The sequence below is a fragment of the Paenibacillus sp. B2(2019) genome, from assembly GCF_008370385.1.
Taxonomy (GTDB): Bacteria; Bacillota; Bacilli; order Paenibacillales; family Paenibacillaceae; genus Paenibacillus_AQ.
Map to the genome: position 1 here is coordinate 115,343 of NZ_VTZR01000021.1, position 57,671 is coordinate 173,013.

Below are 57,671 nucleotides of genomic sequence, written 5' to 3' on the forward strand. Positions count from 1 at the left end.
GAATATGCACGGGCCAATCTATTCTTCAGGGAATTATCATTTATATTTTGCTTATTCTTCCTGTTGTACTGATCTCATTAATCAATAGCCATTTAGTCATGTATCTTTATGGTTATGCAAATGCAAATGTAAACTTCCGTGATTCTAGTTTGCAGATGTGGTCTCCGTTTGTTCATATCGTGTATTATTTTACCGGCAAACCATTTACCAATACAGAATTGTGGATTTATGGAGTATTGTCCCTTTTATTTATTGGATTATCCTACCTGTTATACCGTAAACGTAATACGGAAAAAGCGGGTCAAGCTATTGCTTTTGGATATTTCAACCCGCTGTTTAAAGCAGGGGTTATGTTATGTACTATGCTTATTTCCGGGAATTATTTTGCGCAAATGAAGCAACAGCAAATGGGCTGGGTAATTAGTGGATATGCCATTGGAGCCATTATCGGCTATGTTGCTGCGGAAATGATTATTCGGAAAACATGGCAGATTATGACGCGTAAAGTGTTAGCAGAGTTTGCGGTTTATGCAGTAATGCTGGGGTTACTTCTGTATATCCCGATATCAAGTGTTACCGGGTATGAAGCTAGAGTACCTTCCGGTGATAAGATTAGTGGTGTGTATATGGGATCTAACTACCGTTGGTATACCCCCACGGATGATTTGTACACTACTACACCCTATATGGGGCAGGACCCTTTTTCCGATGATAAAGATTATATAGAAGCTGTCCGTAAACTTCATCAAGCGGTAATTGCGGTACGTCCAGAACATACCTCACAACAATACGCTTATGAATATTTTACCATCGCCTATCAATTGGAGAACGGTCACAAGCTAGTGAGGGAATACTGGATCCCTAATAAGGGGTTTGAATCAGAGCTCAAGGCGGTTAAGGATACCGAAGCTTACAAGTATGAAAAGTATAATTTAGCTCTCTTAGACAAAGACCTGGATTATATGTGGGTTACTAACAGGAATAAAAAAGTAGCCATCTCTGATCCTCAGGAAATTTCAGAGCTAAAAGAGATTATCAAACGCGAAATTTCGAATATGTCCTACGAAGTACAGATAGATAAGGACGGGAAACCTGATATGGCTGGTATCCAAACAGAGGTAAAGGCAAAAGATGACAGCAACCAAGTTTCTTCAAGTTATGGTTATTATTATCCGTGGAAGTCTTCTTTCCATGAGCTTGAAAAGTGGATGAACGAAAAAGGCTATGCCGATAAAATACGAATAACAGCTGAAGATATCCAATCGGCAGAGATTGTAAAAGACGACTTTATGGATAAGCAAACACCTAAGAATCCTACGAGTCCTGAACAAAGAGTAGTGCTTGCACGTGAAAAGAATCGTACAGTTGTTACGAAGGATAAGGCACTATTAACGGATATTTTAGATCATCGTTTCAATTATGGCGTTGAGAATGGCAACTACATTGTGAAGTTGCTGTATAAGGAGGGTTATAGTGATTTCGTTATGTTAAAAGCGTCCGATATGACGGCTGAATTGAAAGTATTGCTGAAATAAGCTAAGAATAAGGTAAGTAAAAGATTACAGAAAAAGACTACTGGTTGACAAAAACTGGATAGTTGGATTATGCTTTTGGAGATAGGTTAAGGATGAAATGGTACTGAATAAAATATAATTTGACTTGGGGGTAAGGACAGATGAATAACAATATGAATAATCAGCCATCGTATAATGCTTATCCATATTTGCGTCCATCTGTTCCCTTGGCTTACAGGTCAGCCTTAGAATCAGTGTATTCATTTCCGGTGAATCAACAACGCTATATTAACCGGTAAGGAGTTCTGTATTTAGGTGAAGCCCGGCCATGGACGATGGAGTCCATGGTCTTTTTTGCATATTTAGAAGGTTTAAGGGAGGGGTTAATATGTCGGAAATACATCAATCGATCATTCAGCAGCTTCGGACCATTGAATCTGAAGAACAAGTCCGCATTTTGTATGCGTGTGAATCGGGGAGCCGGGCTTGGGGATTTCCATCCAAAGATAGTGATTATGATGTTAGATTCCTATACATACGGAGACCTGAGGCGTATTTATCTATTTTTGAGCACAGGGATGTAATAGAACGGCCGATCAGTGACATGCTTGATATTAACGGTTGGGACTTGAAGAAGGGGCTTAATCTATTTCGGAAATCTAATCCGCCTCTGCTGGAATGGTTAGAATCACCGATTCGCTATGAAGAAAAATACGCTGTAGCCGAAAGTATCCGTGAACTCTCGCCACAAAGCTTTTCGCCAAAATCATGCATTTACCACTATTTGAACATGGCGCGAGGAAATTACCGGGATTATCTGCAAGGCAGTGAGGTTAAAATTAAGAAATATTTTTACGTATTAAGACCACTCTTAGCATGCGCTTGGATTGAAAAATACAACGAAGTGCCTCCGCTCGATTTTAATGTGCTTGTACAGGATTTGATTCCACAAGGTTCAGAATTACAGGAAGCCGTGCAGAACCTGTTATCTCGTAAAATGTCCGGTGATGAACTAAATCTGGAGCCGCGCTTGGATGTTATCAATACTTATTTGGAGGAGAGAATTGCTCATTACGAGGCGGTTGCTTCTGCTTTTGAACAGAGTGTTGGTGTTATGGATGAAGCGTTAGATGTTTTGTTCCGATCAGCACTGATAGAGGTCTGGGGAGAAACGGGGCAATGGAACTGGTAAGTTCGCAGTTCAATAATTGTTAATTAAGGAGAGATGAAGCTTATGCATTTGATCATCAAGGCGACGGGGTCAGGAGCGGGGATGTTGTCCCATCTGCTGGCTAAAAACCCGCATAATTTATATGACAGGAGCGATAAAGAAGCTAGAGTGCGTATAGTATTCACTGCAGCTTCCGACGAAGAGACAGAGGCCGTTATCTATGTCACACCAGATCCAATTGCTCTAGTCAAAGGAAGTGCTGCTCATAATGACATCACACAATATATTAACGATCGGGAGTTTGTTACGAGCAGCCGATTCTGCTCTTATATCCGTCCAGCGCTAGGTACAGCTCTTAATGGAAAGCCTAAGGAAGTATTTTTGCCTTGGGTAGATCACAAATTTCAATTGGAGCTGTCCTTTGGCCCAGTAGCATCGAACCTGCCTGATCACACGATTGAGGAACTGTTTCATGCACTTGGCTACGAGCTTGAGCTTGAAAGAGGAGATGCAGTGTATTCTTTTGATTTAAAAAGCCGCAGTTCTGCACGATACATTAGGTTGCGGGGAGAACAGACGCTGCAAACGGCCCTTCGTCAACTGTTCATTCTGATTCCGGCATTAGATGATGATAAGCATTATTTTATCAGTGATGATGAGATTGAGAAAATCAGGCGTTATGGCGAAGGCTGGTTGGATAGTCATCCGTTGCGTGGGTTAATTCTTAAGCGGTCACTACGATTTGCTAATCTTATTAAGCAATTTGATGGTGAGGAATCCACCCCTTCTTCTGAAAAAGTGGCTATTACTCCTGCTGAGATTTCAGCTGAGCCTAAAATTAGATTAAATGATCTGCGTTATGCGGCGATTGCAGAAACAGTAGAAGGGTTGGTTTTCAAGAGTAGTATTGTTGACTTTGGTTCCGGTGAAGGAAAACTTTCGGCAAGACTCGGAAGTGTGCCGGGCGTTAAGCAGATCTGGGCGGTTGAGCCTTCGGCAAACTCACAGTTACGCGCAATCGATCGCTTCTCGAAGCTTGAAGACCGAGAAGGAGTTACCGTGCCGACGCCTGTTACAGGTTCTTTGTTCTACTTCGATGAATCGCTGCGGAACAAGGATATTATGATTCTATGTGAGGTTATTGAGCATATCGACGAATATAGGCTGGCTCGAGTGATGGAGACTATTCTGGCGGAATATAGTCCTAAGGTATTGATCCTGACTACACCGAACAAGGAGTATAACGAGGTGTATGAGATGGAATCGGAAGAAATGCGGCATAGTGATCACCGTTTTGAATGGGGACGAGCAGAGTTCTCCGAGTGGTGTATGCGCTGGACGAGCTCCTTTGATTATTCGGTTGTTTTTAAAGGAATTGGCGAGGGTTCTGACGCTTTTGGATACCCGACGCAGATGGCGGTATTTAGGAAGGAGGGAGCATTGTAATGACTACAGAAGAGCAAAAAGAAAAGCAGCGAACCATTCTTTTTCCGCATGCAGGAATTATTGTATTGGTGGGTCCCTCCAATAGCGGCAAAAGCACTTTACTGCGTAGATTAGTAGATGAAGGCACGTTGTTGCAGACAGAAATCGTCTCATCGGATGATTTCCGTAGCATGCTTGGCGACACTGATTTTATGGATTGGAAGAATCGTCCCCGCGAAGAAGCAGATATTATTTTTAATGATTATCAGTTGCTCTCAAGTCTAGCCTTTGAAGCAATGAATTCAGTCATTGCCATGCGCTGCCGACTTGGAAAACTGACGGTGGTGGATGCTACACATCTGCAAGAGGAATACCGTAAGCAATATTTAGATTTAGCAGATAAGTATAATGTTCCATGTATGGCTTGGGTGCTCGATGTTCCAGAGGAAACGCTGCTGGAGCGGGATGTACAGCGTGAGCATCCACGAGGACGCCAGCGGGTCAAGCAACAATATGGACAGTTCAAGCGTTCGCTACGGAGTGTTAAGGACGAGGGCTTTGCCTCGACTTATTTTTTGAAAAATACGGAGTCAGTACTTTTTGAACGTAAGCAGAACCCGCTTTGGGTTGAAATCGATAAAGGACTTGATATAATCGGCGACATTCATGGTTGTTATGAAGAGATGATCGAGCTACTCGAAAGATTGGAATATAAGGAAGACGAGCAAGGGTTGTACAGACACCCCGAGGGTAGGCAGTTAATTTCTGTGGGGGATGTGATGAGCCGGGGCCCGGAATCGCTGAAGACGATGAGGTTTTGGAAAAAGCATGTAGATGCTGGAATCGCCCGTATGATCGACAGCAACCATGGCTGGAAAATCGCCCGCTACCTGGATGGTCGCAAAGTTACATTAAGTCACGGAGACGAGAATATCGCCGCTGAGCTGGAGGCATTTGCGCTAGAAGCAGGCGATGAGGAAGCAAAAAGGCTTAGGGATGAACTTAAACAGTTTCTGTTGTCCGCGCCTAGCCACTTGTTGTTTGGCCGCAATGGCGTGCGGCGGGTCGTAGTTACCCATGCTGGAATTCGCGATGAATTTATCGGCAAGCAGTCCAAACGGATTCAGGACTTCTGCCGATATGGGGACACTGATGGAATGGATGGCAAGGGTGCTCCTGTAAGGAAAGAATGGTATGTCGAACACGAATCAGGGGAGATCATCGTCTGGGGGCATGATCCTAGACCTTTCCCAACCGTGGTAAAAAATACAGTGAACATCGACCAGGGTGCTGTATTTGGCGGATCTTTAACTGCGTACCGTTACCCTGAAGGGAAATTTGTTAGTGTTAAAGCGAAACACGATTATGCAGGTGATCCGGACAGTCCGTTAATACGTTGGGAGCGGGGGAGATTCTCACCACCTAACCTGCGTAAATTCGTGGAAGGCTACTCACTCCAAACTGACCTTTATGGTGAAATAACTGTACGCGGAGAATTCGTTAAAGCGGCCATAGACACGGTCTCCCACTTTACGGTTCCACTTGAGGAACTGGTGTATATCCCGCCGACCATGAGTCCACCGCCTTCAGTGTCTATAGATGAGAACTATCTGGAGCATCCGCGTGAAGCTTTTGCTTATTTCCGCGCTCAAGGTGTGAAGACAATGATCGCGGAGAAAAAGCATATGGGCAGCCGGGCCATCCTATTGTTATTCCGGGATGAAGAGGCGGCATTATCGTATGTGGGCAGGCCGTCATTGGGCACGATTTATACACGGACAGGCCGAGCTTTTTTTGACAGGGATACTGAATCTGAAGTGTTACGTAGGCTGAACGCGGATCTCGTGCAGGCGAATTATTTTGCGAAAAATAACACGGATTTGCTGCTCCTAGATGCGGAGATCGTACCATGGAACTTGAAAGCGCGTGAGCTGATTTCCTCCCAATATGCACATGTGGCTGAAGCTGCACTGTTAGATCGGGAGCATCTTTTGGAGAAGCTGCGTGAGGCTGAAAGATCAGGGCGAGATGTTACCTCGTGGATACAGGAAATGGAGGAGAAGCTCCAGAATGCTCATCTTTTTAAGGAAGCTTTCCAAAAGTATTGCTGGGACGTAAGTGGATTGGACGGGATTAAGATTGCTCCCTTCCACACGCTTGCGCATAGCGGACAAACTTTCTTTGAGCACAGCCATCTTTGGCATATGGAGCATAATCGTGAACTAGCGGAGTTGTCACCTTTATTTATGGAGACTGAATACCGCACGGTTTGTAATGAAGCGGACGAGGAACAGATAATCCGTTGGTGGGAAGAGATGACGGAGGATGGGCATGAAGGGATTGTTATCAAACCGGAAACATTTATAACACGTAATGGAGATAAACTGGTTCAGCCTGCACTCAAGGTGAGAGGGCGTAAATATCTGCATATTATCTATGGAATAGATTATTTACAGCCGGACAATCTTGTACGCCTCAAGCAGCGCAAAACAAGCAAAAAAGAGCGAAATGCCTTAATGGAATGTGCGCTTAGCCGGGAATCGGTGGAACGTTTTATTCGTAAAGAGCCGATAGAACGCGTACATGAATGTGTGCTTGCTGCGCTGTCTTTGGAGTCTGATCCTGTAGATCCACGGCTGTAGAGAATAGAATAGAAATGAGTTATGAATTGAGGTAGAAATATAATGTTAAGCAATGCTATAGAAGTGTCATTAAGCAAATTTATGACTAAATTGCTCCGGCATACTCCAGAGCAGTATGGCCTTATTTTGGACCTGGAGGATGGTTCCTGTACGTTGGACGATTTGTTGTCCGTGCTTGTGAAAGCTCCTAGATGGGCTGAGGTGACTGTGGGAGATATTCAGCAAGTGGTTGCAGGCTGCGAGAAGCAACGATTTGAAGTTAATGGAGATCGAATCAAAGCTCGGTACGGGCATAGTCATACCAAAATTTCCTATGATCCGGGAACTCCGCCATCTACGCTTTATCACGGAACTCATGCTGGCGTTCTTTCAGTTATTTTGGAAGAGGGACTCCAATCGATGGGACGTCAATATGTTCATTTGTCCGAAGGGACACATTTTGCCAGTCTGGCCGGAAGCCGCAGAGGGAAATTGAATCTACTGACTGTTGATACGATTAGCGCTGGTCAAATGGGTGTAACTTTTTATTGTGCGGGTAATGAGGTATGGCTGGCGGACCCAATTCCGGCTTCCTGTCTTAATGTGTATACCCCATTGTAGAATTAGAACATCGTTTGGTTAGGAGGCATACTCACATGGATGGAATTTCAGATCACCTAGATCATGGATTACAGATTGTATTTATTGGTTTTAACCCGAGTATTCGTTCAGGTGAAGTGGGGCACCATTACGCGAATCCACGAAATAATTTCTGGAGAATCTTGCACAATTCAGGACTTACTCCTCGGCTATACGACGCGTCTGAGGACGGGGACCTACTTAAGCTGGGTTATGGTTTTACAAATATTGTTTCCAGGCCTACACGCGGAATCGATGATATTACCCGTGAGGAATATAATGAGGGCCGCGAATTGCTTCGCTCCAAGCTGGAATTGTATCGCCCACAGGTCGCCTGTTTTGTAGGAAAAGGTGTATATACAGAGTTTAGTCGTAGGACTAAAGCAAACTGGGGATTTCAAGGGGATGTACCTCCGAAGGTAGACGGTGTACGTGAATTTGTAGCTCCCTCTTCCAGTGGATTAGTGAGGATGCCTATGGAGGAAATCATAGGAATTTACCGTAGGTTAGCTGAGTTTACGCAAGAAAGCGACAGATGAGATGATGTGTTTGGCTGCAGAGGTAGGGCCTTAAAGACGTATAAACTTCAAACAATAAACGAGCAAGTTTCCAGATTGGAAACTTGCTCGTTTTTATTACTTCAATGGACTAGCCGATGCGTTGTTTCTTGTACGATACTAATCCGCAAATAATACATCAAGTCTCGATCAATAACAGAATGATAGAGGATAAGGATAGACAAACGCTGATCAAGCATAACACGGCAACGACTTGCTTCTGGCTCAAACCTGCACGAAGCAGGCGGTAATGAGCCTGGGTAGCGTCGGCCTGATAAATGGACTTGCCTTGGATAAAGCGTTTGACGACGACAAAAATATTGTCGAAGATCGGAACGCCCAGCGCCAGAATCGGGATGAACAGCGACAGGGCCGTAGCTTGCTTAAACGCACCGTCGAGTGCGATTACCGCAAGGATGAAACCTAGAAAGGTAGCCCCGGCGTCGCCCATAAAGATTTTGGCAGGCGGTTTGTTATAGCGTAGATAAGCAATGGTGACACCGACGAGTGCAATCGCCATAATCGCAGAAGAGGATTGCCCCTTAGTTAATGCGACAATAAATAGTGTTATGGCCGAAATAGCAGTTAAGGCGCCAGCCAAACCATCCATACCATCCGAGAAATTAATGACAGTGGTTACGCCGAAGATCCAGATAATCGTTAATAGAAACTGTAATACAACGGGTAGAACGATATAATCCCCTGAGAAGGGGTTGTAGAAGCCTGTAAATGCGTTGCCGGAAAGATAAACAAGAACAGCCGCACTAACCTGCACAATCATTTTGGGCAGTGCCGGGAAATCCTTACCTTTTGTTTTGTACCAATCATCTATGGTACCTATGGTCAGCAGTAGTACGCCCCCTGCAAACAGCGCGACGGTTTCCATGGAGAATTCACGGGCAAATACCAGATAGGTAATGAAGAATCCAATGAATATGGCGTAACTGGCCGTAAGCGGTATAGGCTCTCTATGAATTTTACGCTCAACGTCCTGACGAGGCTTGTCCACAAAATCGAGTCGGAAAGCTAGTCTGCCGAGCGGCGGAATTAGAAAGTAGACGATAGAAAAAGACATTAGAAACGATAAAACGTATAATATGACGCTCACCACCGTTTTCTTTTTAAAATAACACAATTCGCTTAAAACTACCTTAAAAAAGTAAATTTTTGTCGTCTGACTGATAAGTTGACTTGATTGTATCACTGTAGTACCTTTTTGAGAAAAGAGTTTTGGGGGGATATTTATGAAATACGACGTTATTTTATTCGATGCTGACGATACATTGTTTGATTACGGAATGGCAGAAAGTCACGCGTTATCTAACGCATTTCTACATGTTGGGATGCCCACAGGTGCTGAGGATTATGCTGCCAGTTATCAGGAGATTAATCATGCGCTGTGGCGTGATTTGGAGCAGGGGAAGATTAGTTCTGCGGCATTACGCGTGGAACGGTTTAATCGGTTATTCGCTACGAATGCGCTGGAGCTAGATCCTGAGGCGTTTAGTGAAGCGTATCTACGTTTCTTAGGCGAGGGAACCTTTCTGATTCAGGGAGCGATCGAGCTGTGCGAGGAGCTTGCCGGCTGTCGATTAGCGATCATTACGAACGGAATTAAAGAAGTGCAAACTTCCAGAATCCAAGGATCACCGCTTAGTGAAACATTTGAGCAGATCATTATTTCAGAGGAGGCTGGTTGTCAGAAGCCGGAGACAGGGATTTTTGATTATGCTTTTGCCAAATTGGGGATTTCGGATAAGGAAAAAGTACTGATTGTAGGGGACTCCTTAACCTCTGATATTCAAGGCGGAATTAATTATGGGATCGATACTTGCTGGTTTAACCCGCTCGGTAAAGAGAATACGTCGGGTGTTCAACCGAAATATGAAATTCGAGTTCTGTCGGAGCTCTTAGACATTGTAGGCAAGACAACGGATCTTCAATAAAAAATAAGGTGTGAGCGCATCAGCGACTCACACCTTTTATTAAGTGAGCTGAAGAATCTTATTGCCGAGTATCCAGCGGCTTCAGATAAGCTTCGATTTGCTGGCGTTTCGATTCCAGAAATGGTGGCAGTGCAAGAGATTCGCCCAAACTTTCCATTGGCTCATCTGTTGCAAAGCCTGGCCCGTCTGTAGCTAGCTCAAAAAGAATGCCGTTAGGCTCACGGAAGTAAAGGGAGCGGAAGTAGAAACGATCCACGAATCCGGAGTTAGGAAGCTGAGCTGTGCGTATATGCTCGACCCATTGCTTCAATTCCTCCTCGTTATCCACGCGGAATGCTACATGGTGCACACCACCTCGTCCCAAATGTTCCTGCTCTAGATCATTACGTTCCTCTAGGTGAACCTCTGCACCTGATCCGCCTTCTCCAGTCTCAAATACAATCACATCTGGCTGGCCCGCAATGGTTGAAGGATAAGTGCCTTTGCGGCGGAAGCCAAGCAATTGCTCCAGTACAACCGCCGTATGCTCTGCACTTTCTACTGTAAGATGTGCAGGACCTAGGCCAACAATCCCATATTCAGCAGGTACCGGGCTTTTAGCCCAAGGGATGCCACCGGCAACACCATTATCATTTTCGTCGGATACTAGAATGAAACGTTGCCCTTCGTGATCACGGAAGGCTAAAGTCTGGCGGCCACCGATTGTTTGAATCGTTTCATGCTCTACCTTAAGCTCGGTGAAACGCTGCTCCCAATAGGTAAGTGCAGCATCATTTGGCACTCGAAGGGAGAGCGCGGAGATGCTGTTATTGCCTGCACGGTTGCGGCCCGCCATCGGGAGTTCGAAGAAAGTTAATTCGGTTCCGGGATTACCCTTCTCATCACCATAGAATAAATGATACACTGAAATATCATCCTGGTTTACTGTCTTTTTAATGAGACGCAGTCCAAGTACTTCGGTATAGAACCTAAAGTTTTCTTGCGCTTTACCTGTAATTGCGGATACGTGATGTAGTCCTTTTAATGTTAATGTCATGTGTAATTACCTCCGTGTAAATGCTAAATGTGAGTAAGTTATATTGTGATCTTTAAAAGATTTAGTGAGTATTATTAAGTAACTATAATTTTAATAGTAAAATGCGATTTTTGCAAGTAGATGTTTATGCATCATAAAATCCAGTTCATACATAAGGAGAGCGTACAATGCACACAACAGCTAGCTTGATGAAACAATTGCAGGAGCTAAAGCTTGATCCACACGGGACTATTCTGGTCCATTCCTCTTTAAAAAGCATTGGGGAAGTAGATGGAGGCGCGAACACAGTACTGGATGTACTCAGTGAATATATGAAGGACGGACTGCTCGTATTGCCAACTCATACATGGGCTTATATTAATGCAGACAATCCAAGGTTCTCTGTTCAAGATTCCCCATCTTGTGTAGGGATATTACCGGAGTTATTCCGTAAACGTCCAGGTGTTGTTCGCTCTTGGCACCCGACGCATTCTGTGGCGGCTTTAGGTGCAGATGCTGAGGAGTTCACTACGGGGGATGAACGCTGGGATACGCCGTGCGCCCGTGGTTCAGCATGGGGCAAGCTACTTGATCGAAAGGCGGAAATTGTACTGCTGGGAGTCGATCTTCGGCGGAATACGTTCATCCATGGCATTGAAGAGTGGGTCGATATTCCAGGCAGAATGACGGATACCCATGAGGAGCTATATACGGTGACGCCGGGTGGAGATGAAATCATGGTGCCTTCTCGCAGACATTGTGGCCTCTCTTGGTCGGAGCATTTTTGGAAGGTGGAGCGTGAGCTTGAAGAGGGCGGTGCCATGCGCAAGGGTAACTTTGGAGACGCGTTAGTCAGGGTATGTGGCGCGGTAGAAACGACGGATATCCTAAGCCAGATGCTGACAGAGAATCCGGACCTTTTCTCGGATAATGAGCCACTGCATGGGGAGGACAAGCCGGTACCACTTCCAAAGACTAGGGCGTGAGCAACCTTAGAAGAGGCTAATTGAATGCCGATAAAGCATTTTTCAAACCACACAATCTGGAAGCCGCTATCAATGTATGGTATATTAATCTCACTAAAACATAGTAAGGAGATTGGAAATGGAAAAAACTTTGGTTTTTGGACACAAAAATCCGGATACGGATACCATTTGTTCTGCAATTGCTTATGCTGCACTCAAAAAGGAATTGGGCTGGGATGCTGAGGCCGTTCGTCTGGGCGAGGTTAGTGGTGAAACGCAATTTGCGCTTGATCATTTCGGAGTCGCTGCTCCTCGTCTGGTAGAGAACGTAGCTGGTGAAGCAAATCAGGTTATTCTTGTTGACCATAACGAACGCCAACAAAGTGCGAATGACATTGATCAAGTACGCGTGGTTGAAGTTATCGACCATCACCGGATCGCAAACTTTGAGACTGCACATCCGTTATACTATCGTGCTGAGCCAGTAGGCTGTACAGCTACTATTCTTAACAAGTTGTATAAAGAAAACGGAGTTGCTATTCCTAAAGAAATCGCCGGATTGATGCTGTCTGCGATCATTTCTGATTCCTTGCTGTTTAAATCACCAACTTGCACTGCGGAAGATGTAGCTGCAGCACGTGAGCTTGCTGAAATCGCTGGTGTAGATGCAGAAAGCTACGGTCTCGACATGCTGAAAGCTGGAGCTGATCTTAGCGACAAGAGTATCGCTCAACTGATTTCCTTGGATGCAAAGGAATTTAAAATGGGTGAATACAAAGTTGAAATCGCTCAAGTGAACGCGGTGGATGTTAATGATGTTCTCTCCAAACAAGCTGAACTGGAAACTGCACTTACTTCCATTATTGCTGAAAAAGAATTGGATCTGTTTTTGTTTGTAGTTACAGATATCCTCAATAACGATTCTGTGGGTCTGGCTCTGGGTCGTGTTGCAGGTGCAGTAGAAACGGCGTACAATGTTAAGCTTGATGACAATAAAGCACTTCTCAGAGGTGTAGTATCCCGTAAATCGCAAATCGTTCCTGTTCTTACAGAAACAATTGCTAAGCTGTAACGCATTTTGACAATTGCACTCTGTTCGGTGCAGTAGCCATTCATATAAGAGCCACGTCATCCATTGAAAGTTATAAGGGTGACGTGGTTCTTTTTGTTTTACGACACATTCTGCTACAATACTTTGAGAGGTAAGAGTAACAACCAACATCTGGAATATAACAAAGAGATAGGGGATATTAAGAATGGAATTGTTTGCAGCATTGGAGCGGGACGATTACGAGGAACTGTTATTTTGTCAGGATAAAGCATCAGGATTAAAGGCAATCATCGCCATTCATGACACGACATTAGGGCCCGCACTGGGTGGAACACGGATGTGGACCTATGCTACAGAAGAGGAAGCGATTGTTGACGCGCTTCGATTAGCGAAAGGGATGACGTACAAAAATGCAGTATCCGGCCTAAATTTAGGCGGTGGGAAAACGGTAATTATAGGGGATCCCAAGAAGGATAAGAATGAAGCGATGTTCCGTGCTTTTGGAAGATACATACAGGGCTTGAATGGACGTTACATAACAGCCGAGGATGTTGGCACTACAGAAGAAGATATGAACATTATTTATCAGGAGACAGATTATGTTACAGGTACATCTCCTACTTATGGTTCCTCGGGTAATCCATCACCAGCGACGGCTTACGGCGTATACCAAGGGATGAAGGCAGCGGCCAAAGCAGCGTTTGGCAGTGATTCGCTCGAAGGAAAGACTGTAGCCGTTCAAGGCGTTGGGAATGTGGCTTTTTCGCTGTGTAAGCATCTTCATGAAGAGGGCGCTCAGCTTATCGTAACCGATATTCATAAAGAAGCTGTGGGGCGCGCAGTAGAGGCTTACGGTGCCAAAGCAGTCGATCCCGCAGATATTATCAGTACAGACTGTGATGTCTATGCTCCATGCGCACTCGGAGCAACGATCAATGATGAGTCCCTCCGGGTAATTAAGGCGAAGGTGATCGCAGGCGCAGCCAACAATCAGTTAAAAGAGGCCTATCATGGCGATACTCTGCACGAAATGGGCATTGTGTATGCTCCTGATTATGTGATTAATGCTGGTGGAGTTATTAATATTGCGGATGAACTGAATGGTTATAATAAGGAACGTGCGTTTAAACAGGTTTCAAAAATTTACGATAACATCACCCGCGTGCTTGAAATCTCACGTCTAAATGGAATTCCTACTTCTGTTGCGGCAAATCAGCTTGCAGAGGAGCGGATTTCCTTATTAAGAAATACTCGTAGTACTTTCCTGCGTAACGGTCAACATGCTCTTAGCAGAAGATCAATACGGGGATAAGACGCTTAGGTACTTTCATTAGTCTTTCACAAGCAAAAACGCCGTTGGCGTCCTTTAAGGACGCCAACGGCGTTTTTGCTTATTATTGTACCTTTTGTGGTTCTGGGTAAGTGACGCCCAGTGTGTCGACGGTTACTTTCTTCATCACTGGTGGCTCTTCTGGACGATCTGAACTGTCTGTTTTCAAGCCAACAATGGATTTAACCACGTCCATGCCTTCGGTAACTTTACCAAAAGCGGCATAGCTTCCATCTAGACTAGGATAAGCTGCATCCATAATAAAGAACTGGGAACCGGCAGAATCTGGAGCCTGCGATCTTGCCATGGACAGAACACCTTCCGTATGCAACAGGTTATTAGTAAACCCGTTTCCGGAGAATTCTCCGGCGATGCTATACCCTGGGCCACCCATACCGGTACCATCAGGGTCACCGCCCTGAATCATGAAGTCAGGCATCACTCTATGGAATATAGTGCCGTCATAAAATCCTTTTTGAATCAGTGAGATGAAGTTGTTAACAGTGTTAGGGGCAACTTCAGGATAAAGCTCGGCTTTGATGATGCCTCCGTTATCCATCTCAATGGTCACAACGGGGTGGCTTGCTGTAGCTGAAGGGAGTCCTTCGTTAGCCGCAGCATTTGTCTCGCTGCTTGCGTTATTTCCTGCTGCTCCACTGCTGCTTCCATTATTACTGCTGGCATTGTTATTGGTAGGCTTATTACCGCAACCTGCTGCAATAACCATCACCAGGCATAACATGACCATTAGGATAGCAGATCTTGCTCGTGTAGACTTCACTAATCAATCTCTCCTTTTTCTTGAATAATCTCGTAGGTACTTCTCATAATAACCTCTTTGTCCCTTTACATGCAAAGATCAGTTGTGACATGTGGGATTGGCACATTCTCAAAAGAGGTTTACAATAATAGGAATGTTTCCGCGAGAACATCAAGAAAGGATGTGTAGATCATGCGCTTTTCATGGAAACGGAACTTGATCGTGCTTTGGGTGGGTGTCTTTTTTTGTAGTACGGCGTATTCGATCTCTATTCCGTTCCTCTCTATTTTTTTGAGTGACGAGCTTGGGGTTACGAATCATTTGGAAATTTGGTCCGGGGTTAGCTTTGGCATAACCTTTCTAGCCAGCGCTTTAATTTCTCCCTACTGGGGTTCCCTCGCCGACAAATATGGTCGGAAGCCGATGCTTATTCGCTCGGGCTTCAGTTTGGCAGCCTTATATCTGATTAATTACTTCGTGCATGATCCTTACGTCTTTCTGATCGTGCGCGTACTGCAAGGATTGCTTGCTGGATTTGTTCCGGCTGCGATAGCCATGGTGGCTACGAACACACCTGAGGATAAGACCGGTTATGCGCTGAGTATTATGTCTACAGCCGGAGCAACGGGCAGTATCATTGGTCCATTGATCGGCGGTGTAGTGAGCTTTTACACAAGCAATCGGGTTGCTTTTTTATTCTCAGCAGGTATTGTACTCGTTTCGGCACTTATTGCTACTTTTTTTGCTAAAGAAGAGAATTTTGACCGATCTGCTCCGAGGTCTCATGTAAGTGATGATATCAAGGAAGCGCGAAGCAATCGCGCATTTATGACTTTGCTATCGCTGGCGGGGATAAGCACCTTTTCTGTTATGATTCTGGAGCCGCTTATTCCGATACATCTACTAGACATGGGAATCGCCAAAAGCAGCGCCTCGCTAAGCTCAGGAATTGTATTCTCCGCTGTGGGTATTGCTACTGTGCTAATGGCTCCGCAGTGGGGGAGAATCGGAAGCCGGAAGGGCTTCGGGATGATCTTGTTCATTGGATTAATCGGTGGAGGTATTGGTAATATTCTGCAATTTTTTGTTACAGGGTATGTGGAATTCGCCGTTCTTCGTTTTGCCTACGGCTTGTTCTATGCAGGTGTGCTTCCATCTGTAAATGCAATGATTGTACAAGTGATTGAGCCCGGGTTTCGCGGACGTGCTTTTGGTCTCAACCAAGCGGCATCTCAACTCGCGACAATGGCCGGGCCTATTATAGGCGGCTTACTTGGGGCTTTTATCCAGATCCGCTGGGTGTTTGTGATCAATGGGGTGATGCTGCTTGTAGCAGCGGTATTGGTTAAGACCCGTAAGCTGGATTCCCAAATTGCAGCAGCGCGTTCAGCAGAATAACCGGCTGCTCAAGAGTAACCATTAATGAAGAAAGTGCTCATATTGAAAAACAAATAAAGCCGCCGGATCCTAGCCCGGCGGCTTTATATAGTCTAATCTCCCTGTGATCCATTTAAGACGTCCGTTCCAGGCATGCCATCTACTGGTGGTGAAGCAGGGTCGATGATGGATCCAGGATACACCTCATCTGCATCAGGAATATCTTCCAATGGCGGATCCTCCTCTTCCATTTCTAGCAGCTCCTCGTCCTCAGCATTATCGCTGCTTGTTAGTCCTGCCGTTTCAGCAGCGAGGAATGCATCGGATTCCAGTAAGTCATTTCTTTCGAGTGTTTCCTCAGGTTGGTTTAAACCAATATCCGCCGCCAAATATTTATCGCCAACCAACACGGGGTCGGCATCTTCATTGACAACATCCTCTACATCAATATCAGCTTGTATATAACGTTCATATGCAAAATCGGCTTCAGTTTTATTAGGTGTATCTTCCATAGCCGTTCACTCCCTCGGTAGGTTAAGATTTGGACTTCTCATATGTATCTTTACCCGATTGCCTATGATCGAATCGTTTTATAAATAATCAGGGTAATAACGCCGATAAATAACGTCTTTTTTCGAGAAAATTTACAAGAATAGGCAGGAATAGTGCGAAGGTTGTCGAAATTAAGAATCATATATGATCATTTATACAACTAATGAATTACTGAGGTGCTACGATGAAGTTGCCAAAACCAAAGATAGCGGCTACTTTGCTATTATTTCTATTGCTAACAGCAATAGTGCCTTACGGTGCGGCGATAGTGAGTGCTGGATCATCAGACTCTGCGCTGCCAAGTTGGGAGATTAGATTTGGAAATACAGAAGCAGAGACTGTCGAAGAAGCTGTAGCAGCTTCAGATGATGAATGGATTCGCGTAACGCCTCATAATAACAAACCAGAGACGCCAAAAGGTACATCCTCAGCGTGGCTCCGGTTTTCTTTGCCGCAAATGAGCGAGAAATCCGCGTTATTCATTAATAAGGTATATGGAAATAGCGTCAAAGCTTATGTGAATAACGCGTTAGTATATGATTCTGAGAATAAATACAATTTCAACGGCAGCAAAATTCTAATTCCTTTATCCACAGAAGATGGAGGGAAGGAACTATACATATGGACACACGGAGGAAGCAAGGATTTAGGAATAGAAGGCGAAATAAGGGTAGATCGCTACAGTGAGCTGTTGTCCATTTATGTGAAGCAGGGCTTAATGGATATCATCATTGGGATGACGTTTATCTTTATAGCTATTGTCCTGTTTATTTGTTCATTATTCTTGAGAAAAGGATTTTTTACGGCCGGATTTTTGTTGGTGTTAATTCTCTTATCCATTGGAGTCATAGTGGTTACGTATTCTTCGTTTTTGCCGATCATCCTCGGGGATTATGGGAAAATCGTGCTTGTATTCTTTGATTTAGCGTTGTACACCTTGTTGCCATCCGTAACCTTTTATTTTGAGAAAATATTCGGTTCAGGAAAAAAGCAAATCGTTACCCGATTCCGCAAGTTTCAAGTGGTTTATTCTATATTCTGTCTTTCACTAATGGTTATTAATATCCTTCTTTCTTATCAGCTGGAAGACTTTTATAGATTGATGACTGCTAACGTTCTAGGCGTCTTTATGATTGTGCAAATTATATTACTGTTAAGCTTAGCTTTTATTCATACTTATCGCGGCAATGGGGATGCTATTGTTTTTACTACAGGGTTTACAATCTTTGCATTTGTATCTCTTGGCGAATTGGTCGTATACTACATTTCCAGAGAATCCTATCAATTATATTGGTGGAAGTGGGGGATGATGGTTTTCGTATTATCCTTAATCGTCATTCTTGGGAGAAGGTTTACGAGAAACCATGAACAACTCGTTGAATATTCTCGTAAGCTTGAGACGTTTAATAATGATTTACAGCGTTCCGAGAAAATGGAGATTATAAGTGAATTGGCAGCTTCTGTAGCGCATGAGGTACGGAATCCTTTACAGGTAACCCGTGGTTTCCTTCAGATCCTAGGAGAACGGTCAGATCATAAGGAGAGGGAGTATATGCAGATGGCCATCGCAGAACTGGATAGAGCGACGGTTATTATCTCAGACTTCCTTACCTTTGCTAAGCCGGGGCTAGAGACTATTGAGAGTCTAGATGTATCCGAAGAGTTACGGCATGTGTCGGGTATCCTCTCTCCGCTTGCGAATTTGCAAGGGGGAGTCATTGAACTCAACCTGCAGTCGGAACTCTGCGTGATTGGATCATCTGCTAAATTTAAACAAGCGTTTATTAATATTATAAAAAATAGCATCGAAGCTTTACAGGATAATGGATTTATTAGAGTTACGGCCTGGAAATCCGAAGCCCATGTAATGATCAGTGTACGTGATAATGGGGAAGGGATGAATGGTAGTGAGCTGGCCCGATTGGGTGAGCCTTATTACTCTAATAAAACAAAAGGAACAGGGCTTGGGCTTATGGTAACCTTCCGAATTATTGAGGCGATGGAAGGGACAACTGAGTTTCAAAGTGAGAAGGGGGAAGGAACGGAGATTATTATTAAATTGCCAATGGCTAGAAAAAATTAGGAGAATTTAATGATTATTCCGTTTTTTAGAAGGAAAGGGTAGTATAGTGAGCGAAGTAGTAACACACAGAATATTGTTTCTGAAACTTCCTTCTGAGGTGCCTATATGCGCTTGATGGTTAGAATACTCCACATTACAATCACCCTTTCACTCCTCCTGGTAGGTTGTGGCTCTATTATTGTATCGGCGGCGAACCCATATCCATCTCAAGAAATTACAAAGTGGCAAATGAAATGGGTGGACGAAACAGGAGATGCGGGGAAAGAGATTCCGTGGAGTGAAGGCCAGCAAAGCTGGATGAACGTAGATTCTAAGAAGGAACTCCCAGAGTTACCTTCAGGAGTATCCTCTTCTTGGACCCGTATTTCCTTACCCGATTTTAGTTATGTGTCTCCTTCGGTGTATATCGATACTTTATATGCTCTTCATGTGAAAGTGTATGTGGAGGATCGTTTGATCTTCGAGGAGAATCGTAAATATATCAAGGATAACTATTCTTTGCTGTTGCCTTTAAGTAAAGAAGATAACGGGAAAACACTATATATCTGGACAGAAACCATGCAAGACAGAATTGGAATTAAAAAAAGTGTAATGATCGGTGAACATAGTCAATTAATTAATGAATATATTGAGAATGGACTTAGTGATGTGATTTTGGGCTGCGCTTTTTTTCTGGTGGCTATCGTTCTTTTTATAAGTGCTCTATACATAAACAGAGATTATTTCTCCAGTGTTGCTTCACTAGCAGTGGTTATAGCGGCTACCGGAATCCTTTCTATAACCTACTCCCCCTTCATCTATACCTTTTACAATAAATTGGGGCCAATTAGTAACGTTTGCCTAGACTTAGCCCTTTTTTCACTTCTCCCAGCGCTTACCTTTTTATTTGAGAAATTATTCGGTAGTGGTAAATTCAGTATCATTCGAAAATTTCGTCAATTTCAAGTGCTTTACTCTTCTTTTTGTTTGTTATGTCTTTTAATCAATCTCCTATCAAATAATCGCTATATTGAGTTCTATTATTTTATTTCTACCACCATTATAGGGGTTATCCTTATCCTCCAATTCATCCTGCTGATCGCATGTGTGGTTATGTTCTCTCTTAAAGGAAATAAAGATGCTATTGTGTTTGCCATTGGATTTGGAACCGCTGCGTTTACTGTAGTTGCAGAGCTATTATGGTATTACATCCAAAAAGGGAATTATGATTTGTTCTTGTGGAAGTGGGGGCTGGTTGCTTTCATTATTTCCTTGATCGTAATTCTGGAACGAAGATTAGCCTATAACCATCAACAGGTTGTTAATTACTCTAGAGAACTAGAGCGTTTCAACAATGAATTGGAGCGTTCGGAAAAAATGGAGATCATTAGCGAGCTTGCTGCATCCGTAGCTCATGAAGTAAGAAACCCACTACAAGTCACCCGGGGATTTCTTCAGCTGCTTAGCGAGAAATCCGTTAACGAAGAGCAAATTTATATGTCAATGGCCCTAAGTGAACTAGATCGTGCATCCAATATTATTACAGATTTCTTAACCTTTGCTAAACCAGAATTTGAGACAATCTCTAGTCTGAATTTATATGATGAATTCAAGCATATTGAGAGTATTATGCAGCCCTTGTGTCACATCAATGGAGGAAAAATGATTCTGGATGTATCCGGCCAATTATGGGTAAAAGGAAATTCCTCGAAATTTAAGCAGGCGTTCATTAACATTATCAAGAACAGCATTGAATCATTCAGTGAAGAAGGGTTCATTTATATGTCGGTGTACGGTGAAGATAATAAAGTGATTATTCACATCAAAGATAACGGGGAAGGAATGGACCCTGATGTTCTGCACCGACTCGGAGAACCATATTTCACCAAGAAAAATAAAGGAACAGGTTTAGGATTGATGGTTACCTTCCGCATCATTGAAGCTATGCAAGGTGAAGTGAGATTTACAAGCAAAAAAGGAGTAGGAACCGAATCCATTACCATACTGCCATTGGCAGAAGCTCCGGATGATTCCTACTCCCTATGAGGTTAATCCTGCTGTCTTACCAAGAACCGCGTGGTGCTGCGGTTGCTTTCAATACATCTGATGATGGACTTGGTGGGATTACAAGATAGAATTCATTTGAACCTTCTTCAACGGCTTTCAAGGTAACGCTGTCGGGAATGATTACGCCTAGCGCTTCTTGGAGAGCTGCTTTTGGATCTGCGAGTAGTCTTTGCTTAAAACTTGGATCTTCCCATGCCTTTTGAATGACTTGATTTCTAAGAACTGCTTCTGACAAAATAATCACCCTTTCCAAAATGTATATATTTACCTTTAATAATATAACATAGCAATTGTGCTAATACTATTCTTTTTATTACAAAATAATAGAATTATTGTATATTTTTTGACAAATAATAAAACAAGCCTCCACCTTGTAAAAGCTGCTTTTCTGCTTCGATAGAATCTGAGATCTGTTGTAAGTTCGTCACCAACATGGAGTGGAATGCTAGGAGATGAGGTATATCTAAGCTGGAAGCCATTACTTTGCGATGCGTATCCTGCGCTAGCTCAGCATAGGTACGTAGTCCGTTTGCTGTAAACAGGAAGAATTCGACCTCTTTTGATGTGAGTGTGGTTGCTTTATCAGTGGATAGATAGCTTCGTGTGAGTGAGAGGAGACAATTATAGCTGCCTTCTGATAAATCTTCGTTCCAGTCTTCATAGTCGTCAAGCATTTGCAGTGTAAGCAGAACAGAGTCGATCATTTCCTCAGACTGCGGTACAAGAGAATCCTTACCAGATAGCAGAAGGGCAGCGGTGCTGGATAGTTTGAGCGGACTGGCTTTATAAGGGATCTTGATCCGATCATTAAGAAAATAATCACTGGTGGTTTCATTACTAACACTGTCTGCCCATTGAGCGATATAACGATTGAACGATGTCCAGAAAGAGGAGTCATTCGGAAATAAAAGTCTGTAGATATTCAAAAATTCAACATAGAGTAGGTTCGCTAAAGGTAATCTTTCGTATGTAGAGGATTCTTTGCTGTCCATCAGGTCATCCTGTATGAAAAAATATAGCATGAAGAAGACATTGCCCATCGACATTTGACGGGTAATTTCTGCTGAGAGCCCACAGCTTTTCTGAAGCCAAAAGGGCAATAGATAACATATGTAATTTTTGTGGCTTTCCGCATTGAATACGTTAAAATGTTCAAGATAGGACATGCCTTGTGAATTTAGAGGCTCAGGAAATTCGGAGATGATCTTTCTACTTTCTTGAAATACTAAGCGGAGTTCTTCTTCGTAATCATTTAGCCAATCCATTGCATCCCTCCTACAATAAAATTGCAAAAAAACTGGTTCTTTCGCCCTGATTATATCCTTCTCTTTATTCCATTACAACTAAAATTTAGGAGGTTTAAGGACGAATGGAGTGTTATACTTTTGGACAAATGCTTATGACTATTCGAATGGGGCAAAAGGCTGAAACGCCAGACGGCCGCATTGTGATGCGTACCTCTGCGGGACTTATTTGGACCAATGGGATATTGAATGGAAAAACAGTAGAAATCAAAGATTATTTGTTCTCTGATCTGTGGCAAATCTATGAGGATGAGGAAAGCATGAAAGAGGGAATTGGCAGAGAAAAGCATGAAAAGCGGGAGCGGGAAATGCTTGAAAATCAATATGAAGAGCTGCGCTTAGCGAGTCGGAAACGTTGAATTCAACGTTCGACTCGCCAATTGCAGCTATGATAAGGAAATTACTTTGATTTCAATGCTTCGTATTGACCTCTAAGACGTAGAAGTCTCCAAATACTTTGATCTAAGCCACCGAGTCGGTTGCGCTCGGTCCACAATAGACGATATTGATGAAGAAGAACATTCAAATCATTGATTTGCTCCGTAATCAGATTAGGGTCAATCGAATCTGGCGCGGATGCCAGCAGCAGTTTAGTTCTTCCAAGCTGCACAGCGTGCTTCACAAAATGGATTCCGTTACTCAGTTCCTTAAGAACAAGATCAGCATCAGCACATTGAAGATCAAGCCCCGAGAGACGTGCCTCTATAGAGAGCATGTATTCTTCGAGATTGTTGAAATGCTCTTCGGTAAGTTTCTCTACAATTAACAAATTGTCGAGATTAGTACGAAGAAGCAGGGACATTTCCGTATCATTTGAACGAATAATCTCGGATTCAAGCTGATAGTAATTGCCGAGATCGAGAAGTAATTGACCAATACCCTCGGAACGATCCGCGAAGATGAATGTATTTAAATATTTTGCAGTGTCTACATCTAGATTGTTATCTACATTCCAGGAAAGCGCAGCACCATAAACATATCCAGTGTAGCTGATTGGGAGATGCTGCCAATGCCCGTGATCACCCCAATCGGTAATGAGATAGCCGATAGAACCATTATTTTTGCCATGAATAGCTGCACTACGCAGATTGGCAAACATATTGTCGCTACGCCCTGTAATGGAGTTCCATGAGCTGGTACCTGGGCAGACATAGAAAGGAATGCCTGCTTCACGGAATTTGAGGGTATCCGACTCAAAAGGATGTTCCGCACTGTAACCCCATTCCATAGCAATAATATCTTTAGGCAGGTGAGGGATCAGTTCGGGATGTTGGATAATAATATCGCCCCAGAATTGCATCGTCTTGCCGCGTTTCGTAACAAGCTCATAAATCTTCTGAAGAAAAGATAAATAGATCTGACCTTTACCTTGTGATTCAGCCAGCGCTTTGCTTTTGCCAAGACCAAGCTCATACGTCTCATCACAGCCTACATTAAATTGATTAGAGGAGAAGTATGGAAGCAGATCGTCGAACATTTTTTCTAGCAGAGGGAGCACGGCAGGATCTTCGGTATCAAACGTACCGGGATGCATGAATAGTCCTTCTGGATATACATCCCCCATGTACAATTCCTTGGGAAGCATAAATCCCTCTGGAATTTCGGCTAAATCATTGAATTCAGGACGGGAAAGCCAGCCTTCCATATGTCCAAAGCTGTTCTGGTTTGGAACAAGCTCAATATAACGCGCCTTACAGTAGGCATCTAGAAGCAAGATTTCCTCTCCTGTGATTGGAGTCTCAAGCTCCCACACTTGAGGGAAAGATTCGTACGCGAACGGCGTACCTTCTATATATAGCTGAAGCTGGTTCATCTTCAGATCTGCCATAAGGTCAATGATTCGGTACAAGGTTTCTTGCTTTGGAATTTTATTGCGGCTGATATCAACGGTTATCCCTCTAGCTCCAAAATCAGGTTCATCGCGAATATGCAGATGAGGAATAGATCTGCCACTTTGTTCTATGATTTGTTTCAGAGTGGCTACTGCGTAGAAGGCACCGACAGGTGAACTATAGGAGACAACGATACCGCTCTGATCAATAACTATTTCGTATGCCTGCTCAGATAATGACGGCACATAGCTAAAGATACAAGCGGATACAACCGTTGGACGTGTGCCAATAGATAAGGTCAAATGAAGATTTAAGGCTTGTTTAATCACAGCTTGCAGCTTTTGTGCAGCAGGCATTGAACTTTGCTCTCCCGTACTAGGAAGCACAATGCTTCCGCTTATTGGGAAACGGTATGAGTCTTGTGACAATGTGATTTCACGCGGATTAGGCAGAAGCAGTAGTGTAGAATGATTAAGCATAGTGTGGACACCTCTTATTCATGTAGAATATGATCAACTTCACAATAACCTTATCACTACTAAACAGAGGGGGGAATGTCTATAATGTCCAAGCGCATGGATTATATGATCAGTCCATTTCCAATACGAATTATTGATCCGAAGGTTGAGTCCTCTAAGCTGAAGCTTAAAAATATTAGAGTAGGACAAGCTGGCCATTTGCCTGGAAGAACGTTATTCCGTTCAGGCGTAGTTTTTGAACACTGGGCTATTGTTTACATAGTATCAGGTGGTGGCACCTATATGGAGACTTCGGGGAAAGAACAGCAGGTGCGTGAAGGCAGCTTATTCTTTTTTCGCCCAGGATACAGTTACAATTTCGGCCCACCACCTGGAGGGAGCTGGGATGAGTATTATATTAATTTTAATGGGACACGTGTATCGGAATGGCTGGAGTCGGGTCTAATCGCTGGCGGGAATGTGTTCCAAGCGAATTCGATCATGGGTCTTTCGACCTTATTTGAAGAGGTACTACAACGAATGGAGAGTGGAGAACCTGCAGATGCGGATCGGGCCTCACTACTCGTTGAAAGGATGCTATTGGAGTGTTCTTTTATAATAGAAGAAAAAAGTTGGAATGCTCAGGCGGATTATATGCGTCAGATTCGGGAGGACCTGAATTTATGCATTTATGGTGAAATGGACCTAGAGCAAATTGCGGCAAAACATCATATCTCGATGTCTACCCTTCGTCGTCTTGTTCGGCGTAGTAGCGGGTATCCGCTTCATGAATATATTCACCGTCTTAAAATGGCTGAGGCCAAAAAGCTGCTTCTCAACACCTCATTACAAGTGAAAGAAATATCGGGCATGCTTCATTATAATGATCCATTCTATTTTTCACGTTTATTTAAAAAGTATATGGGGATTGCGCCACAGCTTTGTCGTAGTAACATTTAAATCGACATCATACTACTAGAGTCCCAATGAGAATTGTTATAATTGTATAATTGTTGTCGTTTTATAAGATATGTTGAAAATTATGGGTTAATATTACATAAATACGTTAGTTCTTAATAACTATAGTGGATAAAATGACAAATTTTAGGTATAAAACCTTCTAAAAAAATAATAAATTTTTTGTAACTATTTTTCAAATGGAAGCGCAAACATGGAAGATGTCAACTTGTTATTGTGATTTTTCTCATGTATGATGCTTTTATCGAGCACAGTACAATCTCGCATTTTCCAAAAAAACTGGAGAATAGGGTGGTGGGATGAAAATCAAACCAACTGCAGAAGACAAACTGATTGAGTATTACAGGTACTTCTCTTTGTCCCTCACATCGCTCATGTATCTTCTAGATAAAACGGGACCTTCCGTAATTTATAAATCCCTTGTTATAGCCATACTCTTTCTGTTTGCACAAACGTTCTTATTTTTTTATCGGAGGTTACGAAGCAGGCCAAAGACCCTCGTCCTGGCTGTTAGTATAGAGATGGTGGGAATTATTGCATTGACCTTGTTTACCGGTGGGTACGAGAGTTCCTTTAGGCTCTATGTGCTAAACCCTGTATTGATTGCTGCGGGCTCATTGTCCATTTATTTTGGATGGTCGCTGCTTTTAAGTTACATCAGTATTTTTGCGGTGCTCTGTTATTTTTTTATCAATTCTGCGAACAAAACTTTTTTGGAAATTGTATTTGTAAATGGGAATCTGTTTCTAACACTGGTACTTACGGTTATAATAATGCAGATCGTTAATCGGATGAAGCGGCAACGTGAAGAATCGAATGCTCGCACGAAAGAGACGATGGAGCATATCAAATCGCTGTACCATATCGTGGAAACCTCAAGCCAACATGATTTCATGAATATCGGTCAAGTGATCACCGATTATGTTGTTAAGCTAACGAAGCTGGATAAGGCTTTGTTTTGGTTCGCCAAGAAAAGCGGAGAACCAGCACCGCAGAGCAGGCAGACCGGCTGGCAGCAGGAAGAGGAACAGTTCTTATTCTCAGAACTGGGAAAACATGAACATGAATGGAGATTGCAGCGAGAGCCTATTTTTAGAAATCTTCCGGGATTAGGAGATTTCCTGCTGATGCCTGTACGGATGAGCACCCGATTTGTAGGGATGATTGGACTCAAGCTGGAGTCTACAGAGGGGCTGGAAGGCCGCAGATGGTATATTCAACAATTGATATTCTTATCTGAGCTAAGTGCGAATATTCTTGAAAGGCATGAGCTTGGTGTGATTGAGAACCGGTTGATCATCACGAACGAACAGAACCGGATTGCGGATGAAATGCACGACAGTGTATCCCAGAGCCTTTTTGGTATTGTGTATGCGACGCATTCGCTGAAGGAATCGTGGAAGAGAATGTCAGATCATGAGCTAGAAGAACAAATTGAGCTTATTCATGACTCTGCTACAAAGGTTGCTAAAGAACTGCGGATCACGATCTACAGTCTTAGCTCCAAGAAGAGTGGCGGGCCTACATGGCTCGGTATGGTAAGATCACATTTGAAGAGCTTATCCAGATTAAATGATGTTGATATTGAATTAAAAATAACGGGAGATGATTTCAGTCTCCCTTATCCTTACCACAAGGCGCTTTTTCGAATTATCTCCGAAGCCACTGGTAATGCCATCAGGCATGGTGCTGCCAGTCGAGTGGATGTAGAACTGTCTCTGAAGCCGACTTGGATTCGATTATTGATTTGTGATAATGGTGTTGGTTTTGATACTGATTTGTTATGGATTGAATCCGAAGATAGTGCGAGTGGGCTTGGCATGAAGAATATGCAATATTTGACGCAGTCGCTAGGTGGCGACTTCCAGCTGTCCAGTAATGAAAATATGGGAACGAGAATCTTGATTTCCATTCCTGTGGGTGTAGCTGAATTAAAGAATGCATAAACTTTAGGGCGGGAGGTCGTTTCTAATGAAAATCGTCATTGTAGATGATCATCCTCTAGTTAGAAGAGGGCTGGCATCCGTTATTTCGATGCAACCGAATGTGAAGTTTGCTGGAGAGGCGACGAACGGCCAAGAAGCGCTTCTTGTGATTGAGGAGACGCAGCCTGACCTTGTACTCATTGATCTTAAACTAGCGGATGAATCAGGACTTGATGTCATCAAGAAAGCGCGTGCTCGTGGAATCGTTAGTAAGTTTATTCTGCTGACATCATCTGCAAGCAGAGAGGATTTTCTGAAAGCTGAGGAAGTGCTGGTAGACGGATATGTACTGAAAGAGGCATTGCCAGAAGAGTTACTATTTGCTATCCAGTTGGTCCATAAAGGAAGAAAGTATTATGATCCTGGTCTGATGGAAGATAAGATGCGAATGAGTGAAAGCAGTCCGACAGATGAATTGACCCCGAAAGAGAAGGAAGTCTTAATCGAACTAGGACAGGGCGCTTGCAACAGAGAAATTGCCTCACGTCTTTTTATTAGTGAATTTACAGTGAAAAAGCATGTCAGTCAGATTTTAGCGAAATTACAGGTGGCAGATCGTACACAGGCAGCGCTTTACGCAAATGCTGTCGGATTGACCAAATATGAAATGTCTTATGAGTGAAAGTTGAACTAATTTATAAGCATTGTACATAAACACGGACTGGATGTCCGTGTTTTTTTGTGCGTCAAAACTTAAATTAGCCCTAAATATGGCGCTAAAGTATACCCCACCCCCCTCTTAAGGAGTACAACGTCTTACTCCAAAGTGAAGAGGAAAGTGATGGTATGAGCCATGTGGCGAATGGTGTGGATTGATAGAATTAAAGCAACAACTGAAACTTTCATGAATGCTTTCAGAATGTAATTTTAGCGGAAGGAGGGTTACTGTGGAAAAGACGATTCTGGATTACATTAACCTGATTAAAAAAAGGTTTTGGCTCATCATGGTGTTCGTTTTAATCTCCTGTGCTACGACTTACTACGTTAGTAAAAACTTCGTTGAACCCGTCTATTCCGCTTCCGGACAGCTGCTTGTCAACAATATTGCCAAGGCTCCCGAGAGCAACAATCTTAACGATTTGAGCTTTAGCCTGAATTTAATTGAGAGTTACAAGGAAATTATGAAATCACCGACCATCATGAAAAGCGTAATAGAAAATCACCCGGAGTTTGGTCTGACGGCTGATGAACTAAGTCAGAAGCTTGAGATTAAAACTTCAGAGAAGAGCCAGGTGATCAACCTCAATGTTCAGGATGAAAACTACACCAAAGCTGCCGGGATCGTAAATGCGGTTTCGCAGACATTCATTCGTGAATTGCCATCGCTGATGAGGGTAGACAATGTTACCTTGCTGACACCGGCCGATCCGACTGATGTTCCAGGGCCCTCGAACGGCGGGTTTGCGATGAATCTCATCATCAGCTTTGTAGTATCGCTTATGGCTGCCCTAGGAATTATTTTGCTGATGGAAACTCTTAACGGCACATTAAGGTCTGAAAAGGAAGCGGAATATGACCTTGGTCTTCCGGTAATTGCTTCGATCGCAACCATTCGTAAACGCGATATGGGTAAGGCAGCAGGCGGCAACACAAGAGTGAAGGAGGGTGCTTATGTTACGGCTAAATAAGAGTCTGGTTACGGACGTTAATCCATCCTCGCATATCTCGGAATCGTTCCGATCGCTACGCACATATATACGCCAGCTTGGAATAGCGCAGGGTAGCGGAGGAAAAGTGCTACTCTTTACGTCAGCAGAAGCTGGAGCAGGCAAGACGACGATTTTGTCAAATCTAGCGGTGTCTTTCGTCCAGGATGGCAAGAAGGTAGCGGTGGTGGACTGCAATCTGCGACATCCCGGTCTTCATACAGTGTTTGAAGTAGAGGGTAGTGACGGGCTTGCGGCTTATTTAAGTGGGCAAGAGGAGGTGGATAACATCGCTGTCCTCGGAAATTTGGCCAATCTTTCGGTCATCCCGGCGGGTAAAACGCATGTTAGTCCGCCGGATTTGCTAGGTAACCCCAAAATGACCGCTTTGCTTGAGGAACTAAAAGAAAACTACGATCTGATCCTGCTGGATTCTCCTTCGGCAGTCGATTTCAGTGATGCTCGTATATTGGCACCTCAAGCGGACGGCGTGATCCTGGTGGCCAGATACGGAAAGTCCAAACGGGAATCGATTCGCAAAGCGAAGACGCTGCTTGAACAGACCGGCTCTAATCTAATCGGAATTGCCATGAACCAGGCGAAGTAAATGTTTATGCTTTCGAAGTAAGTTTTGCTCGAAGTCAAATTATTGAAGCTAATGCTCACAAAACTTTTAGGAGGAAAAGTGCGATGAAAAAGGTGAAAAAAGTAATCATACCCGCGGCAGGACTAGGTACGCGCTTTCTTCCTGCAACGAAAGCCATGCCTAAAGAAATGCTTCCGATTATCAATAAACCAACCATTCAATACATTGTGGAGGAGGCTATTGCTTCCGGTATTGAAGATATCATCATTGTTACTGGTAAAGGTAAAAGAGCCATTGAAGATCATTTTGATAATGCGTTTGAGCTGGAGTCTAGGCTTCTGGAAGATGGAAAGCTGGATCTGCTTAAAGAGGTTCAGCGTTCAGCCAAGGTAGAAATTCACTATATCCGCCAGAAAGAACCAAAGGGTCTGGGGCATGCCGTATGGTGTGCAAGACGGTTTATCGGTGATGAGCCATTTGGTGTCATGTTAGGCGATGATATCGTCACAGGAGCCGTACCTTGCCTCAAGCAGCTGATCGATCAATATGAAGAAACACAAAACTCGGTTATCGGAGTTCAAGAGATTCCTGATGAATTCACGAATCGTTACGGTATTATTGAACCCGATTTGCAGGATGGTAAATTGTATCGGGTTAACAATTTTGTAGAGAAGCCGCCACTAGGTACGGCACCTTCCAATCTGGCAATCATGGGCCGTTATGTGTTTACTCCGAAGATCTTTAAGTATCTTGATTTGATGGAAGAAGGCGCTGGCGGAGAGATCCAATTGACAGATGCCATTCAGAAGCTGAATCAGAGTGAACGGGTATATGCCTATAATTTTGACGGAACAAGATATGATGTCGGCGAACGGCTTGGATATATTTTGACAACACTTGAATTTGCACTGCAGAGCGAAGATTTGCGCTATCCGGTGATGGATGCAATGTCGGAATGGCTGAATAAAATGGGACAAACCAGCTTGAGTAGTTAAGTTGAGTTCGCAAAATTTTAGATGAGGAGGATGAGCATGCAAAAACTGCCGGAAGACTACGAGGCGGTCCTGCCGAAACTTTACATGCTGCATACCGATGAGAGAAGGAAAGAAGCAGAGTCCTATTTGATAATGAAACGGATGATCGATATCTTTTTTTCCGCTCTTGGTCTTCTCGTGTTAATGCCATTATTTGTTGTCGTGGCGATTCTGATCAAGCTGGAGGATCCGAAAGGAAAGGTGTTCTTTCGGCAAAACCGGGTTGGGAAGAATGAAAAGCAATTCCCGATGTATAAGTTCAGATCCATGGTTAGTAACGCTGAGGAGTTAAAAGAAAACCTGATGGCCTATAACGAAGTGAGCGGTGCCATGTTCAAGATTAAGAACGATCCGCGGATCACACAAATAGGGAGATTCTTGCGCAAGACGAGCATCGATGAGCTGCCTCAGCTGTGGAATGTGCTGATAGGTCAAATGAGTCTGGTCGGTCCTCGTCCTCCGCTGCCTGAAGAGGTGGCTCAGTATACGGAATATGACAAACAGCGTTTGACGGTTACACCAGGCTGTACCGGATATTGGCAAGTAAATGCCCGAAACAGTGTCGGCTTCGACGAAATGGTACAGCTGGACTTAACCTACATCCATATTCGGAGCACCATGCTGGATCTAAAAATCATTGCTAAAACCGGACTGATGTTACTCGGTTCAAAAGATGCTTATTAATAATGTGGAAATTAGGTGAATGCCGATGCGTGAATACGGAGACGTTCCTAAGCTTTCCATTATCATCTGTACCTACAACAGAGCACCTTTATTGATCAAGACGCTTCAGTCACTTTTAAAGCTGGATCACTTAGAGCAGGCGGAGATCATTGTTGTGGATAACTGTTCCAAGGATGATACTGAAGCTTGCGTCAAAAAGTTTATAGGAAAGCATGGAGCTGATGTGGATATCCGCTACATGATGGAGCCGATGCAGGGGCTTTCAGCGGCTAGAAATACAGGAATTCTGGCTTCCAAATCGCCGCTGATTGCCTTTCTCGATGATGATGCGATACCTTGCCAGCGTTGGATAACAACGATTGTCAGTACTTTCGAGAGTAAACCGGAGGTCATGGCTATGGGAGGCAAAATCGCTCCGATATTCGAAAGTAAACGTCCGGACTGGTTGATTAAACCCTTTGAGCTTCCGTATACGATTGTTGATTTAGGTAGCCGGATTAAGGAATATCCCAAGCAACTTCATCCTTGTGGGGCCAATATGGCGATGCGGAAGCTCGTATTCGACATCAGTCTTTTTCCCCTGGATCTCGGAAGAAAGGGTGATTCTCTACTCTCCGGTGAAGAGACCTGGTTATTCGGACAGATTCAAAAAGAAGGGCATTCCATCCTCTACCATCCGGAAATGGCGGTTGACCATTTCGTTCCGGCGGCCCGTTTGACGGAAGACTGGATTATGAGGCGCTATTATAGCCAAGGTATTTCTAACGCTATGAAAAGCGAAGGGTTAAAAGGCAAGCTAATTCTAGTGGGAAAGACAGCCGCTAAGCTCGTGTATATCCTGGCTGATTCTATTCTCTCAAGGAGCAAAGGAAGAAGGCTTTTGAACAAATGCAGGCTGGAGAGTATTCGTGGAACGCTTCATATGATTCTCAATCGGGAGAGGCATTCCGCAGCGGGGTGAGGGATTAACATGACAAATTTTGAGTGGGGCTCCAAATTAAATGTTTTGCCATACGGGATGCTCTATCTCATGTCGGCCCTGTTCTTTGGAACGGCGGTCATCTACCAGCCGATGATTGCGATAGCTGCCGTGCTTCTGATTATTTTGCTGGGAATCTCGATTTCACGGCCTGAACTGATCAGTTATTTCGTTCTAATCACGACGGCAATATCGATTAACTTCTTATATGACGGCAGCATGTTCGGAATGGAGATACTGTCACTTTATAAATTGGTTATCGTGATGCTGCTTGTTCCTTGTATTCTGGTCAATGGCTTGCGGTTTCGTCTGAGTCACCCCTTGTGGGCAATGGTAGCGCTGCTAGTGATTACCTTTGGATCTTCGATCTGGCTGCCGGAAATGACCTCATCCATTGCAGTTAAAGCTTTTATCGGTCTATCGATTCCATTCGTATTTTTATTAATTAACTGGAAAAAGAATGTAGCCGAGCTGCAAATCAAAATTATCTGTATGCTTCCCCTTGTTAGTGTAGTGGTTGGTTTGTTGCTGCAGCTTGCGCATGTTCATAATTTTCTCAACATCGAGTATACAGGCGCTGTACGGATTCAGGGGGCTAATATTCCTGCGCATCTAGCGATGCTGGCCTTTATGGGAGTAGCGATTCCATTTATAGAGGTGAAGCGGAATCCGCAGCAAGCACGCTTTTTCTATATCATGTTAGTTCTAAATTTCTTTATCTTGATTGGAACAGGAACAAGAGGGCCTATATTGGCACTTGGACTTACCGTTCTCTATTACTTCTATGATATTCTTCGCCAATATTTGAAGGGCAGAACCTATCTGCTAATTCCGTTAATGGGTGCATTTTTCCTGATTATGGTCGCCGTCTTCTGGCAGCTCGATAATTTTGAGAAACGTTCCTTTGAGAGACAGACAGATACGGCTGTAGATTTATCAGGAAGGTCGGAGGCATGGGAGTATTTCTTGAACAAAGCTGCAGATTCTCCTTGGTCTGGTAGAGGGCTTGGTGCGGTTACGGTAGCAAATGATGGAACATTGTACAAAGGTTTTGTGGTTCCGCACAACGAGTATATCCGCTTTTACTTCGATGGGGGATATATTGGCGCTATTCTGTTGATGTTCTCTTTATTGGCTGTGTTTATTCTGGTGTACAGAGCATTGGCTTCACCGATCAAACCTTATTATCTGTTATTTATTGCAGCGTTTTTAATCTACTCATTCTCCGATAACACGCTGTCGACGGTCCAATTTATTATTCCGTTCTGTTGGTACCTGAACTGCCTGTATCGATCTTCACAGCCAACCGATTCCCCACAAAAAGAAGTGATACGATGAATCAAGTGAATATGTTCGATGTCAATTTTGATAACTATGATTTCATGGATTTACTTGATTACATTGATAAAACCATTCAGGAGAGGAATCAGTCTTATATCCTCACTTGCAATGTAGATCATGTGATCAAGCTTCGTAAGGATAAAGAATTTCAAACGGTATATTCGAAGGCAGGGGCAGTTGTTGCTGACGGAATGCCACTGATCTGGGCATCCAAAATGCTAGGCAAGCCGCTTAAGCAGAAGGTATCCGGCGCGGATCTATTTAATCGATTGGGCAACGCCTTTGAGCAAAGGAAGTACCGGCTGTTCTTCTTAGGCTCAGCTGAAGGCGTGGCGGAACGGGCAGCAATGAATCTAAAAACAGCGCATCCCGGAATAAATGTGGTTGGCTGTTATTCTCCATCCTATGGATTCGAGCACAATGAGGAGGAGAATGAACGCATTATAGAAATGCTGACAGAGTGCCAGCCAGATATCGTGTTTGTTGGTGTAGGAGCGCCTAAGCAAGAAAAGTGGATTTATCGCCACTATACCTCTTATCAAGCTCCGATATCGATCGGAGTGGGAGCGACCTTTGATTTTCTGTCAGGCTCAGTGAAACGAGCACCTAGCTTCATGCAAAAAACAGGGTTCGAATGGTTCTGGCGGCTTAGCCAGGAGCCGGGCCGGCTCTGGAAAAGATATCTTGTGGACGATGCACAATTTCTACTTTTATTACTTAAGGAACTGCGTAAGCGGGATAAGGTGAAGGAAGGAGGCTTGGAATGAGTGTATTTACGCCCCCATCACTTAGGTTCATCAAGACAGTTGGATTAATAGGGGGGACTGCTGCTGTAGTTGTCTCTCTTCCGCTGATCATCGGCTTCTCCAGTGCGATGCTGAGTTCATCGAACAGTCTGCAGGGAGCCATTCTCTCAGCCATCCTATTCCCAGCTTTCTTGTTAGCCATACTTAGACCGAAAATGCTGGTTGCTTATACCTTGCTAATCTGGGCCGTAGCTCCAGAGCTGCGCCGCATTGCTGACTGGTCAGAAGGAGTGTATCACTCTGTATCCTTGCTGAGCTTAGCTCCCTTGTTAACCGGTGTAACCTTGATCATTCCGCTGCTGAAGGAGATTCATAATATTCAAAAAGCCTCCACGCGGATCATGTTAATGTTCGCAGTAGCGCTGGGTTATGGTGCTTTAATCGGTTTGGCTAAGAATGGCATGGGCTCAGTTTATGACTTAGCGAATTATATTGTGCCACTGCTGTTAGTGCCGTACTTTGCCGTCACGAAGTTCAAGCCGAAGGATATTGATCGATTGCTTACCGCTTTTGCCAATATTGCAGTCCTAGTTGCCATTTACGGGATTGTTCAGTATTTGACGGTGCCACCTTGGGATGTGTTCTGGATGAAACATGCGGATATGATGTCCATCGGAAATCCATATCCATTGGAAATCCGAGTGTTCTCTACGCTGAATTCGCCCGGACCGGCTGCAACATTCTTGGCGTTTGCTTTAGTTCCGATGATACTGGAGAAAAAATGGCGGGGAACATTGCGCTGGATCGGCGTTCTGCTAGTTGTAATCTGCCTGCTGACTACTTTAGTACGTGCGGCATGGCTGATACTTCTGGTGATGCTGCTCATGTACATTGGAACCTCTTCTTCTAAGGGAAAGTGGAAAACCTTGATCCAATTAGTTTTTGTGGCTGCTGCGTTGTTCTGGGTTGTGCCGAAATTGCCAGGTGCCGAAGGACTGGTTGCTCGGGTAGAGACACTTTCTTCTGTTCAAGAAGATCACTCTTATAATGAACGGCTAAGCTTATGGCAAAACATGCTGCCGATGGTCGCCGCCAATCCAGTAGGTCAGGGAATTGGTAGTGTAGGCCAAGGGACTAAGCTTGGTAATGACGGCGAGCTTGGAGAGTACGGAATTATGGATAACGGAGTTATCGCTTTACTGCTTACCTTTGGTGTTCTGGGTGCTGTTTTCTTCTTCGGAGCTTTAGGCGCAGTTGTCAAACAGATATTCGCTAGAGTAATCAGCAGGGACCAATTGCAGCCATATGCCCGACTTGCTCTTGCTACTTGGACCGGTGCGATAGTCAGTTTGGTATCAGATAATGGGTTTCCCGGACTCAAGGGATACTTAATCTGGATGCTGATCGGTCTTGGCCTCAGCGCAAGGGAGATCACACAAAGTAGAAGGAAGGGAACACCGTATGCAGCAGTTGAATGCAAAATCTCTCCCCGCTAGAACAATCTGGTCATCTTTTAGATTGTTCGCCAAGAGCAAGGACAACAGCTCGGCAGCCGTAAAAACTATGTTTGTCAGTGTCATGATCCTATTGATTAACATGTTAACTGGTGTACTGACCGCCCGTTATCTTGGACCGACAGGTCGTGGGGAACAGACGGCAATGATTAACTGGTCACAGTTTCTGGCCTTTAGCATGAGCTTTGGCATTCCTTCAGCTCTCATCTATAACGCTAAGAAAAACCCGGATGATGCCGGAGTGCTTTATCGTATGGCATTGCTGCTCGGTACCATTTTTGGGGTCATAGCGATGATTATAGGTATCGTGGTCTTGCCTTATTGGCTGAAATCCTTCAGTCCGGAGGTCGTGACCTTTGCTCAGTGGTCTATGATTCTGTGTCCGATTATAGTGATCTCTCAAATTAACAATGCAGCTTTTCAATTCAGAGGTGAATACAAGAGGTTTAATTGGATTCGCTATCTAGTGCCGTTGCTTACACTGACGATGATCGGGATATTGATCGCGCTGGATCAGATGAATCCATTTACAACTGCAGTTGCCTATCTTCTTCCTGGAGCGCCGCTGTTTATCGGAATGACGATTTCCTTGCTTCGTACCTATAAGGTGAAGATGAGAGGGGCCTATCAGAATTTAAAAAGATTGTTTACTTACGGACTTGGTTCCTACGGCAACGACTTGCTTGGCAATTTCTCTACCTATATCGATCAGATCGTAATTGCCGGTTTGTTAAGACCTGCTGATCTGGGGCTGTATGTAGTGGCTGTGAGTCTATCACGAATGGTTAATTTTTTCTCAAGCTCAATTACGATCGTGTTGTTTCCTAAGGCTTCTGAGCTGTCAAAGGAACAGGCAGTTGAGTTAACATTCAAAGCCTTCCGAATAAGTACGACCTTCACCATGCTTGGCGGAGTAGTCCTGATGCTCTTAGCCCCTTTAGTAATTCCGTTGATGTACGGCAAAGACTTCAATGCGGCATTAACCGTGTTTCGCTTGTTGCTCCTTGAAGTGACCATTAGCGGAGGGACGATCATTCTGGCACAGGCCTTTATGGCGCTAGGGAAGCCGAAAATTGTTTCGATGCTTCAAGGTTTTGGCTTACTCTTGGTTATCCCAATGTTGTTCCTGCTCATCCCTAAGTTTGGCTTACTCGGAGCAGGGATAGCGATGCTGTCATCAGCAATCCTGCGATTCTTCTTCATTGTTCTCAATATAAAGTACACCTTAAAAGTTAAACTACCCCGGCTGCTCATTACCCGGGAGGACATCCAGTGGATGAAGACGACGATGAATTCTTACATTCGCAAGAAACCGATGGATATGAATGGATAATGCGAAAGACAAAGGAGGAAACCTTCATGGATTCAGTAAAAAGCGTGGTAGGCGGCCAAAACAATTATCCAATATCGGCTGTCATCATCGCTCAGGATGACGAAGTTCGAATATCTAAGGCCATACAATCCTGCAGGTTATTCGCCGACGAGGTGATTGTGATTGACGGAGGCAGCAAAGACGGGACAGTTCAGCTTTCCGAAAGCTTGAATTGTCGTGTATACGTCAACCCATGGCCCGGATATGCGAAACAGAGGGAATTCGGAGTAGAACGCGCGGTTCATGATTGGGTCTTCCTTATTGATACTGACGAAGTGGTCAGCGACGAGTTGGCCGCAAGTATTCTTGAACTGAAACCGGGGCTTATGGATCAATCGGTTGCCTATTCTATCTACCGGATCGGTGATTTTATGGGCAGATGGCTGGATCGTGGCGAATATCTAGTGCGCCTTTACAACCGCAAAGCGTATGGAATTCGAAACAGCTTGGTTCACGAGATGCCCGAGGTCTCTGAAGAGCGAACCATACGTTTGACAGGAACCCTCTGGCATTATGGTTACCGCAGTATTAACGATCATGTGGCACGTTTCAATAAGTATACTGACTTGGAAGCTGAAAGTGCGTATGCCAAGGGCAAACGATTTCGGGTCAGTCATCTGCTGTTAAGACCACCAGCCCGTTTCCTGCAAAAGTATTTCTTACACGGGTTGTTCAAGAAGGGAATGTCAGGTTTCGGTGTATCCGTATTCTGGGTCATGTATGAATTCATGGTCGGCTTCAAGCATTACGAATTAATTAGATCGGGAAAGCTGACTCAGCACAATGCGAAGACGAGTCAGACCGAGAAGGAGAATAAAGGAGAGAGAAGCTATGCCGTACAGTGACGGATTGAACATTATGACGACAGGCCTTAGCTGGCCGTCGCTACAGCCGGGTGGGCTTAACACGTATTTCAAATCCGTTTGCGAGCAACTCTCCTCACGTAATCGGGTGCATGCGCTGATTTGCAGTCAAGAGACGCCTGCTACCCCTGAGGAATTGATTATTCACAATGCCGGAGATCCAAAAGATGGGATCTGGAAACGTAAGGATGCTTTCCAGCGTAAGGCGGCCGATCTGATGGGAGAGGGCAGTGGCCGTATAGATATTTTATACACTCACTTTGCTCCTTATGGTATTGGTCCAGCCCTGGAAGCAAAGAAACGTGGGATTCCTGTAGTGATGACTTTTCATGGCCCATGGAATGAAGAAATGAAAATCGAAGGTCAAGGCATTAAGCACCGGTTCAAAACAACCATCGCCAAATCCATTGAACATAGAGCCTATAAACTAGCGGATAAGTTCATCGTGCTTAGTGAGACGTTCCGGGATATTCTCCATAAGCTGCACGGAGTGCCTCTCCACAAAATTATAGTGATTCCAGGAGCAGCTAATGTGGAACGTTTTATTCCCGCTACGAATCGATTGGCGATTCGCCGAAGCTTAAATTTACCTGAGGGAGCAACAACCGTGCTGACTGTCCGACGGTTGGTCAACCGGATGGGATTACTACAGCTGCTTGAAGCCTGGAAGCAAGTTGCGGAGCGTTTCCCGAATGCAATTCTGCTGATTGGTGGTAAAGGGCCGTTGCGGGGAGAACTGGAAGAAAAGATCGCCGACTATGGCTTAAGCAATAAGGTAAGACTGCTAGGCTACATTCCCGATCATGAGCTAGCCTCTTATTATCAGGCAGCGGATATGTTCGTGGTTCCCTCACAGGCATTGGAGGGCTTTGGTTTAATTACCGTTGAAGCTTTATCTTCAGGATTGCCAGTGATGGCTACACCGATTGGCGGCAATAAGGAAATTTTGCAAGGCTTCCGGCCGGAGTTGCTATTTAAGAGTTCAAGTAGCGACCACATGGCCGAAGGCATGATCCATATGCTCAGCAATCGAAAACTGCTTCCGAGCCGGGATGAATGTAGAGAACATGTACTGGAGAGATATACCTGGGAGCATGTTACGGATCAAGTAGAATCCGTGTTCCTACAAGCCTTAGGAGAGGAGGTGACCACGTAATGCTTAGAGTGGCTTATATAGATCACACTGCTAAATGGAGTGGTGGAGAAGTTGCCCTGTTTAACATCCTTACCCATATTGGAGAACAGATCGATCCACTGGTAATCCTGGCTGAGGATGGTGCCCTGGCTGAACGGTTACGTGAAAAAGGGATGGATGTCCGTATTATTCCGCTGGATGAGAGCATCAGAAGTCGTGGTAGAAATGCAGTCAACTTGGGAGCACCTGCTGCAGCCTTCAAGCTGTTGGCTTATGGCCGCAAGCTTGCGCCGCTTTTAAAAGCGGAGAAGGTAGATTGCGTGCACACCAATTCCCTGAAATCTGCATTATACGGAGCCATCGCTGCAAAAATAGCGGGCGTTCCATTGATCTGGCACATCCGGGATCATATTGGAGCTCCTTATTTAAAGCCAATCGTTGCCAAAGGAATTCGTTTGCTGTCGCGTCTGCTCCCAAATGGAGTCATCGCAAATTCACATTCTACGCTGAATGCTTTGGAGTTGCCGCGTTCGAAAAAAACGCTGGTCGTATACTCCGCTTTCGCTAAAGCGATTGGTAATGGGATCGGCATGCGGGACCAGAAGGATTTTAACGTACTGCTAGTTGGTCGATTGGCGCATTGGAAAGGTCAGCATATTGTGCTGGAAGCCGCAAAAAGCTTTAAGAACGAACCTCGTGTGAAATTCTGGCTGGCCGGAGACGCTCTGTTTGGAGAAGAGGCTTATAAGCAGGAATTGCTGCAAAAGATAAACAACGACGAGCTTACTAATGTAAGCATGCTAGGGCATGTGGATGATATTCAAGGCCTTATGAATACTGCTGATTTACTGATTCACACTTCGGTAACTCCTGAGCCTTTTGGCCAAGTTATCGTTGAAGGAATGGCAGCGGGATTGCCGGTGATCGCCTCCAATGAAGGCGGGCCGGTAGAAATTGTAGTTCAAGGTGAGACAGGGCTACTGATAGAGCCTGGTGACGCGGCGATACTGGCAGACTCCATTAAATGGATGCTGGATCACCCAGAGGAAAGACGGCGGATGGCGGACAATGGGATGAAACGAGTGAAAGAGCATTTTGTTATCGAGAATACGGTCAAGGACATCGTTGACTACTATAAAGGTTTGTTGGCGGGCACCTGACAGATGATATGACGCGGTAATTCTGAAGATGATGCTCCATAAAACTTTGAGGATGATTCACATGAAAATTGCGATAGCGCATGATTACTTAATCCAAATGGGCGGCGCGGAAAGAGTGGTGGAAGTCTTTCATCACATGTATCCCGAGGCTCCAATCTATACAACGGTTTTTAACGGAAGCCGCCTTACTGACAATCTCAAAGATGCGGATATCCGTGCCTCCTGGCTGCAAAAGATTCCGGGGGTAAAGACCAATTTTAAAGGGGTGCTGCCACTTTATCCAATGGCCATCCGTGATTTGGACTTTCGCGGTTTCGATATCGTCCTGAGTTCCAGCAGTGCTTTTATGAAAAGTATTCAAGTTCCTAAACATACGTTTCATCTTTGTTACTGCCATACGCCTATGCGCTTCGCATGGGATTATGACACCTATATGGAACGTCAGTCGAATTCCGGGCTGTTCAAGAAAATGCTTAAGGTATACATGCAGCAGCTCAAAACGTGGGACCAGCGAACTTCCAAAAATGTGAATCAGTTCGTAGCCAATTCATCAGTAGTGAAGACGAGGATTCAGAATTATTATCACCGGGATGCAGATGTCATATTTCCACCGATTAATACAGCCCGGTTTACAAGCTCTTCAACCATTGGTGACTATTATTTAATTGTCTCCCGGCTTGTTTCCTACAAGCGGATTGATCTGGCAGTAGAGGCTTTTAACCGTAACGGACTTAAGCTTTATATCGTAGGGGATGGACCAGATCGCAAGCGTCTCGAAGGCATGGCTAAGGATAATGTATCGTTTCTGGGCCGGCTAGAAGATGAGCAAGTGACTGGAATGATGGCACAGTGTAGAGCGTTCATTTTTCCAGGAGAAGAGGACTTTGGAATTACACCGCTGGAAGCGAACGCTGCAGGAAGACCGGTAATTGCTTATCAAGCAGGTGGGGCACTAGATACTATTATTCCTTATGTAAATGGTGTGTTCTTTCAGCATCAAGAAGTGGAGGATCTACTTAAGGCTATTTATGAGGTAGAGTCCTACGCTTGGGATATCGATCAAATCATGGAGCATGCACGTAAATTCGATGAGCAGGCGTTTATGGTTAAGTTCAAGCAGTATGTTGAGCAGGCCTACGTCAATTTTCTAAAAGGAGGATGATTGTATGAAGCTGACAGTAATCGGTACTGGGTATGTGGGTCTTGTCTCTGGCGTGTGCTTTGCACTGGGCGGACATCATGTCATCTGTGTGGATAAGGACGAGGAAAAGATTAAGAAGCTGAAACAGATGGAATCGCCCATCTATGAGCCGGGAATCGAGGAACTGATTGAACTGAATCTTCGTGAGGAACGGTTATCTTTTTCTGCAGATCTTCAAGAGTCGGTGCGCCGTTCAGATATTATCATTCTTGCTGTAGGTACGCCATCATTGCCTAACGGTGAAGCTGACTTAACCTACATTGAGGGTGCAGCCGCTGAAATCGCTAAAGCGATGGAAGGGCACAAGATTATAATGACTAAATCTACAGTTCCCGTAGGGACAAATGAGAAAATCTCCAAAATGCTCTCTAAGTTTACCCATCATTCTTTTGATATCGTGTCTGCTCCCGAGTTTTTACGTGAAGGGTCAGCGATTCGCGATACCCTCCATCCCGACAGAATTGTCATTGGTCTTGATAATCCAGAGCTGGAACCAACCATGCGTGAGCTTCATAAGGGTTTCACAGAAAATGTATTTGTAACAGATATACGCAGTGCTGAAATGATCAAATATGCTTCGAATGCATTTTTGGCCACGAAGATTTCCTTTATTAATGAGATCGCCAATATTTGTGAAAAAGTGGGAGCTGATGTAACCGAGGTAGCACAAGGAATGGGTATGGACCAAAGAATCGGGTCATCCTTCCTGCAGGCTGGTATCGGTTATGGAGGCTCCTGTTTCCCGAAAGACACTAATGCGCTCATTCAAATTGCGGGTAACGTCGATTACGAATTCAAATTATTGAAATCTGTAGTCGAAGTGAACAAGGGACAACGGTTTATGATCATCTCCAAGCTCCATGAATCACTTGGCAGCCTGCGCGGTGCGACGATTGGGATATGGGGGCTTGCTTTCAAGCCTAATACTGATGATGTCCGCGAAGCTCCAGCCAGAGAGATTGTTGAGGCACTGGTGGCTGAAGGGGCAACAGTCAAACTATATGATCCAATTGCAGCTACAAATTTCAGGCAGCAATACGATCATCCGCAGCTTCGCTGGTGCAATCTGCCAGAGGAAGCGGCTGAGGGCAGCGACGCCGTATGCCTCCTGACTGATTGGAGCCTACTCAAGGAGATTGATCTGCATCAGTTGGCGAAAAGCATGCGTAATGGGGTATTGATCGATGGACGCAACGTGTATTCCAAGGAGCAAATCGAGGGTACCGGCCTCGTTTATCATTCTGTCGGCCGCCCGCAGATGGGTGGATTGAGTGGTTATTCTGCTAGTGTGGCTGGAGCGGTTTAATCTAAGTTATATGGATTGAACTTGTGATTTTTCTATTTAGGGATGAGACGTGACTCCATAGAATGTTTGGACTTCCGGCCGCTGTTGTCTGCAGATTTCCTGATTTTAACCGCTAATAGCGGTAGAAATCCGCAGACAAAGGCGGACGCTATCGCTCCTCCAGTTCCAAAATTCTCCTCCGCCACTTCGTTCCCTTATCTTAAGTTTCTAAGCAATTTATATAGTTAGTGTACTCTGATTGTTTATCGCAGTAGCAGTAGCACTTATAGTTGTCATCGTCTTTGTCTCCGTGGTGGCAACTAGCCTTGCTCTTGCCGTTGTTCTTGCAGTTGCTGCTGCTGCCTCCCCCGGAGCAGAAGCAAATCTTTAGAAAAACGTGCTTGCTTCCGGCTGGTACAGCCCGGTACGCACGGATCAAGTATTAAGAAGAAGTTGGTTAGGTAAAGAACGGAAAGGGAATTTGGAACTGTAGAAACGGAGTGTTCGCCTTTATCCTCGGATTTCTACCGCTGGCGGCGGTTCAAATCAGGAAATCTGAGGATAACAGCGATCGGAAGTCCAAAATCCCTTGGAGTGGTTCATACCTAATAAATTTTTTTAAAAATGCATCCGCTCGAACTAAGGCTAAGCGGAAGCTATACGTTTTGATAACAATTCAATTATGCTCATTTCCATATATTAAGGAGGGTTCATTCTATGAAAATGGTACTTCTATCAGGCGGTTCAGGTAAACGGTTATGGCCGTTGTCCAACGACTCACGTTCAAAGCAATTTCTAAAGGTACTTGAAAGCCCTCAAGGTGAACCAGAATCCATGGTACAACGTGTCTGGAGACAGCTGGAGGAAGCAGGGATGGCAGAATCATCTTATCTGGCCACCGGCCGCGGCCAAGTAGAAATGATACAAAGCCAACTGGGAAGTCATGTGCCGATTATCGTTGAACCGGAGCGTCGGGATACTTTTCCGGCTATCGCCTTAACAGCTACCTATCTTTATTCAGTGGCAGGTGTTTCTCCAGCGGAAACGGTAGCAATATTGCCTGTTGATCCTTATGTAGAAGCATCCTTTTTCGATACCATAGCTATGCTTGAGGGGACCATGCTGGAAAGTGGAGCAAATTTGGCACTAATGGGTGTTGTTCCTGAACATGCCTCAGAGAAATACGGATATATTATTCCTACCACCGAAGAGGCGGGGGGAAATGGTTTTATGAAGGTGAGTCACTTTCAAGAGAAACCAGAACGTATACAAGCAGAACAGCTCATCGAGCAAAATGCATTGTGGAATTGTGGAGTGTTTGCCTTCCGCTTAGGGTACTTGTTAGATATTTTGCAGCGTAAAGGGTTGCCTTTAGGATATGAAGAATTGCAGAAGCAGTATAAGCTATTGTCTTCCATCAGCTTTGATTATGAAGTGGTGGAGAAAGAAGAACATATTGTAGTACAGCCGTATGATGGATTCTGGAAGGATCTTGGAACGTGGAATACGCTGACAGAGGAAATGAGCAGCAAGCATGTAGGAAAAGGTTTTGTAACGGCGGATTCTGAGGGGACTTGCTTGATTAATGAGCTGGATATTCCGATCACGGTAATTGGTGCGAAGGATCTGATCATTGCGGCTAGCCCGGATGGGATTCTAGTTACCCATAAAGCTGAGAGCCCACGGATTAAAGAAGTGCTGAAGACCTTTGAACAAAGACCGATGTACGAGGAACGCCGCTGGGGCCATTACAAAGTTATTGATTATGTGAAATATGATGAAGGCAATGAAGTGCTGACCAAACGGATTTTTATATCCGAGGGGAATAATATCAGCTATCAATTACATCGCAAGCGTAGTGAAATTTGGACAATCGTCAGCGGCGAAGCAAGTATTGTGCTGAATGAGAAAAAACATAATGTGAAGGCTGGGGACGTGGTACGTATACCGGAAGGAACGAAGCACGCGATCCTTGCTTTGACGGATGTCGAGTTTATAGAGGTACAGACGGGTTCTGAATTAGTAGAAGAAGATAACATTCGTATTACTTTAGACTGGAATGATATAGAACTACAACAATTCATTTCATAGGTCTAACCTATCTATATAACCAATCCAAAATTTCTTGAAACAGGTAAATTGACTCAATTATCAAAAAAAGTCATAAAAACACTAAATATATCATTAATTGTCGTCGATACTTACGGTAAGAGAGATTATTTCTCTTAAATTGAAAAGGCAAACCTATCGAAAGGTAGGGACGCAAAGCTATAGGGCCTTCGAAAGAGTGGCAGCCTGGCTACCGAAAGGGAGATTATTTTGAAAGCTTACCGTACGTATCGATTATTTGGCGCATTTCTGTCACTCGTCTTGTTTCTGACTGCACTTCCGCTTACTGTTGGAATTTCGCCGTCTGTTGTCATAGCTGCTTCAAATTCTGGAACGCCAGTTACCCCAGGAGCCTCACCTGAAGCCGTAAAGCTGCTTAACTATTTTTACTCGATCTCAGGAAAAGGTATTATTGCTGGTCAACATGACTATTTAGAAAGTCCAGATGAAATTAACAATATGCTGAAGGGGACCAGCGGACAATATGCCGCTCTTCACGGTTATGAACTGGGCGCGATCAGCGGTCAGTCAGAAGGAACGATGGCCTGGCAGCGTCAAAATGTGGTGAACAGCGCCATCAACTGGAATAAAGCGGGCGGGATCGTAGCTATGACTTTTCATGCTAACCTGCCGGGCACCTCTTATGACTGGGATAATGTGAAAAAAACACTTAGTCAGAATGAGTTCGATAGTTACGTTACACCGGGTACCAAGCAATATAACAATCTGATCGCTGAACTTGATAAGGTGGCAGTCTCTTTAAAAAGCTTGCGCGATGCCAATGTTCCGGTGCTTTGGAGACCCTATCATGAAATGAACGGGAACTGGTTCTGGTGGGGGAAGAAAAATAACTTTTCTAAACTTTGGAATATTATGTATGACCGTTTTGTTAACGTTCATAAATTAAATAATTTGTTATGGGTATGGAGTCCAAATGCTCCCAATGTTTGGTCAGATCCTTATGCGCTAACTTATCCAGGTGCTGATAAAGTAGATATTCTGGCAGCAGATATATACGAAAATGATTACCAGCAAAAATACTATGACAGCTTGTTGAGTCTAGCCGCAGGCAAACCGATTGCGATCGGGGAGAATGGTGAAATGCCTAATCTGGAGAAGCTTCAGCAATCACAAAGTAAATGGACGTATATGATGAGCTGGGGAAAAATGCTTTACGAGAATAACAGTGCAGATACAATTAAAACATTTATGAATAGCAACTATACCCTGACCAGAGATAAATTAAATACTGGTCTGGCACCGACACCTAGCGCTGCACCAGCGCCGGCACCTCCCGAAGAAGAGGGTGAGGCAGCCATTCCTCTTGCGAAGGGGCTTTCAGGAGAATATTACAACAACATACAGCTATCGGGAGCAGCAGCTCTTACTAGAACTGATGCAATTATCGATTTCAATTGGCGGCAAGGATCGCCGGATGCCGCCCTCGGGGTTGATCGTTTCTCCATACGTTGGAGCGGTAAAATTAAGCCATTATATGATGAGCAATATACATTTTACACTACCTCAGATGATGGCATCCGTGTCTGGGTGAATGGGCAATCCGTGATTGATAGTTGGACTAAGCAAAGTGGTACTGAGCGTAAGGGGAATATAACGCTGAAGGCTGGTCAGCTATACGATATCAAGGTGGAGTATTACGAAAATGAAGGCGATGCGAGAGTCCGCTTGATGTGGGAAAGTGCTAGTCAAGCTAAAGAGACAGTTCCAGCAAGTGCACTTTATCTTCCGGATGTCTCCTGATTGATGAAAATTAAAGGTCGATCCTTAGTGGCTCTGCGTTATTGCAGAGCTACTAAGCTATAGTCCTCATTAGGTCAGAAGACGATTGTCCGATAACAGGTATGTTTATTTAGCACCTGTGGAGGCAGTACAGCTACCGAAAGGAGGATTTATTTGCGTAAATATTATAAGCAAAGCAGATTGTTGTTTACTATATTACCGGTGTTTATTATTTTTTCCTTGCTGCCTTGGGGAGAGGTTAAGAGTCTTCCGAAGGCTATGAGTGTTTCTTCCTCTCTTCCTCCGGCTATACCAAGCAATCCATCAGCTTCTGAAGAAGCCAAGCAACTGCTGAGTAATTTGGTGAATCTACGTGGCAAAGGAATCCTGTCTGGCCAGCATGATTATCTAGAAAGTCCAGATGAACTGGTTCATAAGCTGAAGAATACATCGGGACAAAATGCCGTTCTACATGGTTATGAATTGGGGGCAATTAATAATCAACCCGAAGGGACGATCGCAGAACAGCGACAAGCTGTTATAGACAGTGCAATGGAGTGGTATCAAGAGGGTGGCATTGTAGCCATGACATTCCATCAGAGTTTGCCGGGGACTTCTCCGGAATGGTCCAATGTAAACAGAAATCTCAGTCAAGAGAAGTTTAATGCTTATGTTACGCCTGGGACGGCTCAGTATAAGAGTCTAATCTCTGATCTAGACGAGATCGCTGGCTATTTGGGACAGCTGCGTGATGCCGGAGTTCCAGTCTTATGGCGACCTTACCATGAAATGAATGGCGGTTGGTTTTGGTGGGGGAAAAAGGACAATTTTTCAGCGCTTTGGAATATTGTCTATGATCGTTTTGTAAACACACACAAGCTGAATAATCTACTGTGGGTGTGGAATCCGAATGCGCCGAATGAATGGGCAGATCCTTATGCTGCATATTATCCCGGTGCGGATAAACTCGATGTTCTGGCTGCGGATATCTACAATAACGATTATAAGCAGTCCTACTATGAGGATCTGCTCGCACTGGCCGAAGGTAAACCTATCGGAATCGGGGAGAGCGGACAGCTGCCGAACCCGGATGTATTAACTGAGAAACAAAATAAATGGGTCTATATGATGACCTGGGGAAAATTACTGACAGAAAATAATACGCTACAGTCAATTAAAAGCTTTATGAATGACTCGTTTATAGTATCGAGAGAGGATTACGTTCTCACAACAGGAGGCCCTTCGATAGCACCGGTAATCCCGGTAACTCCAACGGGTTTAACTGGAGAATACTATAACAATACTGATTTAGAGGGAGAAGCGGTACTTATCCGCGATGATCGTAAGATTGATTTTAATTGGCATGGCGGGTCACCTGCACAGGAGATAGATGAAGATCATTTTTCTGTTCGCTGGAAAGGGAAGCTCAAACCCAAATTCAGTGAAAAATATACGATTTCGGCATCCTCTGATGATGGAGTCCGTGTCTGGATTGACGGAAAGCTGATCATCGATAATTGGAAAAATCAAAGTGCAACCCTTCATAAAGGAAGTATCCCGCTCACAGCCGGAACACTTTATGATATCCAAATTGAATATTATGAGAATGAAGGAGATGCTAATCTTCGCTTGCTGTGGGAGAGTTCCAGCCAGAAGCAGCAGGTGATTCCACAAGGGGCATTGTTCCTTCCTTAATCTAATGAAATGATAGGGTTAGACATTCCGGAAGAAAGAGAGGACCTATGGATGGGAATAACGAGGAGAATATCTAATAGAAAAAATAGGATAACTGCAAACAAACCATTACTGTTATTACTGAAATTCACCGCATTAACCGTCTTGTTTCTGTTGTCTGTCTCTGTTTTCGGAACGAATAAGACGAACGATTATAAGGTAGGTGCCAATATACCAAGATTAGCTACAGGAAGTGATGTTGCAGCAGAAATACCGGATGGTACTGTTCTCTGGAATCTGGGACAACATGATGGCTCAGCAGCTGAGTTCGCTGCGAGTGGCACTTCTGGCAGTAAGAAGGTATTTAATGTTCCTTCTTCAGCGCTCAAATCATCGGCTCTTCAGAGCTTGCCTGCAGGCTTGAATGGAAAGACCCAGCCGGAATTAACGATCACCTATCAGCTAAATAAGATCCCGGAGAATGGGGTCTTATTTAGCGTAGGAATTCTGGATGCTTATAAATCCGTGCCGCAAATGAGTGTGTTTTCCAATCATCAATTGTCAGGGATCATTCAAATTGCGGGCGTATCGGGCACAGAAAGTGAATATAGCTTTCAAAAATCCTATGAATTATACATTCCCAAGGAGCAATTGAAGCTGGGAACGAACGAATTGAAGCTGCAAACGGTTCGCTGTTTATATTGTAGTGACAAAGAAGACGAATATTCCTGGTGGACTTGGGATAATCTCCGTTTAGAATCTCTTAACGCTCCAATTTCCGAGCCTATTCATGGCAGCTATACACTGACCGGAACAGTAGTGAATAATAAGCAGTTTTACTTTGATGAAGGTGCGGTTACGCACTTGCCTTATGTTATCAAATGGCTAGGGATGGCTTATAGCGGCAATGTGATGCGTACCAGCTGTGCCAGTGATGTCGGGAGATCCTGCTCAGATATGCTGGAATATTACAAGGTATTGCAGGATTACAACATGCAGGCGGTTGCTCTGTATTTGCATACTGGTGATATTAAGCTTAAGGCAGATGGATCGTTGCCTGCTGATGCGGAGAAAAAGCTGACAGATTATTTTGAACAATATAGCCCTTATTTTCAATATTATGAGGTAGATAATGAGCCAGGGTTATTCAATCGTTCTAAGGCAGTTAACTTGGCGATTGCGGACTGGTTGAATAAAAAGGGTAAGCAAATCGCGCCCCATTTACAAACTGTTGCTCCGGGCTGGGCGTATTGGCCGAGCTACAGTGAAGATTCCTGTGGTAATCAGAAGGGAACCGGGAAGGAATGTGGAGATCCGGATGGCTGGGAACGTGATCCAGACCAACGTATGGAGCTGGAGAAGGTTACGGATTTGACCAATGGACATTCCTACGGCGACTCTTATATTTTTAGTAATGGAGGAAGCTTTACTGAGAATTTGAAGACCTTCACTGGCGCAGACAATGGACTCGGCAAAAAAATGCTGACCACTGAATTTGGTACCTCGGACAGTCATGTGGATGCCTATCAATACGGGGCAACGGAGCGGACAGCGGCTGTATTCGACCGGATCATGCGTGCACATATTGGTTATGCGGATATGTTTGTGCAGCATGCTGCTTTTTTTAAGGATTTCAGTTTATTTAAATACGGGTTTAATTTAGAAGAGCATGATCCGGCAACCACAGAGATTTACTATACAAAAGAGAACGAGGATTCACGTGTCAGCATTATGAGAAGGCTCAGTCTTGCTTATGCTACGCATGGAGCTCCATTAACTTACCAAGTTGCAAACAAAGATGTGTTAGCCGACAAGCTGGTTTATGTTCGGGCCGTGGATACTTCTACATTGAAGCCTCTTGCGGGAAGTGGAGCGACCTCAAATAAGGTGCTGGTTAATTTCGTTAACTTTGAGTCTACTCCACAAACTGTGAGTGTAAATGTGACTATGCCGAAAAACGGGGTGTATGAAGGGGAACGTTTTGGAAACGGGGATACCTATGAAAAAGCAAGAAGTTATGTAACAGGGAAAAAGGCTACTCCCACGTTAACCTTTACGGAGACACTTGCTCCAGGAGAGGCTGTGCAGTATATTTTGCAGCCTTCCTCTGAAGTAAAGCCGTCGGCCCCTAAAGGATTCAAAGCCGCAGCAACAAAAGGTTTAGCTGTAAAATTAAATTGGTTGGAGGCCCCAGGAGCAAGCTATGAGCTGCTTCGCGCTGAAGGTAGCGGCGGGGATATGAAGGTGGTAGCCACCGATGTGAAGCTTACAGAATATACGGATCATAATTTACGTGAAGGGACGTTATATACCTACGCGGTAAGGGTATCCAGCTCTAATTTACTGTCCGATAAAGTTCAGATTACAGCCACCGGACTGGTTCCTCTGGATCGTACTAAATGGAAGGTATCCTCAAATGTGAATACGGCAGCATCAGCTCCGAGTCTGGCTATCGATGGGGATCGGCGCACGCGCTGGGATACGGGGAAACATCAGGCTTCCGGAGAGTATTTTCAGATTGATCTGGGTGAAGCACATGAAATTGAAAGAATAGATTTGGACAGCGCGCTTTCACCTTTTGATTATCCAAGAGACTATGTAGTTTATATTTCTGACGATGCTCAAAACTGGAACAAACTCACGTCTGGAAAAGGTACGAAAGAGCTTACTAAGATATCCTTTTCTAAAGTAAAGACGAGGTATATCAAAATTGTACAGACCGGATCCGGCGGGAATTATTGGTCCATTCAAGAGCTGCAGGTGTATTCCAGAGAATAAGGGTATCATTTGAATTTATATAATCATTTATAGCGCATACTAAATAACCTGCAAAATACACCAAGTAGCTCACGGCAGAGACACCATGCGGAATTAGGAGCATCGTACAATAAACGGAAGCCGTCCTTAAAAGGACGGCTTCCGTTTATTCTTATTTTTTAAATCCGTTAAATGAAACGAAGTCCAGACATATACGGCAAAGGAATAGCATCGGAATCCTCTGAACTCGCTGGATCAAAGAGCAGCGAGATCAGCTCCTTGTCGTCCTGCACGGACGACAAGTCGAGGCCCTTGCGGCAGCCTTCGGTCTGCCGCAATAGCGCTTCCCGGTCTGCGATGCAGACCGTTCCGCTGTTCGCGCCGCCGCTTAAGCTGGCGCCGGCGTCCCGCAGGAGCGCGAGCAAGCCGCGCTCCTGCCACGGCACAGGCACTTGCAGCGTGCCAACACCACCGCACAAGGCCGCCTTCGCCAGCAATGCCGCTACCGCGCTCGGCTGGCCGGCCCATTCCACCGCCGTCGCCGCGTTCGGCGCTGGCACGTCTGCCGCCGCGGGCACAGCCACCGCGGCGAACCCCTCGATGCTGCCGTCCCGAACGGCTACGAGTGTGCGCTGGGCCAAGCCCATCACACCCGCGTAAGCCTCGGTCCCCAGCAGCAGCGCCAGCTCACCCGGACTATATACATGTCCGGCTTCGCGTTCATTGAGCAGCCGGTAGACGGCGAAGAAGTCGCCCGGCTGCATTGGCCGCAGCGTCCATTCTTCTCCTGCTGCGGCTGCAAGTGCCTGAGCTGAGCTTGCGTTCAGCTCGGCAAATTGCGTACCTCCGAACGGTACGCACCCTGCTCGGGTGTATAACGAACGATCACCCGAGACAAAAATCAGCGATGCCTCGGCCTCGGCAGCGTGACTCTGGCATAGCTGTAGAAGTTGGCCCGCCAGTCCTTGGCCCCGAAAAGCGGGATCGGTGCAGACAGCACCTATGGAGAATACATTCAGGAAAGCATCTCCAGTCTTGATCGTGGAGGGTACGAGCCCCATGAAAGCAGCAACCGTTCCGTCATCGGCAATAGCCGCGTAGGAATGACTGAGCCCAGGACGGAAAATAAGTGGAAACAGTTCTTTCATTGAAGTGGCACCCGGTTCACGAAAGACAGAATCTGCGAGCAGAGCCGCTTGGTCTAGCTCCGCAGGTTTAATTAATCTCAATTGCATAACATTCAACCTCCTATATGTACACACGATGGGGAGAAAGCATTTACATAAAGTATAAGGCCCGGGGAATGAAATCTCCAATCTTGTTTATATTATTCAATGTCTCAAAAGGATATCGAAAAGGGTAATAAAGTACATAAATAAGGAAGCTTCTTATATTTTAAAGCTAGAAGAGAAAGGGAAGTGAATAATCGGTGTCCCAACTTGCAGATAATATTATATTATTACTGGCAGCACTCCTGCTTGTAGGCGTATTTTCCACCAAGTTCTCCACTAAATTTGGAATGCCAGCTTTAGTGCTGTTTCTTGCTGCGGGGATGGTGCTAAGCCAATTTGTTTTTTTTAACAATGCTTCCTTAACGCAAATGGCCGGGATCTTCGCATTGGTTGTCATATTATTCGAAGGTGGCATGCAGACGAATATTAAGGATATTAAACCTGTTATTCGGCCAGCATTATCCTTATCAACGGTAGGCGTAATCATGACGACAGCCATTGTAGGGGTATTCGCTAAGCTGATCCTTGATGTGACATGGCCAGAAAGCTTTCTGTTTGGAGCGATCGTTGGATCGACAGATGCGGCTGCAGTCTTCTCGGTACTCGGTGGTAAGAACATTGATAAACGTCTGACCTCGACGTTAGAAGCAGAATCAGGAAGCAACGATCCAATGGCGGTATTCTTGACAGTCTCGCTAATCGAATGGATACAGCATCCGGATATGGCGATATGGGGGCTGCTGTTGTCTTTTATATGGGAGATGGGCATTGGCTTAGTACTGGGTTTTGTGCTGGGGAAGATCGCAGTTTTCTGTATCAATCGAATTAACCTGGATTCTACAGGTCTTTATCCAGTAATGGCGATTGGCTTTGCTGTTCTGACCTATGGTTTATCAGCATGGGTACATAGCAGCGGGCTGCTGGCTGTTTATGTTATGGGCCTTACGCTTGGGAATTCCGAGCTAATGTATCACCGTACCATTATGAATTTTAGTCATGGTTTTGCTTGGATGATGCAAATATTTATGTTCATACTGCTTGGTTTGTTAGTATTTCCACAGGAACTGGCGGAAGTGGCATGGCAAGGTATCTTGTTATCCGTCATTCTGATGGTTGTAGCTAGACCAATCGGTGTATTTATAAGCCTGCACTTTTCCAAATTTACGATCCGCGAGAAGACTTTGATTTCTTGGGCCGGACTTCGTGGAGCCGTTCCGATTGTGTTAGCGACTTATCCGCTGCTGGCTGATCTGCCTCACGGACGACTATTCTTTAATGTTGTATTCTTTGTCGTACTGACCTCGGCGGTGATTCAGGGAACTAGTATTTCCCCGCTAGCCTCCCGATTGAAGCTTGTGGGGCAAGAAGATTCAGATCAGCCTTCCCTGATGGAGCTGGTTGCTCTTGGCAAGACAGACTCGGAGTTTAACCATATTGGAATTAACCCTTATATGCCGATTGCTGGACAGAAGATTTCAGAAATAGGTCTGCCAGATGATATCTTATTTACGGCAATTATCCGCAATAAAAAGATTGTCACTCCGCATGGCAGTACTGTTATTGAGCCTGGGGATACTGTGTATGTCCTAAGTCCGAAGAGTAAGCGTGATGAGATGAGGGCTTTCTTCCGCAGCAGGAAAGGAAAGACCGCGGAGGAGGATGTTTCTTTAATCTAGAGAAGAGACTCTTTTACCAAAGTGTGACACACATAATAGGCTTCATAACATAAGCTGTGCTAGAATCGGCACAACATATAATCTCCAGAATAGTTGCAAAACACGAAAGAGTGTGTTAAATTGTATATAGATTTAGAACGAGTCTAAATACAATTATAATAAATGAACCATAGGAGGTTTTATTAATGACAACACAATTAAAGAACCATACTGAACTGCAAGCTGCTTTGAACCGCCAAACTGCGAACTGGTTCCTGCTCGGGGTAAAGCTTCATCATTATCACTGGTATGTTAGCGGATCTCAATTCTTCACACTTCATGAGAAGTTTGAAGAGCTATACAATGAAGCTGCGGGTTATGCAGATGATTTGGCTGAGCGTTTGCTTTCTATTGGTGGACAACCAGCCTCCACAATGAAGCAATATCTTGAATTGTCCGACTTACAAGAAGCCCGCGGCGGCGAAGATGCTAAAGGTATGGTACTTGAGCTCGTGAGAGACTTTAAGACTGTTGCTAAAGAACTGCAAGATGCAATTGCTACTGCTGAAGAATTGAGCGATCAACCAACTGCGGATCTGCTGATTGGCATCAGAAGCAGCATTGAGAAACATGCTTGGATGCTGAATGCCTTTATCGGTTAAGACAATATCCTTATAGGGATAGAATACACAAAGAGCGCCTGCGTATTGTTAACGCATGGCGCTATTCTTTTTGAAGCATTCTATTTAATAAATACTCCACCAAATGGCACGGCTTCGCGCAGAAATCGTTTAATAATTCCATCATCGTTATTATCTCTTTCAAATCGGCGATTCTGGCGTCCGGCCTGAAACAACACAGGGCCGTGGCCCGTCATCTTCCAATGATAACTCATATGCTGGCTAGCTAAATGGTTGCCGTAAACGGTAAGCTCCAGCTTCGCATTTTCAGGATAGGCAATAATGCTGCCTGCATCCACATAGAGCGGATTGTAAGGATGAAGTTCAGCTTCACATACCGTACCTTCGGTTAATATGCCAATGATGCCGTTACCCGTAAATTTCACTTTCACAATATCTCGTGTTACGAGCACATTCTTCATACTCAGCACTCGTGTATCCATCGTAACTCCCTTGCTGTAGAAGAAGAGATGTTTAAAGTCGTACAATAAATCGCTCTTTCCATCAAGCTGCAGAATCTTTACCCGATAACCCGGTGGAAGGGCGGCGACAAAATGGCAAGGGCCAGACATATCCGAACGAATCAATTTTCGCTTGCGATAGATGCCCTTTACATCCATAAATCTGTCTGCCCGTCCAGTGGCTGACCCTTGATAAGCGATAATTTGCTGTGGGTGCAGCACATGAACCTCTTCTTTCTCCCCAAGGGAGAAGGCTACGGCTTGTCCGCTCCCGCTGTCGCTTTCATCTTGGACATCGATGTTCATATTTCATCTCCCTCATGCTGTAGACGTGATCTTTACTGAATGTTCAAGATTAGCGCAGGCGGTCTCCTTTTCTAGAACGGTGAAGCATGCTGAAACGAACAATACGGATGAGTATAAAATACCCCAGAATTAGACCAATCCCCGTAAAAATAGTCACTTTGATTTTATGATAATATTCTTCGCGTGCCGTCCGGTCATTTTGCAACTCATCAACCATCTGCGTTAGTTGGCGATTCTGCTCCTGCAGGGCTTCGTTCTGTGTCCGGTAGGCCTCCATTTCCTGCATGGTATTCGTAAGCTTATCTTTCGCCTGTTGTAGCTCTTCAGCTGTCTGCTGAAATCCTTCTTTCAATTCATTGACTTCATTTGGAAGCTCAGAGAAGCTTTTGAATCCATTATAGATATCACTGAATATATTGGCTTGTGCTACTGGGGCCGGAAGAGATATGGAAAGGGTCAGCAGAAGCAGGAGCGAACATAACAGCTGTAGATATTTACGGTATTTACGTTGTTTCATCTATATAATCACCACCCAATTTAGGCTTGTATTTCTTTTATTTTAACACAGCTTGACAGCTTCTGACAGCGTACGCTAAACGTGAATAGGGCTTCTTGGGTCAGTAATATTTGCCTCTTTAAAGTGAGGTTACACTTCCTTGTAAAGAACGATTTGGCTGTGCTCAACATGATTGAGAAGAGGGACTATTTATCGTATACTTTGGACGGAAAGGGGCTGCTGCGGAATGAATAAATGGCTTAAGACAATGTTATTTTTGGTCGGATCTGCTTTTTTGACGAGGTTGATTCCATTCTCATCTTTGTTTCGGAATTTGGACACGATGATTCATGAATTTGGTCATGCGCTGGTGACTTTACTGCTGTCTGGCAGTGTGCTGCGGATTGAACTATACGCGAATCATAGTGGGGTCACCTATTCAGCCATTCAAGATGGAGGCAGAGCGATACTGGTGTCGCTATCCGGGTATGTGCTTGCTTCCTTATTCGCATTGCTGCTCTTCTATCTCTACAGTAAAGGACGGCATGATTGGGGACTTATCTTAGCTACTACAGTAGCATTGATTATGCTGGTAATGTACGTGCGGGGAAGCTTCGGAATGATGTGGTTAGGTGGTTTTATTGCGCTGAATGTTTTAATGCTGGTGGTGTGGAAAAAGGCCAGCAAATATTATTATTTGTTATTAGCTTTTTTGACCTTGGAAGAGTCTGTAATGGGAAGTTTATTTCTTGTATATGCGGCCGTTGTATCTCCATCTCGTGCGGGAGATGCCAGTAACCTGGCAAGGATGACATCGGTGCCGGCCATATTTTGGGCAGTCCTATTTTTTATATTTTCTCTGCTTTGCGCCAAATGGGCGCTGGGACTATTTTTTAAGCGGGAGCGAGTGCAGCCTAAACTTCAGAGTCGTTAAAGTTAAAAACATAAAATTTTCGTCATAAACAGACAAAAGGGGCTGTTTTTGCGAGAGTCAGTCTACTTAGTATGTAGAATGGCTCTTTTTTTGTCGATAATATAGAACCGAACATACATTCCATGACATGGAGTTGTCCGCCATTATTGGTACATTAATAGAAGACCCAAAAAAAGAAAGAGGTGGAAAATATGATGGAAAGTATTACTCCTATATTTACGTGGGGTCAAGATCGTATTTTTGCAGGTGGAAATCGCGATGTTGTTTTACTTGTCGAATGGAAAGGAAATTTGCCTTCAGAAAATAGCCGACCAAGCAGCCACAAAGTGGTTGCACGTGATATTGAACTACGAGTTTGGCTTGAGCCACATGTAACTTTTAAGCGCTGTTATGGATGTGAAATGGAGGCTGGAGAAGGAAATTCACTCTTGCTTAAGCTTGGAAAAATAAAAACAGGACAACGCAAATTCAT

General features: G+C 44.4%; 49 protein-coding genes and 1 riboswitch (2 of these 50 running past the window's edge). Of the genes, 39 read left to right on the top strand and 10 right to left on the bottom strand.

What is annotated here, in order from left to right:
* From PAENI_RS19685 to PAENI_RS19710, 6 genes are all read left to right on the top strand, one after another.
* Window positions 1-1,535: the 3' portion of a hypothetical protein gene (locus tag PAENI_RS19685; protein WP_149646446.1), read on the top strand. It extends 490 nt beyond the left edge of the window; the window shows 1,535 of its 2,025 coding nt (coding positions 491-2,025); its start codon lies off the left edge, out of view; it ends in the stop codon at window positions 1,533-1,535.
* Between the two features lie 367 nt (window positions 1,536-1,902).
* Window positions 1,903-2,706, top strand: coding sequence for a nucleotidyltransferase domain-containing protein (locus tag PAENI_RS19690; RefSeq protein WP_149646447.1), 804 nt, complete (start codon window positions 1,903-1,905; stop codon window positions 2,704-2,706).
* 42 nt (window positions 2,707-2,748) lie between these two features.
* Window positions 2,749-4,131 carry a 3' terminal RNA ribose 2'-O-methyltransferase Hen1 gene (locus PAENI_RS19695; protein WP_149646448.1) on the top strand — a complete coding sequence of 461 codons (1,383 nt, stop codon included), beginning with the start codon at window positions 2,749-2,751 and terminating at the stop codon, window positions 4,129-4,131.
* A complete protein-coding gene (locus tag PAENI_RS19700; protein WP_149646449.1) occupies window positions 4,131-6,752 on the top strand; it encodes a polynucleotide kinase-phosphatase in 2,622 nt (873 codons plus the stop codon). The genes PAENI_RS19695 and PAENI_RS19700 overlap by 1 nt, the downstream gene beginning before the upstream one ends.
* 42 nt (window positions 6,753-6,794) lie before the next feature.
* Window positions 6,795-7,352 carry an RNA 2'-phosphotransferase gene (locus PAENI_RS19705; RefSeq protein ID WP_149646450.1) on the top strand — a complete coding sequence of 186 codons (558 nt, stop codon included), beginning with the start codon at window positions 6,795-6,797 and terminating at the stop codon, window positions 7,350-7,352.
* 35 nt (window positions 7,353-7,387) lie between these two features.
* Entirely contained in the window at window positions 7,388-7,909 is a 522-nt protein-coding gene (locus PAENI_RS19710; RefSeq protein ID WP_149646451.1) for a mismatch-specific DNA-glycosylase, read from the top strand.
* Window positions 7,910-8,066: 157 nt separating this feature from the next.
* On the opposite strand, the gene PAENI_RS19715 is transcribed toward PAENI_RS19710, so the two are convergent.
* Window positions 8,067-9,002, bottom strand: coding sequence for an MraY family glycosyltransferase (locus tag PAENI_RS19715; protein ID WP_042124401.1), 936 nt, complete (start codon window positions 9,000-9,002; stop codon window positions 8,067-8,069).
* A gap of 169 nt (window positions 9,003-9,171) precedes the next feature.
* On the opposite strand from PAENI_RS19715, the gene PAENI_RS19720 reads away from it, so the two are divergent.
* Window positions 9,172-9,873 carry a YjjG family noncanonical pyrimidine nucleotidase gene (locus PAENI_RS19720; RefSeq protein WP_149646452.1) on the top strand — a complete coding sequence of 234 codons (702 nt, stop codon included), beginning with the start codon at window positions 9,172-9,174 and terminating at the stop codon, window positions 9,871-9,873.
* A gap of 58 nt (window positions 9,874-9,931) precedes the next feature.
* On the opposite strand, the gene PAENI_RS19725 is transcribed toward PAENI_RS19720, so the two are convergent.
* Window positions 9,932-10,909: a ring-cleaving dioxygenase gene (locus PAENI_RS19725; protein WP_149646453.1), complete on the bottom strand. Its 978-nt coding sequence runs from the start codon at window positions 10,907-10,909 to the stop codon at window positions 9,932-9,934.
* Window positions 10,910-11,076: 167 nt separating this feature from the next.
* Here PAENI_RS19725 and PAENI_RS19730 point away from each other — a divergent pair, with 167 nt between their 5' ends.
* The 3 genes from PAENI_RS19730 to PAENI_RS19740 all read left to right on the top strand — a co-directional run bounded on the left by PAENI_RS19730 (window position 11,077) and on the right by PAENI_RS19740 (window position 14,216).
* The gene (locus PAENI_RS19730) at window positions 11,077-11,874 is read left to right on the top strand and encodes an AAC(3) family N-acetyltransferase (protein ID WP_149646454.1); all 798 of its coding nucleotides are present in this window, start codon (window positions 11,077-11,079) and stop codon (window positions 11,872-11,874) included.
* Between the two features lie 118 nt (window positions 11,875-11,992).
* Window positions 11,993-12,925: a manganese-dependent inorganic pyrophosphatase gene (locus PAENI_RS19735; RefSeq protein WP_076283885.1), complete on the top strand. Its 933-nt coding sequence runs from the start codon at window positions 11,993-11,995 to the stop codon at window positions 12,923-12,925.
* A 184-nt stretch (window positions 12,926-13,109) separates the two neighbouring features.
* Complete coding sequence (locus PAENI_RS19740; RefSeq protein WP_149646455.1) at window positions 13,110-14,216, top strand: Glu/Leu/Phe/Val family dehydrogenase; 1,107 nt, start codon at window positions 13,110-13,112, stop codon at window positions 14,214-14,216.
* A gap of 82 nt (window positions 14,217-14,298) precedes the next feature.
* Here PAENI_RS19740 and PAENI_RS19745 read toward each other — a convergent pair whose 3' ends face one another.
* Window positions 14,299-14,982 carry a peptidylprolyl isomerase gene (locus PAENI_RS19745; RefSeq protein WP_149646612.1) on the bottom strand — a complete coding sequence of 228 codons (684 nt, stop codon included), beginning with the start codon at window positions 14,980-14,982 and terminating at the stop codon, window positions 14,299-14,301.
* Between the two features lie 204 nt (window positions 14,983-15,186).
* On the opposite strand from PAENI_RS19745, the gene PAENI_RS19750 reads away from it, so the two are divergent.
* Window positions 15,187-16,392 (top strand): MFS transporter, encoded by a 1,206-nt coding sequence (locus PAENI_RS19750; RefSeq protein WP_076283887.1) that lies wholly within the window; start codon window positions 15,187-15,189, stop codon window positions 16,390-16,392.
* 92 nt (window positions 16,393-16,484) lie between these two features.
* On the opposite strand, the gene PAENI_RS19755 is transcribed toward PAENI_RS19750, so the two are convergent.
* Window positions 16,485-16,883 (bottom strand): hypothetical protein, encoded by a 399-nt coding sequence (locus PAENI_RS19755; RefSeq protein WP_076283888.1) that lies wholly within the window; start codon window positions 16,881-16,883, stop codon window positions 16,485-16,487.
* Window positions 16,884-17,107: 224 nt separating this feature from the next.
* Here PAENI_RS19755 and PAENI_RS19760 point away from each other — a divergent pair, with 224 nt between their 5' ends.
* Window positions 17,108-19,006, top strand: a complete 1,899-nt coding sequence (locus PAENI_RS19760) for a sensor histidine kinase (RefSeq protein ID WP_149646456.1) — start codon at window positions 17,108-17,110, stop codon at window positions 19,004-19,006.
* Between the two features lie 114 nt (window positions 19,007-19,120).
* A complete protein-coding gene (locus PAENI_RS19765; protein ID WP_256721605.1) occupies window positions 19,121-21,031 on the top strand; it encodes a sensor histidine kinase in 1,911 nt (636 codons plus the stop codon).
* Between the two features lie 16 nt (window positions 21,032-21,047).
* Here the strand turns inward: PAENI_RS19765 and PAENI_RS19770 are convergent, their stop codons facing one another.
* A complete protein-coding gene (locus PAENI_RS19770) occupies window positions 21,048-21,287 on the bottom strand; it encodes an NHLP leader peptide family RiPP precursor (RefSeq protein WP_170880314.1) in 240 nt (79 codons plus the stop codon).
* Window positions 21,288-21,381: 94 nt separating this feature from the next.
* Window positions 21,382-22,317, bottom strand: a complete 936-nt coding sequence (locus PAENI_RS19775) for a hypothetical protein (protein WP_149646457.1) — start codon at window positions 22,315-22,317, stop codon at window positions 21,382-21,384.
* A 104-nt stretch (window positions 22,318-22,421) separates the two neighbouring features.
* Here PAENI_RS19775 and PAENI_RS19780 point away from each other — a divergent pair, with 104 nt between their 5' ends.
* Window positions 22,422-22,715 (top strand): hypothetical protein, encoded by a 294-nt coding sequence (locus PAENI_RS19780; RefSeq protein ID WP_076283892.1) that lies wholly within the window; start codon window positions 22,422-22,424, stop codon window positions 22,713-22,715.
* A gap of 41 nt (window positions 22,716-22,756) precedes the next feature.
* On the opposite strand, the gene PAENI_RS19785 is transcribed toward PAENI_RS19780, so the two are convergent.
* Window positions 22,757-24,667, bottom strand: a complete 1,911-nt coding sequence (locus tag PAENI_RS19785) for a family 20 glycosylhydrolase (protein WP_149646458.1) — start codon at window positions 24,665-24,667, stop codon at window positions 22,757-22,759.
* 84 nt (window positions 24,668-24,751) lie between these two features.
* Between PAENI_RS19785 and PAENI_RS19790 the strand changes: the two genes are divergently transcribed.
* The 21 genes from PAENI_RS19790 to PAENI_RS19895 all read left to right on the top strand — a co-directional run bounded on the left by PAENI_RS19790 (window position 24,752) and on the right by PAENI_RS19895 (window position 51,456).
* A complete protein-coding gene (locus PAENI_RS19790) occupies window positions 24,752-25,606 on the top strand; it encodes an AraC family transcriptional regulator (protein ID WP_188114624.1) in 855 nt (284 codons plus the stop codon).
* A 539-nt stretch (window positions 25,607-26,145) separates the two neighbouring features.
* Complete coding sequence (locus PAENI_RS19795; RefSeq protein ID WP_262495660.1) at window positions 26,146-27,570, top strand: sensor histidine kinase; 1,425 nt, start codon at window positions 26,146-26,148, stop codon at window positions 27,568-27,570.
* A 25-nt stretch (window positions 27,571-27,595) separates the two neighbouring features.
* Window positions 27,596-28,231, top strand: coding sequence for a response regulator (locus PAENI_RS19800; RefSeq protein WP_042185164.1), 636 nt, complete (start codon window positions 27,596-27,598; stop codon window positions 28,229-28,231).
* A 265-nt stretch (window positions 28,232-28,496) separates the two neighbouring features.
* The gene (locus PAENI_RS19805) at window positions 28,497-29,237 is read left to right on the top strand and encodes a YveK family protein (protein ID WP_149646460.1); all 741 of its coding nucleotides are present in this window, start codon (window positions 28,497-28,499) and stop codon (window positions 29,235-29,237) included.
* Window positions 29,221-29,862 (top strand): CpsD/CapB family tyrosine-protein kinase, encoded by a 642-nt coding sequence (locus tag PAENI_RS19810; protein ID WP_149646461.1) that lies wholly within the window; start codon window positions 29,221-29,223, stop codon window positions 29,860-29,862. The genes PAENI_RS19805 and PAENI_RS19810 overlap by 17 nt, the downstream gene beginning before the upstream one ends.
* 83 nt (window positions 29,863-29,945) lie before the next feature.
* Entirely contained in the window at window positions 29,946-30,836 is an 891-nt protein-coding gene (gene galU, locus PAENI_RS19815) for a UTP--glucose-1-phosphate uridylyltransferase GalU (protein WP_036676615.1), read from the top strand.
* 30 nt (window positions 30,837-30,866) lie between these two features.
* Window positions 30,867-31,559: a sugar transferase gene (locus PAENI_RS19820; RefSeq protein ID WP_042124430.1), complete on the top strand. Its 693-nt coding sequence runs from the start codon at window positions 30,867-30,869 to the stop codon at window positions 31,557-31,559.
* 19 nt (window positions 31,560-31,578) lie between these two features.
* Window positions 31,579-32,520 carry a glycosyltransferase family 2 protein gene (locus PAENI_RS19825; RefSeq protein WP_262495661.1) on the top strand — a complete coding sequence of 314 codons (942 nt, stop codon included), beginning with the start codon at window positions 31,579-31,581 and terminating at the stop codon, window positions 32,518-32,520.
* A gap of 9 nt (window positions 32,521-32,529) precedes the next feature.
* On the top strand, window positions 32,530-33,876 hold the full coding sequence (locus PAENI_RS19830) for an O-antigen ligase family protein (protein ID WP_149646462.1): 1,347 nt from the start codon (window positions 32,530-32,532) through the stop codon (window positions 33,874-33,876).
* Window positions 33,873-34,646 (top strand): WecB/TagA/CpsF family glycosyltransferase, encoded by a 774-nt coding sequence (locus PAENI_RS19835; RefSeq protein ID WP_042124436.1) that lies wholly within the window; start codon window positions 33,873-33,875, stop codon window positions 34,644-34,646. Before PAENI_RS19830 ends, PAENI_RS19835 begins: the two co-directional genes overlap by 4 nt.
* Complete coding sequence (locus tag PAENI_RS19840) at window positions 34,643-36,121, top strand: O-antigen ligase family protein (RefSeq protein ID WP_149646463.1); 1,479 nt, start codon at window positions 34,643-34,645, stop codon at window positions 36,119-36,121. Before PAENI_RS19835 ends, PAENI_RS19840 begins: the two co-directional genes overlap by 4 nt.
* Window positions 36,087-37,472, top strand: coding sequence for an oligosaccharide flippase family protein (locus PAENI_RS19845; protein WP_149646464.1), 1,386 nt, complete (start codon window positions 36,087-36,089; stop codon window positions 37,470-37,472). The genes PAENI_RS19840 and PAENI_RS19845 overlap by 35 nt, the downstream gene beginning before the upstream one ends.
* A gap of 26 nt (window positions 37,473-37,498) precedes the next feature.
* Window positions 37,499-38,356, top strand: a complete 858-nt coding sequence (locus tag PAENI_RS19850; protein WP_076283899.1) for a glycosyltransferase family 2 protein — start codon at window positions 37,499-37,501, stop codon at window positions 38,354-38,356.
* Entirely contained in the window at window positions 38,343-39,530 is a 1,188-nt protein-coding gene (locus PAENI_RS19855) for a glycosyltransferase family 4 protein (RefSeq protein ID WP_149646465.1), read from the top strand. The genes PAENI_RS19850 and PAENI_RS19855 overlap by 14 nt, the downstream gene beginning before the upstream one ends.
* A complete protein-coding gene (locus PAENI_RS19860; RefSeq protein ID WP_149646466.1) occupies window positions 39,530-40,669 on the top strand; it encodes a glycosyltransferase family 4 protein in 1,140 nt (379 codons plus the stop codon). Before PAENI_RS19855 ends, PAENI_RS19860 begins: the two co-directional genes overlap by 1 nt.
* A gap of 61 nt (window positions 40,670-40,730) precedes the next feature.
* Window positions 40,731-41,831 (top strand): glycosyltransferase, encoded by a 1,101-nt coding sequence (locus PAENI_RS19865; RefSeq protein WP_036676592.1) that lies wholly within the window; start codon window positions 40,731-40,733, stop codon window positions 41,829-41,831.
* A 4-nt stretch (window positions 41,832-41,835) separates the two neighbouring features.
* Window positions 41,836-43,176 carry a UDP-glucose dehydrogenase family protein gene (locus tag PAENI_RS19870; RefSeq protein ID WP_149646467.1) on the top strand — a complete coding sequence of 447 codons (1,341 nt, stop codon included), beginning with the start codon at window positions 41,836-41,838 and terminating at the stop codon, window positions 43,174-43,176.
* Window positions 43,177-43,872: 696 nt separating this feature from the next.
* Window positions 43,873-45,246, top strand: coding sequence for a sugar phosphate nucleotidyltransferase (locus PAENI_RS19880; RefSeq protein WP_149646468.1), 1,374 nt, complete (start codon window positions 43,873-43,875; stop codon window positions 45,244-45,246).
* A gap of 136 nt (window positions 45,247-45,382) precedes the next feature.
* Window positions 45,383-45,462: riboswitch (cyclic di-GMP riboswitch) on the top strand.
* 12 nt (window positions 45,463-45,474) lie between these two features.
* Window positions 45,475-47,025, top strand: coding sequence for a glycosyl hydrolase (locus tag PAENI_RS19885; protein ID WP_149646469.1), 1,551 nt, complete (start codon window positions 45,475-45,477; stop codon window positions 47,023-47,025).
* Between the two features lie 153 nt (window positions 47,026-47,178).
* Window positions 47,179-48,699 (top strand): glycosyl hydrolase, encoded by a 1,521-nt coding sequence (locus tag PAENI_RS19890; RefSeq protein ID WP_262495662.1) that lies wholly within the window; start codon window positions 47,179-47,181, stop codon window positions 48,697-48,699.
* Between the two features lie 51 nt (window positions 48,700-48,750).
* On the top strand, window positions 48,751-51,456 hold the full coding sequence (locus PAENI_RS19895; RefSeq protein WP_149646470.1) for a discoidin domain-containing protein: 2,706 nt from the start codon (window positions 48,751-48,753) through the stop codon (window positions 51,454-51,456).
* Between the two features lie 167 nt (window positions 51,457-51,623).
* Here PAENI_RS19895 and PAENI_RS19900 read toward each other — a convergent pair whose 3' ends face one another.
* Window positions 51,624-52,670, bottom strand: a complete 1,047-nt coding sequence (locus PAENI_RS19900; RefSeq protein WP_149646471.1) for a GNAT family N-acetyltransferase — start codon at window positions 52,668-52,670, stop codon at window positions 51,624-51,626.
* Between the two features lie 194 nt (window positions 52,671-52,864).
* On the opposite strand from PAENI_RS19900, the gene PAENI_RS19905 reads away from it, so the two are divergent.
* On the top strand, window positions 52,865-54,343 hold the full coding sequence (locus PAENI_RS19905; RefSeq protein WP_076299144.1) for a potassium/proton antiporter: 1,479 nt from the start codon (window positions 52,865-52,867) through the stop codon (window positions 54,341-54,343).
* A 185-nt stretch (window positions 54,344-54,528) separates the two neighbouring features.
* Entirely contained in the window at window positions 54,529-54,984 is a 456-nt protein-coding gene (locus PAENI_RS19910; protein ID WP_042185198.1) for a Dps family protein, read from the top strand.
* An 80-nt stretch (window positions 54,985-55,064) separates the two neighbouring features.
* On the opposite strand, the gene PAENI_RS19915 is transcribed toward PAENI_RS19910, so the two are convergent.
* Together PAENI_RS19915 and PAENI_RS19920 are read right to left on the bottom strand one after the other, a co-directional pair.
* On the bottom strand, window positions 55,065-55,769 hold the full coding sequence (locus tag PAENI_RS19915) for an AIM24 family protein (protein ID WP_149646472.1): 705 nt from the start codon (window positions 55,767-55,769) through the stop codon (window positions 55,065-55,067).
* A 49-nt stretch (window positions 55,770-55,818) separates the two neighbouring features.
* Entirely contained in the window at window positions 55,819-56,286 is a 468-nt protein-coding gene (locus tag PAENI_RS19920; protein ID WP_042185202.1) for a DUF3450 domain-containing protein, read from the bottom strand.
* Between the two features lie 226 nt (window positions 56,287-56,512).
* Between PAENI_RS19920 and PAENI_RS19925 the strand changes: the two genes are divergently transcribed.
* On the top strand, window positions 56,513-57,199 hold the full coding sequence (locus PAENI_RS19925; protein ID WP_076283905.1) for a M50 family metallopeptidase: 687 nt from the start codon (window positions 56,513-56,515) through the stop codon (window positions 57,197-57,199).
* A 191-nt stretch (window positions 57,200-57,390) separates the two neighbouring features.
* A protein-coding gene (locus tag PAENI_RS19930) for a hypothetical protein (RefSeq protein WP_076299145.1) crosses the window boundary here: on the top strand, window positions 57,391-57,671 show its start. It continues 406 nt past the right edge of the window; the window shows 281 of its 687 coding nt (coding positions 1-281); it begins with the start codon at window positions 57,391-57,393; its stop codon lies off the right edge, out of view.

What these genes read in the sequence shown, in the direction of transcription:
- PAENI_RS19730 (WP_149646454.1), top strand. Translation starts at nt 11,077, where the DNA reads ATGCACACAACAGCTAGCTTGATGAAACAATTGCAGGAGCTAAAGCTT.
- PAENI_RS19700 (WP_149646449.1), top strand. Translation starts at nt 4,131, where the DNA reads ATGACTACAGAAGAGCAAAAAGAAAAGCAGCGAACCATTCTTTTTCCG.
- PAENI_RS19925 (WP_076283905.1), top strand. Translation starts at nt 56,513, where the DNA reads ATGAATAAATGGCTTAAGACAATGTTATTTTTGGTCGGATCTGCTTTT.
- PAENI_RS19860 (WP_149646466.1), top strand. Translation starts at nt 39,530, where the DNA reads ATGCTTAGAGTGGCTTATATAGATCACACTGCTAAATGGAGTGGTGGA.
- PAENI_RS19800 (WP_042185164.1), top strand. Translation starts at nt 27,596, where the DNA reads ATGAAAATCGTCATTGTAGATGATCATCCTCTAGTTAGAAGAGGGCTG.
- PAENI_RS19835 (WP_042124436.1), top strand. Translation starts at nt 33,873, where the DNA reads ATGAATCAAGTGAATATGTTCGATGTCAATTTTGATAACTATGATTTC.
- PAENI_RS19840 (WP_149646463.1), top strand. Translation starts at nt 34,643, where the DNA reads ATGAGTGTATTTACGCCCCCATCACTTAGGTTCATCAAGACAGTTGGA.
- PAENI_RS19915 (WP_149646472.1), bottom strand. Translation starts at nt 55,769, where the DNA reads ATGAACATCGATGTCCAAGATGAAAGCGACAGCGGGAGCGGACAAGCC.
- PAENI_RS19725 (WP_149646453.1), bottom strand. Translation starts at nt 10,909, where the DNA reads ATGACATTAACATTAAAAGGACTACATCACGTATCCGCAATTACAGGT.
- PAENI_RS19760 (WP_149646456.1), top strand. Translation starts at nt 17,108, where the DNA reads ATGAAGTTGCCAAAACCAAAGATAGCGGCTACTTTGCTATTATTTCTA.
- PAENI_RS19715 (WP_042124401.1), bottom strand. Translation starts at nt 9,002, where the DNA reads ATGTCTTTTTCTATCGTCTACTTTCTAATTCCGCCGCTCGGCAGACTA.
- PAENI_RS19775 (WP_149646457.1), bottom strand. Translation starts at nt 22,317, where the DNA reads ATGGATTGGCTAAATGATTACGAAGAAGAACTCCGCTTAGTATTTCAA.
- PAENI_RS19740 (WP_149646455.1), top strand. Translation starts at nt 13,110, where the DNA reads ATGGAATTGTTTGCAGCATTGGAGCGGGACGATTACGAGGAACTGTTA.
- PAENI_RS19865 (WP_036676592.1), top strand. Translation starts at nt 40,731, where the DNA reads ATGAAAATTGCGATAGCGCATGATTACTTAATCCAAATGGGCGGCGCG.
- PAENI_RS19745 (WP_149646612.1), bottom strand. Translation starts at nt 14,982, where the DNA reads ATGGTCATGTTATGCCTGGTGATGGTTATTGCAGCAGGTTGCGGTAAT.
- PAENI_RS19780 (WP_076283892.1), top strand. Translation starts at nt 22,422, where the DNA reads ATGGAGTGTTATACTTTTGGACAAATGCTTATGACTATTCGAATGGGG.
- PAENI_RS19910 (WP_042185198.1), top strand. Translation starts at nt 54,529, where the DNA reads ATGACAACACAATTAAAGAACCATACTGAACTGCAAGCTGCTTTGAAC.
- PAENI_RS19690 (WP_149646447.1), top strand. Translation starts at nt 1,903, where the DNA reads ATGTCGGAAATACATCAATCGATCATTCAGCAGCTTCGGACCATTGAA.
- galU (WP_036676615.1), top strand. Translation starts at nt 29,946, where the DNA reads ATGAAAAAGGTGAAAAAAGTAATCATACCCGCGGCAGGACTAGGTACG.
- PAENI_RS19920 (WP_042185202.1), bottom strand. Translation starts at nt 56,286, where the DNA reads ATGAAACAACGTAAATACCGTAAATATCTACAGCTGTTATGTTCGCTC.
- PAENI_RS19785 (WP_149646458.1), bottom strand. Translation starts at nt 24,667, where the DNA reads ATGCTTAATCATTCTACACTACTGCTTCTGCCTAATCCGCGTGAAATC.
- PAENI_RS19880 (WP_149646468.1), top strand. Translation starts at nt 43,873, where the DNA reads ATGAAAATGGTACTTCTATCAGGCGGTTCAGGTAAACGGTTATGGCCG.
- PAENI_RS19850 (WP_076283899.1), top strand. Translation starts at nt 37,499, where the DNA reads ATGGATTCAGTAAAAAGCGTGGTAGGCGGCCAAAACAATTATCCAATA.
- PAENI_RS19790 (WP_188114624.1), top strand. Translation starts at nt 24,752, where the DNA reads ATGTCCAAGCGCATGGATTATATGATCAGTCCATTTCCAATACGAATT.
- PAENI_RS19810 (WP_149646461.1), top strand. Translation starts at nt 29,221, where the DNA reads ATGTTACGGCTAAATAAGAGTCTGGTTACGGACGTTAATCCATCCTCG.
- PAENI_RS19795 (WP_262495660.1), top strand. Translation starts at nt 26,146, where the DNA reads ATGGTGGGAATTATTGCATTGACCTTGTTTACCGGTGGGTACGAGAGT.
- PAENI_RS19900 (WP_149646471.1), bottom strand. Translation starts at nt 52,670, where the DNA reads ATGCAATTGAGATTAATTAAACCTGCGGAGCTAGACCAAGCGGCTCTG.
- PAENI_RS19710 (WP_149646451.1), top strand. Translation starts at nt 7,388, where the DNA reads ATGGATGGAATTTCAGATCACCTAGATCATGGATTACAGATTGTATTT.
- PAENI_RS19705 (WP_149646450.1), top strand. Translation starts at nt 6,795, where the DNA reads ATGTTAAGCAATGCTATAGAAGTGTCATTAAGCAAATTTATGACTAAA.
- PAENI_RS19695 (WP_149646448.1), top strand. Translation starts at nt 2,749, where the DNA reads ATGCATTTGATCATCAAGGCGACGGGGTCAGGAGCGGGGATGTTGTCC.
- PAENI_RS19750 (WP_076283887.1), top strand. Translation starts at nt 15,187, where the DNA reads ATGCGCTTTTCATGGAAACGGAACTTGATCGTGCTTTGGGTGGGTGTC.
- PAENI_RS19855 (WP_149646465.1), top strand. Translation starts at nt 38,343, where the DNA reads ATGCCGTACAGTGACGGATTGAACATTATGACGACAGGCCTTAGCTGG.
- PAENI_RS19735 (WP_076283885.1), top strand. Translation starts at nt 11,993, where the DNA reads ATGGAAAAAACTTTGGTTTTTGGACACAAAAATCCGGATACGGATACC.
- PAENI_RS19895 (WP_149646470.1), top strand. Translation starts at nt 48,751, where the DNA reads ATGGGAATAACGAGGAGAATATCTAATAGAAAAAATAGGATAACTGCA.
- PAENI_RS19845 (WP_149646464.1), top strand. Translation starts at nt 36,087, where the DNA reads ATGCAGCAGTTGAATGCAAAATCTCTCCCCGCTAGAACAATCTGGTCA.
- PAENI_RS19820 (WP_042124430.1), top strand. Translation starts at nt 30,867, where the DNA reads ATGAGCATGCAAAAACTGCCGGAAGACTACGAGGCGGTCCTGCCGAAA.
- PAENI_RS19720 (WP_149646452.1), top strand. Translation starts at nt 9,172, where the DNA reads ATGAAATACGACGTTATTTTATTCGATGCTGACGATACATTGTTTGAT.
- PAENI_RS19830 (WP_149646462.1), top strand. Translation starts at nt 32,530, where the DNA reads ATGACAAATTTTGAGTGGGGCTCCAAATTAAATGTTTTGCCATACGGG.
- PAENI_RS19755 (WP_076283888.1), bottom strand. Translation starts at nt 16,883, where the DNA reads ATGGAAGATACACCTAATAAAACTGAAGCCGATTTTGCATATGAACGT.
- PAENI_RS19765 (WP_256721605.1), top strand. Translation starts at nt 19,121, where the DNA reads ATGGTTAGAATACTCCACATTACAATCACCCTTTCACTCCTCCTGGTA.
- PAENI_RS19825 (WP_262495661.1), top strand. Translation starts at nt 31,579, where the DNA reads ATGCCGATGCGTGAATACGGAGACGTTCCTAAGCTTTCCATTATCATC.
- PAENI_RS19870 (WP_149646467.1), top strand. Translation starts at nt 41,836, where the DNA reads ATGAAGCTGACAGTAATCGGTACTGGGTATGTGGGTCTTGTCTCTGGC.